The organism is Peribacillus sp. P4_B1 (genome assembly GCF_056402395.1).
In genome coordinates this window covers 57672-115342 of sequence record NZ_JBFUHM010000009.1, presented here as the reverse complement: position 1 = coordinate 115342, position 57671 = coordinate 57672, and the positions used below count along the sequence as shown (strand labels likewise).

The following is a 57671-nucleotide window of genomic DNA, read 5'->3' as shown; positions in this document are numbered from 1 at the left end:
CCTTTTTTGCTATTCGCACTATTCTAATATACTCACCTTCTTTAAAGTACAAAAAAACCACTCCCTTTAAAAGGGAGCGGCTCCGATATTACATTGAAGGATATAATTCAAATTTGCTCGTTAATGATTCAACGCGCTGTTTTGCTTCTTCAAGTTTAGCTTCGTCTTCATTATTTTTTAAAACAAGTCCGATGATTGAAGCTATTTCATCCATGTCTTCCAACCCGAAGCCACGCGATGTCACTGCAGCAGTCCCAATACGAATACCACTTGTAACGAATGGTTTTTCCGGATCATAAGGAATCGCATTTTTGTTAACTGTAATACCGATTTCATCCAAAACATGTTCTGCGATTTTTCCTGTTAATCCTGTTGAGCGCACATCAAGAAGAATCAAGTGATTGTCCGTTCCATCAGAAACAAGGGTGAATCCTTCTTTCTTCAAGCCTTCGCCCAAGCGTTTAGCATTATCGATGATTTGTTGTGCATACACTTTAAAATCATCTTGAAGCGCTTCGCCGAATGCAACAGCCTTAGCGGATATCACATGCATCAATGGCCCACCTTGAATACCAGGGAAAATGGATTTATCAATTTTCTTACCGAATTCTTCTTTACAGATGATCATTCCTCCGCGTGGTCCGCGAAGTGTTTTGTGAGTAGTTGTCGTTACAAAGTCTGCATAAGGAATTGGACTTTGATGCAATCCTGCTGCAACTAAACCTGCGATATGCGCCATATCGACCATTAAATAAGCTCCAACTTCATCTGCAATTTCACGGAATCGCTTGAAATCAATTTCACGTGGATATGCACTTGCACCAGCTACGATCAATTTCGGTTTATGCTGACGGGCTTTCTCCAATACATCATTGTAATCAATACGGTGATCTTGTTCGTCTACACCATATTCAACAAAATTGTAGTTAACACCACTGAAGTTAACTGGACTTCCATGTGTTAAGTGGCCGCCATGAGAAAGGTTCATCCCAAGCACTGTGTCGCCAGTTTGAAGTACTGTAAAGTAAACGGCCATATTAGCTTGAGCTCCAGAGTGAGGCTGTACGTTTACATACTCCCCGCCGAAAATTTCTTTTGCACGCTCACGTGCTAGATCTTCAACGATGTCAACATACTCACATCCGCCATAGTAACGTTTTCCAGGGTACCCTTCTGCATACTTATTAGTTAAGACCGACCCTTGCGCTTCCATAACAGCTTCACTTACGAAGTTCTCAGAAGCAATAAGCTCAATCTTACTTCTTTGACGCCCTAATTCCAGTTGAATAGCGTTAAACACTTGCTCATCTTGCTTAGCTAAACGATTCATTCCGTAATTCCTCCCCAAATTGTGCGTGATTCGCTTTTTAGTATTTATGTGCAACATGCCTTCTAAAAGACATGAAAAAGCCTTACATAGTTATTAGAAAATTCTACTCCATTTTAACATGTCTAATTTAGAAGTGATAGTCTAATTTTATCGAACATTAGATGTTTTTTTATTAAAAAATGTTCGTATTTAACAGTTAAATTAAGTTAAATAGCTCTTTTACCCTATATTTAATCAGCGAAAAAACCATTTTATTGGCACTAAAAATTTAAGGATTTTTTGTGAACATTATCTTAAGCTTTACACTTTCACTATCATTCTATACGAAAAACAGCATTCCCCACCCGAGAAATGCTGTCTAACTTTACCTATAAAGTACAACTCTTGTTTTCAATGAGGTCCTGATAAACGGCCCGTTCCCCGCCTATTAGTTTCGGGCGGGTTTTTGCCATGGTCACATGTGCATGTCCTATTTCTTTAATGGAAGATCGAACTGGAACCGCCACATGCTTTAAATGCATGCCAATGAAGGTATCCCCAATGTCTATCCCCGCTTCCGCTTTAATATGCTCAACGACGACAGCATCCTTCCATTGTTGATAGGCGAACGTTGCCATCGATCCACCAGCTGTTCTGACCGGCACAACCGAAACTTCTTCATAATCGTTTCGCACTGCGGTTTCCCTTTTCAAAACCAGGGCCCTATTTAGATGCTCACAACATTGATATGCAACCTGAATGCCCGTTTTTTCTTGAAAATCCCTCACTACGGAATAAACCATCCCCGCAACGTCGAGCGTCCCTTCCGTACCGATTCGTTTTCCGATCACTTCACTTGTACTGCAGCCGATTACCAGTAGCTGGTTTTCTTTTAAAGCTGCCTCTTCTTGAAACTCATGTAATAGTTTCCGAAACTGGTTTTCCCATATCTCAAGCTCATTCGAAAATATAGCATCATTTGTCATGAAAACGCATCCTTTCAATAAGAAAACTTGCTATTGGAAGAAAAGAGTGGACTCTCTAAATTCTTTTCCAGAACCTTAACGATTAGCTGTGTTTACCTTCATACTCCGCTATCTTACCAATCCTGTTTTGATGACGTCCGCCTTCGAATTCCGAAGTCAGCCATGTTTGTGCAATTTCCCTGGCAAGACCCGGCCCAATGACACGTTCCCCCATAGCTAACATATTGGTATCATTATGCTGACGGGTCAACTTTGCACTATAGACATCATGAACCAATGCACAACGTATCCCTTTGACCTTATTAGCCGCAATGCTCATTCCAATTCCAGTACCACAGATTAAAATCCCCCGATCGAACTCACCCTTTGCAACTTTTTCTGCAACCGGCAATGCATAATCCGGATAATCCACTGACGTACTGCATTCACAGCCAAAGTCCTCAAATGGAATCTGTAATTCATTCATTAAATTCTTTATTTCTTCACGGATATGTATGCCACCATGATCCGAAGCAATCGCAACTTTCATCAAAATCCTCCCCTAGCTTTTTTATTTGATTTTATTGTGTCACAAAATTATGAAAAGATAAAGGACGGCCAACCTTTTTCTCCCGTAAAGAAGCAGGAAACCAACTAAGGTTTCCTGCTGAAAAATGTCAAGTGTTAAAGCGTGTAATGGTCCCATTCAACTTTTCCGCTTGCACTTTAAGGTCCATCGCCGATTTTTTGACGTTTTCCATGACTATTGCTTGTTCGCTCGTCATAGCTGTTACTTCTTCCGCTCCAGCAGATGTTTCTTCTGCAATGGCAGCCACCTCTTGGGACTGCCTAGATGTTTCTTCTACACTTTCCATTTGACGGTCAACAAGCTCAGTAATATCTTTTACTGCAACGACCACATTATGTACCGTTTTTGTCATTCCTTCTATCGCTATATCCGTATTTGTCCCTTTTTGGGCTTCTTCATTTGCCGATATGACCTGATCGCCGATTTGTTTCACAACTGCCTGGACCTCATCTTGAATATTTTGAACCAGATTCGAAATGCCCTGAACAGCTTTTGCACTCTGATCAGCTAACAACCGGACTTCTTCGGCTACAACTGCGAACCCTTTTCCATGTTCTCCTGCCCGTGCAGCTTCAATGGAAGCATTCAATGCCAGCAGGTTCGTCTGTGCCGCAATCTCGCCGACAAGTTCGATGATTTGCTCCACCTTTTTTGCATTTTCCTCTAAACGATTGACTGTTTTCAGCGACTTTTGATTTTCTTTAGCCAATTGTTTAATGCCATGAACCAAGGAATTGACTGCCGCTTTGCTCTGAACAAGTTCTGCAGCCATATCACTGGATAGTCCAACGGATTCCTGTGCTTTGCTTTGAACCTTTTTGGCAATCATGACGACATCATCAATGGATTCAGCAGTATTCATGATGGAAGCGGCAGATGAATCCGCCCCTTTTGAGATTTCCTCTATGGTTTTTGCTATATTATCTGCCTGTTCGGATGCTTTTGAAGATTCTTGAGAGATATGGAGGACCTTTTTGTTGGTCTCACGGAAATTCTCTTCAATATTCCAAACCATGTCCTTAAGGTTAGAAAGCATATGATTGAAAGCAGTGCCTAATGAACGGATTTCATCATCCGTCTTCGATAACACCACTTCTTCGTTTATACTTCCATCAGCAGCACTTAATACGGCTTTTTCTAGTCTTTTTAGTGGTTTAGTAATAAGACCAGAAGCAAAAAACGAAAGAATCCCCGACCACAATATGCCTAATGAAAGCGTCCCTACACTAAAACTTAGCGAACTCGTTTTTTCAAAAAACATTGGATGGATCACGAAAATAAAAAATGCCGAGGTTGAATAGGTGGTCAGAGCAAGGACTGTAGTGAAGATAACCAATTTTTTTCGCAAGCCAAACTTATAATGTGTTCTTTCCTCCATACCGCTCCCCCCTGTAGACTGTTTACTCTTTCAGCCTTATGACTAATTCTTCTATTAATTCCTGCAGCTCCCTGAAGGTTTCCCGATAGATGCCTTCAGAACCGCCAAACGGATCTATTATGTCTCTATCATATTTATCGTCAATAACGAATTCTTTTAAAGTAAAAGTCTTATCGATCATCTTAGGATATGTACGGATAATGACCGCTTTATGCCCTTCCGTCATGGTGAAAATATGAGTCGCCCACTCCATTTCCTTCTCGGATAAAGGCGTTGAATGATGATTATGCACTATGTCATTCTCAACCAATACATTTTTAGCATGCATGGAAGCATCCTGGCCCATTGAAGCATAAACACCAGCGGACTTCACTTCAACACCTGCAATATGCTTATTTTTTAATATCGCTTCTGCCATGGGGCTTCTGCATGTGTTACCTGTACATACAAATAATACTCGGATCATATTAACGCCTCCTTTTTATTCATTATAAGCTATCGCCCGTTCTATATAGGCAAAAAAATAAACACTCTCTTTATGTCATGAGAAAAATAAAAACCGTCCCGATAATCGGAACAGTTGAGGAAGGAAAGGTATGAGGTCAAGTGGATTTAAAAAGAGAACAATAATTTTAATCCAAACGCACACAGGATGCTTCCGCCAAGAATCTCACTATAAACTCCGAGCACCCCCTGTATTTTTCTACCCAGTAATAGCCCTCCCCACGTTAACAGAGTGGCAGCCAACCCAAAACAAAGAATGGTTATAATCGTTTTCGCACCGTAAATCCCCAGGGTTAATCCTACTGAGAAGCTATCCAGGCTTACCCCTAAAGCAAAAATGAATAAGCCTTTCCCGACAGGAGCCAGCATCTTAATTCCCCTGGCATCAGCTTCACCCTTTTTACCCGGGATGAACATCTGTATACCAAGAATGATCAACAAGAGACCTCCGGCGTATGTAGCAAAGGTCCCGAATTTTTCTGAAATGAAACGACCAGCCCCCATACCAAGCAAGGGCATCCAAATATGAAAAATACCTACTATCAGCCCTATAAAAAATACTTGCCTCAACCTTAGCTTAAACATTCCCATTCCTAGGCCGACGGAAAAGGCATCCATTCCCAACGCGAATGCCATGAGCAATAAGGTGATGATTTCCCCAGCAAATGTATTCATTCCAATCCTCCCTCGGACGTGCCTATTACATGTTATGCATGTCCGAAAAGAAATAGAAGAATAAATCAGTCCTTGTTACACTTGTTCCTCGATGATTTGATGACCTGCCGCCTTCTCAAGCCGGTTCATGACAGCAGCCCCGATACCGTAGTCAGGAAACATTTCACTGAAAATGATATCGACCTCCAGCTCATCAAATTGTCGTAAAGTATCATATAAGCCTGTCGCAATTGTATGTAAATCCGATAAAGAACCTGGGGCAACCACATAATCCGCATTATAATCCTGTTGATGTTCTAAAGCCGTTATGATGCCTACCCTTAACCCGTCATTTCTTTTTTCATTCACAAGCCTCTGAAGGAAAGATTGATTACCCTTGACTAAAAATAGAGGGGCTTTTGGAGCATAGTGGGTATATTTCATGCCCGGAGCTTTTGGCGCCGTTTCCTGATTCTTCAAAGCGACATCTTGCCTAACTTCTCCTATTACCGCTTCCAACTGTTCCAAGGTCACCCCACCAGGCCTTAAAATAACAGGGACTTCCACAGTGCAATCCAGTACTGTGGATTCTACGCCCACACCCGTAGTACCGCCATCGACAATGCCTGCAATCCGGCCCATCAAGTCATCTTCAACATGTTTGGCTGAGGTGGGGCTTGGTTTTCCTGAAGTATTTGCACTTGGAGCCGCAATGGGCAAATCACTCGCACGAATAAGACCGAGGGCAACCTGATGATCTGGCATCCTGACAGCCACCGTGTCCAATCCAGCTGTCACAAGGGTTGATAGCTGGCCCGGTTTTCGTTTCATGATCAAAGTCAAAGGACCCGGCCAAAATTCCGCCATTAGCTTCCGTGCCTTTACCGGGATCTCTTCTACAATACCTGACAACTGGTCATCTGAGGCTATATGAACGATTAAAGGATTATCACTCGGACGCCCTTTTGCTTCAAACACTTTTTTGACCGCCTCGTCACTTTTGGCATTCGCGCCCAGTCCATAAACGGTCTCTGTAGGAAAGGCAACCACTTGATTAGCCATTAATAATTCAGCTGATTGTGTAATCTGGGGATAACTTTGTAAATTATCCACATTTTTATCCACTGACCAAACTTTCGTTTTCATTTTTAACACCATCGCCTTTTAACATTTCTTATTTTATATGATTGCTTTTATATGAACGATATTTTCAACTTATCTTACTAATTTTACTTAAAAGATACTTTGAAAGTATAAAAGAAGTATACACATAATTCAAGTGTTATCCACAAATTGGGGATAACTATATCGAATCCGTGGATAAGTTTGTGGATATTAAAGATTAATGACAGACTTTTTTGATTTTTTGTTAATAACCCTGTGGATATGTTTTTTAAATTATCTGATCTTAAAAAAGCTCATTGAAGATTTCTGCAAATAAGGACTTCACTTCTACCTCAGGCTCCTTTTCACCTTCATATAATTGTTGCCCCTGTTCATTGGATGCTGCAAGCTGCTTCTCTTTGTTTTCCTTAACATTCCCATCAATGACTTCCTCCGTTACTTCCTCGTTCCCCTTTACTTCTGTCACTTCTTCTTTTACCTCTGGCTCGATAACCTTTACCGTTTCTTCCTGTACTTCCTCTTTTACACTTTCATCTTTTACCTTTTCTTCAACTTCTTCCTCTTGAACAGGTTCTTTCTCTTCATTCGTTGCAGCATAAGCCTTCCCTCCCGAAGTTACGGATTCTTTCTCTTCATCCTCGACAATCGGACTTTGACTTACAGCCGTCCCATTTGAAAAATCCAAGAAACATAATGGAGGAAATAACACACACCACCAATTAGCCCCTTCCCCTTCACCCAGTGTAATGATCACAGCTTCATAATCCCCTGCCGGATATAAATACTGCCCGTAAAGTTTTGTTGGAAATTCTGCTTGTCCAAAATCTACTTTTACTGACTGTTCCAAACCATGTTCCTTTATAACCGCCTCAGCCGTGGCCTGGATATCCGGCAGATGTGAGGTGATCACATCCCTCGCGTCATCCAAAGAAGTAAGCTCCTCGACCCACTTTGTGATATCTTTATTTACCTCGTCCCTAATCAGCCGCTTAACCGATTGATCCTCTTCTGTATCACTATTAGCAAGTATCCGCAGACGAATCGCCTCATCCGGGATCACCATCGTTTCCTCTGCACCGACCATTTCCGCTTTAGGCATATATATACTTACGATCGTTCCTATAGTTAAGATTAATAGATAAATAATGGCTAAATGTTTAGTTTTCATCGCCTTCGCCCCCTCACATGAATTAGTCTCACCATTTTCCAGCTATCTTAAACTAGTAAAAATCAAAAAAGTTGATAGTTGGAAATATAGATTCCAATTGGATAGTGAGGGGGGAGATTATAAAAAAAAACCGCCTCTAAGTAGAGACGGATCCAGACTGTAGACCAACTCGATATTTTATTGATTTTTTTGCCTACTTTTTTTTGAGGGTTTGCACTATTAGAACGTTGATTGGAACGCAGGGCACTCGCTTTCCGTCCCAAAGAAGAGACGAATTATTTTAATACGGCAAAGACCATTCTATCTTTTTCGTTAATGTCATTTACAATGGATACTTCTGCGGCGGGAAAGGTTCGCTTCAATAAATCGGCAACCGCCTGACCCTGTCCAGTACCCACTTCAAAACCGATCAGTCCAGGCACATTCATGATTAGAGGTAACTGTTCCATAAAACGGCGGTAAAAATCCAGCCCGTCGACACCAGCAAATAATGCACGATGTGGTTCATGGCCTGTTACGACTACAGACATGGATTTTTGATCATCATTTGGTATATATGGCGGATTCGATAAAAGGATGTCCACCTTCTGGTTCGTGTTAATGAAAGGCTGAAGCAAATCACCCTGCATGAACTGCACTTCGGCACCAAGTGATTCAGCATTTTCCCTCGCTACTTCAAGTGAAGGATCTGCTATGTCCGTGGCCATCACCAACAAGCTTGTTTTTTCAAGTTTCATCGTAATGGCGATTGCACCGCTGCCCGTCCCAATATCCGCTAATCGGAGCTTCTGTCCCTCCATAAAAATGGCCGGGAGCTTACGTAATGTATAATAAATCAATTCTTCCGTTTCAGGTCTCGGTATCAGCACTTCCTCATTTACAAAGAAGGTCCGTCCATAAAATTCTTCACTGCCTATTATATATTGGATGGGTGTTCCATCAGCATGAAGCTCAATAGCTGCCTTAAATTGTCCAAAATCATCTTCACTAAGCTCATCATGAAGGTTGGCTAGTAGCTGGGAGCGAGTTTGTTTTAATAAATGCTGTAACAGGATTTCCCCTGCATTGGCGTCACGATCATTTTCCTTTAAAAAAGAAGAAGCCCACTTAAGGGCTTCAAACACTTTCAGGCCAGAATTATTCATCTGCATTTTCCAGCCTTGAAGATTGGTCTTCCATGATTAAAGCATCCACGACATCATCCAGTTTACCTTCCATGATTTGATCCAGCTTTTGAATCGTTAAACCAATGCGGTGGTCAGTAACGCGGTTTTGCGGGAAGTTATACGTGCGAATCCTTTCGGAACGATCGCCCGTACCAACAGCAAGCTTCCTATTTTGATCATATTCCGCCTGCACTTCGCGATGGATTTTATCATACACCCTGGCACGCAAAACCTTCATCGCTTTTTCTTTGTTCTTGATTTGTGATTTTTCATCTTGACAGGATACAACCGTATTAGTCGGAATATGAGTCAATCGCACCGCTGACATGGTCGTATTGACACTTTGCCCTCCAGGACCGCTTGATGCAAAGGTATCGACACGAACATCCTTATCATGGATCTCGACTTCCACTTCCTCAGCTTCGGGCAAAACGGCAACCGTTGCTGTAGATGTATGAATTCGTCCACCTGATTCAGTTTCAGGCACTCGCTGAACCCGATGGGCTCCATTTTCGAATTTCAATTTTGAATAAGCGCCATTGCCATTAATCATGAATATGATTTCCTTGTAGCCTCCAAGCCCGGTAGGACTTGCTTCAATGACTTCAGTCCGCCAGCCCTGCACTTCTGCAAAACGGCTATACATTCGGTATAAGCTACCTGCAAATAAAGCCGCTTCATCTCCGCCTGCCGCTCCGCGGATCTCCATGATTACGTTCTTATCATCGTTAGGGTCTTTCGGAATGAGCAATATTTTCAGTTTATCCTCAAGGCCTTGTATGGTCTCTTCGAGTTCATTGATCTCTTCTTTTACCATTTCACGCATATCCGCATCAAGTTTGTCCTCCAGCATAGCCTTAGCTTCCTGAAGTTGCTCACGAACCGCTTTATATTCTTTATAAGTCGATGCGGTCTCTTGAATACTGGATTGCTCCTTAGAATATTCCCTTAGCTTCTTATTGTCATTAATGATCTCCGGGTCACTTAATAGTTCATTCAATCTTTCATATCTATCTTCTACTGCTTGCAATCGATCAAACAAATTATTCACCTCATAATTTTCCAAAACATCTGAAACGAATTGGAAGTAATCCATCTTTTCTAACTATAAATAAGTAGTTCAGTGCCCCAGCTCAGTTCACTTCTAGGTTAATTATAGTATAGGTGAATAATCAACGTCAAAGAGGATTCAAAATTGTGGTTATTTCTTTAACTTAACATCTATTTTATATTGGGGCACAACCCTGGTTATCATGTCTTGAATTCGCCGCTTTTCCTCATTTCTTTTCTCTTCCGTCTTGATTTCGCCTTTATCATGGACCGTAACATGTATGGTATTGCCATTTAACCACACGGTGCCCGCTTCATATTTAGTTTTCGACTTAACGACCTCTCGGATTTTATCAATTTCCTGCCCCATGGAAGGGGAATTATTCGATGTTTGATGCGGAGTGTTTAGGACTTGATCCGATGGCCGTTCCGTTTCATTGTCCCAATCATTATTAGACATACGTTTTAAACCTTTGCCAACAAAATCTTTTCCATCCCGGGATTGATCGCCATATTCCGAATCATTATTTATTGCATTGTCATTTTGACCGCATGCTGTTAGTGCAGCAAGAAAAAAGGCCATCATAAAAACCAGTATTGATTTCATATTTTTCCCCTCCATTTTGACTAGTTAAACAAGGACATTTCCTAAGTTAGCCTTCCCAAAATGGGGCAATATTTATCTTTTATTTCCCTTCCATGTATTGGTCTTACCACCTGAATGCCTTTAGAAAGTTTTTTCAACATGGCTTATCCGCTTTCAGAATAAACTCAATTCCCCGTATAAATTACTTACCCATTTCTTCATAAAAAAGCACCCTAAGATCTCAATCGATCCTAGGGCACCATCATTCAAATATGTTCTTTAATCCCGACAGCCTGCTTACCTGGAACTTCGTGATGATGGCGGCAGCGGGGCTCGTATGATTCCGATGCACCCACAAGGATGATCGGCTCATCATAGGAGGCCGGCGCCCCATCTATCAATCGCTGTGTCCTGCTCGCAGGTGAACCGCACACTTCACACACAGCCTGCAGCTTAGTCACTGATTCTGCTAGCGACAATAGCACAGGCATAGGACCGAATGGTTCACCTCTGAAGTCTTGATCGAGTCCAGCCATAATCACTCGATAACCGCTGTCCGCAAGATGCTGGGCAACCCCGATAATTTCATGATCAAAAAATTGCACTTCATCTATAGCAATGATATCCAGGGGCTTGTCCAAATGCTTAAAAATATCAGTTGAATGGGCAATCGGTTTTGCCATCACAGAAGAGCCATTGTGCGATACGACAGCCTCTTCCGCATAGCGATTATCTATAGCCGGTTTAAATACAGCTATTTGCTCTTTAGCAAATTGAGCACGGCTGACTCGTTTAATCAATTCCTCAGATTTACCTGAAAACATGCTTCCGCAAATAAGCTCAATCCAGCCTGTTTGTTTCATTACATACATGGAAACAGCTACTCCCTTCCACCTGTCGATCCCTTAGCCATAATTGAAGTGGACCCGGCTTTATAAAAATTCTTACCTGTTTACAGAAAATAAAAAACAGGCAAGAAAAATACTTGCCTGTTTTTTAAAAAGTCCGGCTTATTTAATACCGTATTTTTTGTTGAAACGATCAACACGTCCGCCAGCTTCAGCGAATTTTTGACGACCAGTATAGAATGGGTGGCACTCTGAACAAGTCTCAACTTTGATCTCTTCTTTAACTGAACCAGTTTCAAAAGTGTTTCCGCAAGAGCAAGATACTTTTGAAAGTTTATAATTTGGATGAATTCCAGTTTTCATTCTTTTCAGCTCCTTCTGCCCTGAATCATTCGAAACAGAGTTATATACTTCAAGGTGAGGGAAAAGCACCCTCACATTTATTGTAAAAACACATGAACCCATTATAGCAACTTAAGACTAGTTGTGCAACAGTTTGTTTCTTTCACTGTTTAAGAACGTTTAACGCTCGCTGGTCCCTTTTTCATTTCTGACATCTCTTCATCCAACTTACTGAAAAACTCTTCATTACCTTTTGTCTGTTTTAGACGGCGAAGGAATTTCTCTGAGAAATCAGGTGAATCTGACATCGTTTTCCTAATAGCCCATAATTTATCCAGGCGATCTTTCGGAATTAACAATTCTTCTTTACGAGTGCCTGAGCGACGGATATCGATTGCCGGGAAGATACGTCTTTCGGCTAGGGCACGATCTAAATGCAGTTCCATATTACCCGTACCTTTAAATTCCTCATAAATGACATCGTCCATTCTCGAACCCGTGTCTACCAATGCCGTAGCAAGGATCGTCAAGCTGCCGCCTTCCTCGATATTCCTCGCCGCACCGAAAAAGCGTTTTGGACGATGGAATGCAGCAGGGTCAATCCCTCCGGATAGTGTACGCCCGCTCGGCGGAATGACAAGGTTATAAGCACGGGCAAGCCGGGTAATGCTATCCATTAAAATGATGACATCCCGTTTATGCTCCACAAGGCGCATAGCTCTTTCCAACACTAGCTCTGCCACCTTTATATGGTTTTCAGGCACTTCATCGAACGTTGAACTCACCACGTCTCCAGCAACGGAGCGTTCAATGTCCGTCACTTCTTCCGGGCGTTCATCGATCAATAGTACAATCAATTCCGATTCAGGATGGTTCGTGGTTATCGCATTGGCAATTTCTTTGATAAGCATCGTTTTACCAGCTTTTGGCGGTGCGACAATCAGACCACGCTGTCCAAAACCTACCGGTGCCAAGACATCCATAATTCTAGTTGATAAGTTCTTCGGTGTCGTTTCCAGTTTAATTTGTCTGTTTGGATACAGCGGTGTTAAGCCTGGAAAATGTACACGCTCCTTAGCCGATTCCGGATTATCGCCATTGACGGCTTCAACATGCAGCAATCCATAATAGCGCTCGTTTTCTTTTGGAGGTCTTACCTTACCGGACACTTTATCTCCATTTCGCAAATCGAATCTGCGGATCTGTGAAGCAGAAATATAAATATCCTCCGAGCTTGGAGAATAATTAATTGGACGCAAGAAACCGAAGCCCTCGGAAGGGATGATCTCTAAAACGCCCTCCATGAATAGGAGACCATCCTGCTCAGCTTGTGCTTTCAGGATAGCGAAAATAAGTTCCTTTTTTGAAAGTTTGCTGTAATAGGAAACTTTATATTCACGCGCGTGCTCATAGAGATCCTTTAGTTTCATGTTTTCTAAATTAGAAATAGTTAAATTCATTATGACACCACACTTTTATTAATTAAACGTTTTCACCCATACTGAAAAAGAAATGGTTTGTTAGATGGAAGAAAAACCGCAATCCATGTACCCGACCAGAGTTTTCTTAGAAAGGATGATACATTTTTACATGTAAAGAAGAAAATTATTTGAAGGCTTCTTGAAGTTTGGAGTGAAAGGGCAGATTTTATATATAAATCAATTAATAGTAAACCAAGCTTTATTTTACTTTTTTTATTTTAATTATTCAACTTAAATTTTTTAAAAGAGAAAGCGAGCGATGAACCCGCTCGCTTTTTAGCTGTGATCTTTTCTAAAAAACGTTCTTAGTCAATCAGACCATTCGGTTTAATTTTAAGACTGTGACGTCCATCAATGAAACGAACGGTTCCAGATTTAGCACGCATGACTACGGATTGTGTTTCGCCGTAATTCCCTTTAAATTGTACACCTCGTAAAAGCTCTCCATCAGTCACACCTGTTGCAGCAAAAATTGCGTCATCTCCGCGAACAAGGTCTTCCATTCTGAGGACTCTTCCTAAATCAAGGCCCATTTTTACACAGCGTTCCACTTCTTCATCACTTTGAGGAATAAGTTTACCTTGAATTTCTCCTCCGAGGCATTTCAAGGCAACAGCTGCAATAACTCCCTCTGGAGCTCCGCCAGATCCGAATAAGATGTCAACACCGGTAAGATCGAAGGCCGTATTGATGGCACCTGCCACATCTCCATCGTTGATCAACTTGATACGTGCCCCTGCCTCACGAAGTTCGTGAATGATCTTCGAATGACGATCACGGTTCAAAACTGTTGCGACTACGTCTTGGATATCTTTATTTTTTGCCTTGGCTACCGCTTTCAGGTTGTCCAACACAGAAGCATTGATATCAATCTGACCAACAGCCTCGGGACCAACGGCTATTTTATCCATATACATATCAGGGGCATGAAGCAAGTTCCCCTTATCTGCTATCGCCAATACAGCCAATGCATTCCAGCCGCCAGATGCAACGATGTTCGTTCCTTCCAAAGGATCAACTGCAACATCCACTAGTGGCCCAAGACCAGTACCAAGCTTTTCACCAATATAAAGCATTGGCGCTTCATCCATTTCCCCTTCACCGATTACAACCGTCCCTTGCATGGGTATTGTATTGAAAACATCCCTCATTGCAGTTGTTGCTGCATCATCTGCTTCGTCTTTCATTCCTCTTCCCATCCAACGAGCAGAATTTAGTGCCGCCGCCTCTGTTACGCGGACAAGCTCCATCGATAAACTTCTTTCCATTTCCGGTTCCCCCTCATGTACACTAGCATGATTTATTTATATATTAGTATAACACATTATATCATATATAGTAACACAATGGGGTAACAAGAAAAGGGATCAGCTTTTAAGCTGCTCCACCTCTTCTTGCGTCATTTCTTCACGCCAAATCGTTGCTCCCAAACCTGAAAGTTTTTCAACCAGATGGCTATATCCGCGATCTATATGTTCAAGCCCGGTCACTTCGGTAATCCCTTCAGCCATTAAACCGGCAATTACCAGAGCTGCACCGGCACGTAAATCGCTTGCCTTCACTTTTGCTCCATGGAGCTGGACAGGACCATCAATGATGCCTGCTCTTCCCTCGACTTTGATCTTCGCATTCATGCGTCGCAGTTCATCAATATGCTTAAATCGTGCCCCGTATATCGTATCGGTCACCATGCTAGAACCGCTTGCTTTTGTTAAGAGCGAAGTGAAGGGCTGCTGAAGATCTGTTGGAAATCCGGGATAAACCAGCGTCTTGATATCAACGGACTTATATTTATCTCCTGGTGAGACAAAAATCTGATCATCACCGGCTTCAATATTAATTCCCATTTCCCTCATTTTGGCAGTCAATGACTCCAAATGCTGGGGGATGACATTATCGATCAAGATTCCTTCACCGACCGCAGCGGCTAAAATCATGAAAGTCCCGGCTTCAATCCGATCTGGTATGATCGTATGTTTGCACCCATGTAAACTTTCCACGCCATCAATACGAATGATATCGGTTCCGGCACCCTTGATTTTCGCTCCCATGTTGGTCAACAATGTGGCAACATCGATGATTTCCGGTTCTTTCGCAGCATTTTCAATCACTGTGCGGCCTTTGGCCAAAACAGCGGCAAGCATAATATTGATCGTTGCCCCTACACTGACGACGTCCAAATAAATGCGTGCCCCCCGTAGCTCGTCCGCCCTAAGGTAAATGGCTCCTTGTTCATTCGTCACTTGTGCGCCTAGCGCTTCAAACCCCTTTATATGCTGATCTATTGGGCGAGGACCTAAATGACAGCCTCCAGGCAAGCCAATCACTGCCTTTTTGAATTTACCAAGCATCGCCCCCATTAAATAATAGGAGGCACGTAACTTCTTAACTCTTCCATTGGGAAGAGGCATTGAAATCATTCTGCTGGGATTCACTGTCATTTCCCCATCATCAAAGGAAACCTCACCGCCAATTTCCTCCATTAACTCTTTCAGCATCTGTACATCCGAGATATCAGGCAGGCCTTCAATCGTTACAGGAGAGTCCGCCAAAATTGTTGCAGGGATAAGGGCAACCGCACTATTTTTTGCTCCGCTGACACGAATGCTTCCCTTTAAAGGATAGCCACCGGCAATTTTAAGTTTTTCCATAATAAACTCCCTTCCACGCTAAGCACTTAGATGCTACTTCCAAAAAGTAATATTTTACCACAAGAAAATTGCATAATCCGACAACATTCACTATCTGTTCCTTAGTTTACACAAAATTATAAAATTCATGTAAAAAAAGCTAAAAATTTCTAATTTATGTTAATTTTATTTAAAACGGTGCAATCTATAGCGACTTAGCGGCAAGGCATTATGCTTCAGTACGAGAATTCCAATCCTTCAAGAAAGCTTCAATCCCTTTGTCCGTTAATGGGTGGTGGAATAGTTGCATTAAAACTTTATAAGGGATCGTTGCAATATGTGCCCCTTTAAGAGCCGCTTCAGTAATATGCATCGGGTGGCGGATAGAAGCTGCAATGATCTCAGCATTGATATCATGGATCGCAAATATGTCAGCAATATCCGAAATTAAATCCAAACCATTTTGGCCAATGTCATCCAAGCGTCCTAAAAATGGCGATACATATGTTGCCCCAGCCCTAGCTGCCAATAATGCTTGGTTGGCACTGAAAATAAGGGTGACATTTGTTTTGACACCTTGTTTTGTAAGAGCTGCAACAGCCTTCAAACCGTCTGGAGTCATTGGTACCTTAATCGTGATATTAGGTGCAATTGCAACTAATTCCTTGGCTTCAGCCATCATTCCTTCAAAATCAAGCGCAATGACTTCTGCAGAAACGGATTCCTTAACAAGGCTTGTGATTTCTTTTAACCGTTCATGGAAAGAAACTCCCTTTTCTCTTGCAACAAGGGACGGGTTAGTCGTAACACCTGCTAAAACGCCAAGTTCGTGTGCTTGCTTTATTTCTTCCATGTTTGCTGTATCAATAAAGAATTTCATAAAATATCCTCCGTATGTAATCAATTTTTTTATCTGAATTCTAATTGTTCAAAAAATAGAGCTCGGATTCCAGTCTGCATCTAAAAGAAACCATTAGGGGGGTGCCCCCCCAAATGGAATTATCATCTATTTCATCTTACATTTAAGGGATGAAACCCATATTGCTTTTGTTATTTATGCTTTACCGTTTGAACCGAATTCACGCATTTTGCCGATGACAGTTTCTTTAATCGCTTCACGGCCAGGTACCATGTATTTACGTGGATCGTATACTTCAGCATCGTTATTCAGAATTTCACGAACGGCTTTTGTGAACACAATTTGATTTTCCGTATTCACATTGATTTTTGATGTTCCAAGAGAAATCGCTTTTTGGATATCTTTCGTAGGAATGCCTGTACCACCATGAAGAACAAGAGGTTTGTTTGTTAAATCCCGTACTTCTTCCATTTCTTTATAGCCTAGGTTAGGTTCACCTTTGTATGGACCGTGAACGGATCCCAACGCTGGAGCAAAACAATCGACATTCGTTTCTTTAACTAACTGTTCACATTCTTGAGGATCTGCATATACGACTCCATCAGCGATCACATCATCTTCTTGTCCGCCAACTGTGCCCACTTCCGCTTCAACAGAAACATTACGTGCGTGAGCGAATTCGACAACCTTCTTGGTTGTTTCGATATTCTCTTCAATCGGGTGATGCGAAGCATCGATCATTACTGAAGTGAATCCAGCTTCGATAGCCTCTTTACATTTATCAAAACTTGAACCATGGTCAAGGTGAATGGCCACAGGAACAGTGATTTTCATGTCTTCCAACAATCCTTGAACCATCATGACAGTCGTTTTAAAACCACCCATATGACGGGCAGCCCCTTCGGAAACACCAAGGATGACTGGAGATTTTTCTTGTTCTGCAGCAGCTAAAATGGCTTGAGTCCATTCCAAGTTATTGATATTGAATTGACCTACTGCATATTTTTCTTCAAGAGCTTTATTCAGCATATTTTTCATAGAAACTAAAGGCATTTGATTTCCTCCTACTAGTGAATGTAATTATTTTAAAGTTAATTCTTTCTAGATATTCCCTAAAACCAAAGTAGCATACGCTTATAAATCAGAATATCTCGCTTCTTTTAGCATATCAATACATCAAAAAAACAGCAACAAATACACTATATCGTGCTTCAAATTTTATTCCAAAAAAAACAACGGCCCATCTTAAAAAAGATAGCCGCGGCAATTCTTTAGTCAAAAATATTAAATTTTCAAGACCATTAACTTGACTGTATCGGTAAATATTCACGAACGGCTTTTCTAATATCATCAATATCAAACGGCTTTGCAAAGTGGGTCATTGCACCTAAATCCTTTGCTTCTTGAATCATATCGAGTTCACCATATGCGGTCATGATAATGACCCGGATGTCCGGATCGACCACTTTCATCCTCTTCAATATCTCAATGCCATCCATTCCGGGAATCTTCATATCCAGTAATACAAGATCTGGTGAATGATTATTTAGCACTTCCAGGGCCTGAATGCCATTTGCGGCTTGAAATGTTTCATACCCTTCTTTATGTAAAACCTCGTTCAATAAAATACGAATCCCAAATTGATCATCAACTATTAATATTTTCCCTGACATTTAATCACCTCTCCCTTACCCGATTTATTTAATTAAATGTATTAGCCTAGTCGGCCATTACATAGGCTGCGTCAAATTACTTGTAGTCCAACGCATTTATTTCCCATTCATGATTTCTATGTTCATATTCGATAATTGTAACAAAATTCCTGCTCTATGGCTAAAAGGATTTTCATTTTTTTTGTTTTTTCGACCGATTTAGTTAATTCAGCCCTTTGGATCAGAAGCCCAGAAGCCTGTCAATGCAAAGGAAAGTCCTTTATAATAAAGATATAATTCTTTAAAGGAGTCCCTAGTCATGTTAAAAATTTTCTCGACACAGATAAGCGGTTTATTTAAAAAAATGATTGAAAATGAAGCCTTTGAAATGGAGGATGCCGGCCGCCTGCTGGCTCAGGCGGCGATTGGGGATGGCTCAGTGTTCATTCACGGATTTGGTGAAATGCAGGGCGTCACGTCGGAGGCTTTGGATGGGGCAGAACCTTTTCCTAAGGCAAAAAGATTTGAATTGGGAGAAACTATGTCCAGGGAAGATCGATTTCTTATATTCACTCGCCATTCAGATGATTTTGAAGCATTGATGCTGGCAAAACAACTAAAGGAAAATGATATACCATTTGTTGCAGTTTCTACATCCGTTCCTTCTAAAGAGGAGTCCCTTCCAGAGTTGGCAGACGTACATATAGACTTACGTATGCAACGAGGGTTGATCCCCGATGAAACTGGAAATCGATATGGGTACCCTACCCTCATTGCCGCTCTTTTCGCTTATTATGGGATTAAATTCACTCTTGAAGAAATCATAAAAGAATATGAAGATGAAGAATGATAAATTATCTTAAACAAAAAAAACAGCCACATGGGCTGTTTTTTTATTTATTAAAGTTTTTTGCTGCTCTTTAAAGACATACCGACAAAGTCACGGAATAGCGGCTGTGGACGGTTAGGGCGTGACGTGAATTCCGGATGGAATTGGGAAGCCACAAACCAAGGATGATCTTTCAATTCAACGATTTCAACCAGACGGCCATCTGGGCTTGTACCGGAGAAGACAAATCCTGCCTCTTCCATAGCCTGACGGTAGTGGTTATTGAACTCATAACGGTGGCGGTGACGTTCATAAACAACCTCATCATTATATGCTTCGTATGCTTTAGTTCCTTCGATAAGCTTACATGGATACAGACCAAGACGCAGTGTTCCGCCCAAATCTTCTACATCCTTTTGCTCAGGAAGAAGATCGATGATTGGATCTGGAGTATCTTCCTTAATTTCAGCTGAATGCGCTTCTGGCAATCCTAGGACGTTGCGTGCATATTCAATGGATGCCAACTGCATGCCTAAACAGATTCCGAAGAACGGTGTTTTTGTCGTACGGGCAAACTCGGTCGCTGCAATTTTCCCTTCGATTCCGCGATCTCCAAAGCCACCAGGGACAAGGATTCCATCTGCATCTTTAAGAAGTTCAGCAACATTTTCTTTTGTTACATCTTCAGAATTCACCCAGTCGATTTCAACATCTGCATCAAATGCGTAACCTGCATGCTTAAGTGCTTCCACAACAGAAAGATAAGCATCTTGCAATTCAACATATTTTCCGACTAGAGCGATTTTCGTTTTCTTTGATAAAGAAGTTACCTTTTTGACAAGTTCCTTCCAATCCTCCATATCCGCTTCGCCACAGTCCAATTTCAAGTGATCACAAACGATTTGGTCCATATTTTGTGCTTGAAGCGCAAGAGGGATGGAGTAAAGTGTATCCGCATCAAGACATTCGATGACAGAATTTTTATCGATATCGCAGAATAAAGCGATTTTATCCTTCATATCTTGTGAAATTGGGCTTTCTGTACGTGCAACGATGATATTCGGCTGAATGCCAAGACTGCGTAATTCTTTTACACTATGCTGTGTCGGTTTTGTTTTCATTTCACCAGCAGCTTTGATGTAAGGGACCAGTGTACAGTGGATATACATAACATTATTGATCCCGATATCACTTTTAATTTGGCGAATCGCTTCAAGGAACGGAAGAGACTCGATATCCCCTACAGTACCACCAATTTCAGTAATGACTATATCGGCATTCGTTTCATTACCTGAACGGAAAACCCGTTCTTTAATTTCATTCGTGATATGGGGAATGACTTGAACTGTTCCACCTAAATAATCACCACGGCGTTCTTTTCTCAGGACGGTTGAATAAATTTTACCTGTAGTCACATTGCTGTGTTTACCAAGGTTGATATCAATAAAACGCTCATAATGCCCAAGATCCAAATCCGTTTCAGCACCATCATCTGTTACAAACACTTCACCATGTTGATATGGACTCATCGTACCAGGATCCAAGTTGATATAAGGGTCAAACTTCTGGATCGTAACATTCAATCCCCTATTTTTTAAAAGTCTACCTAAAGAAGCTGCAGTTATCCCTTTTCCTAAGGAAGAAACTACTCCACCTGTCACAAAAATATATTTTGTCATCTTATATCCTCCTATAGATTGTTTTCTTCGAATGCCGTTCTTCACATCTTTTAATCTGAACCTGCATCAAATCTTCCGCCACACAGGCGGTTAAAGCTATAACCATAAAATCTGTACAAACCATTAATCACTTAAAGGTTTTTAGTGAGAGTCATGCAGGATACATGAACAAGAATAAATTTCCTTAAATGACAGTTAACATAAATATGTTCTCTATAGTTTTTACAATTCTAAGAGAAATCATTTTTAAAAATAAAAAAATGATGTCATTTATTCATTCCATCATTAAAAACAAAAACGCTCCGCTTACAATAAAAGTAAGGGAGCGATATAATTTAATCATTGTGTCCTTTTTTAAGGAGCCCAAAAATGATTCTACAAATTTCGCCTCAAAAAGTCAAGGGCGATTATTTATTTGTCATTCTCTTCTTTCAACTCTTCTTCGTCTTCATCTTCGTCCTCATCATCTTCCAGGACAAATGCTTCATCTTCAATTATTTCTTCTTCCAGATCGTCATCATCATCCACGTCATCATCCAAAAGCACTTCGTCAATAACTGGAGAACCTAGAATATCATCATCGTCGTCATCTTCATCCTCATCAAGATCATCGACATCTTCTTCAAAGTCAAGATCTTCGTCTTCAAGTTCATCGAAATCGTCGATAACGACAGCAGCCTTTTTCGTTTTCTTTTTCTTTTTAGGTTTTACAACATGCACGACTTCTTCTTCGATTTGGTCAACTGGATACCATGTTTTCAATCCCCAGCGGTTGTCCCCAAGTGAAGTGAAGCGGCCATCCACATTTAAATCCGTATAGAATTGTGCAATTTTCTTTGCCACTTCCGCTTTAGATAAATGGTGCAGCGAAGCTAATTCGCTTATTAAGTCTTTAAATGGAATCGGTTCATTTCTTTCCACCAACAAATCATATGCCATCTCTATTAAGGACATTTCCAATAATTGCTCTTTTGAGTGTTCTTTTAAACTCAAATTCCGCACTTCCCTTCTCTATTCAAACACTGAATTCCGTGTTTTTTCACATAAAAAAATAATCTAAAACAGTATTTCGATAAAATAACGACAATTCCTGCTAGACATATACTCCATTATAAACAATCTAAATGGGTTTATGCTAGTTCTATCTGATACTTTCACAGATTTACCTAAATGTCTATCTTTCACCGGAACCCTTAAGCAGAAAAAATCATGCACTTTCTTTTTTCGATTTCTGACGAAAGGCTGCCGTAAAAAATACAACAGTCAGGATAAAAAAAGAGACGGCACCCAATTGATGCTCATACAATTCAATTAAAATAACGATGGCAAGAATGTAACCTATGATTTTCCCAATCATTTTCAGGTTCATTTTCTCAACTCCAATAGGGCTGATTCTTCATTTATGCCCCTTTTCCAAATAATTATAAGGTAAAATCTTCATTTTGTTAAAAAAGACGGAAATTATTTAAAAAAGGGGCCCAAAAATCGGTGCCCCCCTTCTTGCTCTACATATTTCTTCGATACTGACCGCCTACATCATATAGCGCCCTGGTTATCTGGCCAAGACTGGCCACTCTCACACAGTTCATCAGTTCAGCAAAGATATTTTCCCCATTCATGGCTGCCAATTTCAGTTTAGTTAGCGCCTCATCCGTGAACTCCTTATTTCTTTCCTGGAATGCCCGGAGATTTATGATTTGCCCTTCCTTTTCTTCCTTTGTTGCACGGGCAATTTCCATGCTGTTCACAGCCTCCTCGGAAGGAGGATTGGGGTTCAAATACGTATTGACCCCAATGATCGGCAATTCACCCGTATGCTTTTTCATTTCGTAATGCATGGATTCATCCTGGATTTTCCCGCGCTGATACTGTGTCTCCATAGCACCCAACACCCCGCCTCGATCATTGATCCGATCGAACTCTTGCAGTACAGCTTCTTCAACCAGATCCGTCAATTCCTCTACGATAAAGGCACCTTGCATCGGGTTTTCATTTTTTGAGAGCCCATGCTCCTTTGTAATGATCATTTGTATGGCCATTGCCCGGCGTACGGATTCTTCAGTAGGCGTCGTGATGGCTTCATCGTACGCATTAGTATGCAGCGAGTTACAGTTGTCCTGTAGTGCCATTAAAGCCTGTAGTGTCGTTCTAATATCATTAAAATCAATTTCTTGCGCATGAAGGGAGCGCCCTGAAGTCTGTATGTGGTATTTCAGCTTCTGGCTACGGTCATTCGCACCATATTTATCCCGCATGACTGTCGCCCAAATCCTTCTTGCCACCCTCCCGATAACCGTATATTCCGGGTCGAGCCCATTTGAGAAGAAGAATGACAAATTCGGGGCAAAGTCATCAATATTCATTCCGCGACTTAAATAATATTCGATGTAAGTAAAGCCATTCGCTAATGTAAAAGCCAGTTGTGAAATGGGATTGGCACCCGCTTCAGCAATGTGATAGCCAGAAATGGATACAGAGTAGTAGTTCCTGACTTTCCGATCAATGAAGTATGCTTGGATATCTCCCATTAACCTTAAGGCAAATTCCGTAGAGAAGATGCAAGTATTCTGGCCTTGGTCCTCCTTCAGAATATCCGCTTGAACGGTTCCGCGTACCGTTTGAAGAGTATAAGCTTGCACTTCTTCAGCTTCGGCATCCGTAAGGGGACGGCCTAGCTCTTCTTCTTTCCGTTGAATCTGCTGATCGACTGCCGTATTCATATACATGGCCAAAATGATCGGTGCCGGTCCATTGATGGTCATGGATACAGAGGTTGAGGGGTGGCAAAGGTCAAAGCCTGCATAAAGCTTTTTCATGTCATCCAACGTACAGATACTGACTCCGCTTTCCCCTACCTTTCCATAGATATCAGGCCGATGATCAGGATCCTCGCCATATAAAGTTACAGAATCGAAAGCCGTACTTAGCCGTTTAGCATTATCATCCTTTGACAAATAATGAAAACGCCTGTTGGTCCGGTCGGGCGATCCTTCACCGGCAAACTGCCGCTTCGGGTCTTCCCCTTCACGCTTGAATGGAAAGACTCCCGCTGTGTAAGGAAAGAAGCCGGGAACGTTCTCACGGAATACCCATCCTAAGATTTCTCCATAATCAACATATTTAGGCAATGATACTCTCGGAATCATTAAACCTGATAAACTTTTAGTTTTCAGCTTTGTGACGATTTCCTTATCCCTGACTCTCGTTACAAACTGCTCCCCTGCATACTTTTCTTTTAAATCCATCCATCCAGAAAGGATTTTTTTAGATTCAGGTGATAAATTTGAAGCGGTTTCCTTTTTCAAATTCTCTAAAGAAGCCACAATGCCTTCGTTACCATCATTTTCCTTAACTGCTTCAATAGCTCCTTCAAGCTGGAAAAGCCTGCGGGCAATACGTACTTGTTCAGCCGCGCGTTTATGATACGATCTGACCGTATCACTGATTTCACGTAAATAATATCGGCGATCGGTTGGAATGATGACATTTTGCTTATAGACATCCGCTTCTTTCGAAAAGGCAGTAATCCAACCCGTCCCTGATTTTTCATTAAGCTTTTCAATCAGTGCTGCGAATAATGCATTTGTTCCTGGGTCATTGAATTGGGAAGCTATTGTACCGTATACCGGCATTTCCGATGGATCTTGATCAAAAAGCGTACGGCTTCTTTGATATTGTTTTTGAACTTGGTTTTTTGCATCCTCGGAGCCTTTACGCTCATATTTATTAATGACTATCAAGTCTGCGTAATCAATCATATCGATTTTTTCGAGTTGTGAAGGCGCACCGAATTCACTCGTCATTACATACATGGATACATCGCATATTTCGGCAATCTCTGCATCCCCCTGACCAATTCCGCTCGTTTCAACGATGATTAGGTCGAATCCAGCTGCCTTCACGACTGAAATGGCATCTTTTATCGCCAAAGACAACTCACTTTTTGAATGACGCGTGGCTAAGCTCCTCATATAAACTCGCTCTGAAAAAATCGCATTCATTCTAATCCTGTCACCTAACAGGGCACCGCCTGTTTTTTGCTTGGTCGGGTCGACAGATAGAATGGCGACTTTCTCGTCTGGAATTTCGTTAATGAACCTCCGTATCAATTCATCAGTCAACGAACTTTTTCCAGCGCCGCCCGTCCCTGTAATCCCAAGAACAGGAACCTTCTTTTCGGAAGTCTTGATCTGCTCAAAAAGACTCTCCACCGCTGCCGCAGATTCCTTTGAAGCGTCGAGTCTATTTTCAGCAAAGGTAATAAATTGGGCAATGGCATTTGTTCCCCCTGCAATCAATTCATCAAAGCGTTCCTGTAAAGATGGTTTGACAGTCGAGAAATCACACTCCTCCATCAATACATTTATCATGCCTTGAAGCCCATATTCCCGCCCTTCATCAGGAGAAAAGATGCGGGCAATCCCATAATCATGGAGTTCTTTAATTTCCTTCGGGATGATGACACCGCCACCTCCGGCAAAAATCCGAATGTGCTCGGCTCCCTTTTCTTTCAGCAGGTCATACATATATTTAAAATATTCCACATGACCGCCTTGGTAAGATGACATGGCTATTCCCTGAACATCTTCCTGGATGGCAGCATTCACGATCTCCTCCACCGAACGATTATGTCCTAAGTGAATTACTTCCGCCCCGCTGGACTGAAGGATTCTCCTCATTATATTGATAGATGCATCATGTCCATCAAATAAACTTGAAGCTGTAACGAATCTGATATGGTTCTTCGGTTTATACACCTCAACTGTACTCATTTAGCTCCTCCTTATTGAAACGTTTTTATATCAGAGACTTTTCTGAAGCGATACATTTTGAATCAATAATTGCGTCTGCAGTTCAACATACTCTTGAAGCGTGTAATTTTTATGCAAAGCCCATCTTCTGAAACTCCACATCTGTCCCTGAACAAAAATGTTATGTGAAACAAGGCTTATTTGTTTTTCCGTCAACAATAGCTCCCCATTCTCAACACACTTCGTTATGACCTTTTCGAACATGCCCACCATCCGAATTTCTTTGTTCAGAACATAAGGTAAAGCATCTTTCGTCAGAGCTTTCACTTCCTGATACATGACCAGCACTTCGTCCTGCATTTCATCCATCACTTTATAAAAGTAAGCGATCGTCAGCTTCAAACTTTCAAGTGTCCCATCACTCTGTTCTATTTCTTTTTGAAGCTTTTCCTGGACTTCATCGTAGATAAAGTCACAGACGAGATATAATATATCTTCCTTGGTCCGGATATACTCGTATAACGTGCCAATACTGAAGCCAGCGGCTTTGGCAATTTCCCTTGTAGTCGTTCGATGAAATCCCTTTTCCTTAAAAAGGGTCACCGCCCCTTTAATCATTTGTGTACGCCTTTTTTCAACCAGCCGCTCATCCTTTACCGATGCAAGAACTTCTCTTTTTTCCATTTTCAAACCCCTTTTTTGAATCCCATCAATTAATTACCAAAGACATACTTCCGAAGAAATTGAAAAGGGTATTCCGGTAAGGGCGATGCCTCATCGGAAAACCTCGATTTCAATACTATTTAGTAATCATCCTTGAGATGACCAGCTTTTGAATTTCCTGTGTACCTTCGTAGATCTGGGTTATTTTCGCATCACGCATATACCGCTCCACTGGGTAATCTTTTGTATAACCATAACCACCGAAAACCTGCACGGCTTCCGTCGTCACTTTCATTGCTGTATCTCCAGCAAAGAGTTTGGACATGGCCGACTCTTTTCCATAAGGAAGGCCCACTGATTCCAACCAGGCAGCCTGATAGGTTAATAGCCTTGAAGCTTCAACACCCGTTGCCATATCCGCCAATTTAAAACCGATTCCTTGCTGTGCAGAAATTGGCTTGCCGAATTGTACGCGCTCTTTTGCATAGTCAACTGCGGCATCCAGTGCACCTTGGGCTATGCCTACAGCTTGTGCTGCAATTCCATTACGGCCCCCATCAAGCGTCATCATCGCAATTTTAAAGCCTTCTCCTTCTTTTCCAAGAAGGTTTTCTTTAGGAACTCGGCACTCATCAAAGATGATTTCCGTGGTCGGTGATGAACGGATTCCCAGCTTCTTTTCTTTTTTACCAACACTAAAACCCGGGAAGTCCTTTTCAATGATAAAGGCACTCGTTCCTTTTTGTTTCGATTCAGGATCTGTCAATGCAAAGACGACATATGTATCAGCAATCCCGCCGTTCGTAATGAAGATTTTCGAACCGCTGATAATATATTCATCACCTACAAGCTTTGCAGACGTTCTCATACCGCCTGCGTCTGAGCCTGAGCTAGGTTCAGTAAGGCCGTATGCACCGATTTTTTCCCCCAGTGCCATCGGGCGAAGGTATTTTTGTTTTTGCTCTTCAGAACCGAATTTATATATTGGCCACCCTGCAAGCGAAGTATGGGCTGATAGAGTCACTCCAGTAGAAGCGCAAACGCGGGAAAGTTCCTCAATCGCTATGCAATACGCTAAGTAATCGCTTCCAATTCCGCCGTATTCCTCTGGCCACGGAATCCCTGTCAGTCCAAGTTCAGCCATTTTATCGAAAATCTCTCGGTCAAATCGTTCTTCTTCATCCCTCTCGGCAGCTGTCGGAGCCACTTCATTCTGGGCAAAATTGCGTACCATCTTCCTAATCATTTCATGTTCTTCCGTTAGTTTAAATTGCATGACCATGTCCCCCGTCTTTTTCGTATTTATAGACTCTTACTGATGACCATTCTCTGTATTTCACTCGTTCCCTCATAAATTTCGGTTACCTTTGCATCCCTGAAATAGCGCTCGACCGGATATTCTGTTGTATACCCGTAGCCTCCGAACACTTGGACTGCTTCTATCGCCACATCGACAGCCGTCCTCGAAGCAAATAGCTTAGCCATGGCCGCTTCTTTACTGCACTTCAATCCACTTGAGCGTAAATACGCCGCCCGATAGACCAGTAGCCTTGATGCTTCTATGCCTGTTGCCATTTCGGACAGTTTGAAACCGATCCCTTGTTGTGCTGCAATGGGTTTGCCAAATTGAACCCTGTCTTTTGCATATTGGACAGCATGTTCCATGGCGCCTTCTGCAATTCCAAGAGCTTGAGAAGCAATGCCAATCCTTCCAGCATCCAAGTTGGCCATGGCAATTTTAAAGCCTTCACCTTCTTTGCCTAAGAGATTGGCAGCAGGCACTTTCATATCCTCGAACGTCACCTGTACGGTGCTCGAACCATGAAGGCCCATTTTACGTTCATCTTTACCGATGATTAAGCCTGGCGTCCCTTTTTCCACGATAAAAGCAGAGATTCCCTTGCTTCCCTTCTGAGGGTCGGTTGAGGCAAAAACAATAAACACATCCGCTTCCCCGCCGTTGGTGATAAAAACCTTGGACCCATTTATTCGATATTTTCCGTCTTCCTTTACTGCTACTGCCTTGGATTTCAAGCTCGCGGCATCTGAACCCGAGCTTTGCTCAGTTAAGCAAAAGGCGCCCAGATATTCACCGGCGGCTAACTTAGGCACATATTTTTGCTTCTGCGCTTCCGTTCCAAAATAAACGATTGGATTTGTGCCAACAGAAGTATGAACGGACAGTATGACACCAAGAGTTGGACTTACTTTGGAAATCTCATTGATGGCGATGATATACGACATGAAATCCATACCTGCGCCACCGTATTTTTCTGGAATGGGGATTCCCATCAAACCAAGCCCACCCATTTTTTGCAGGATCGTTTTTGGAAACACTCCCCTTTCCATTGTCTCGATATGAGGTGTAATCTCATTTTCTGCAAAATTGCTTACCATCTTCCGCATCATTTCCTGTTCTTCGGTAAACTTGAAATCCATTCCTTCACTCCTCCCTAGCTGCAAATGCTTTCTATGATTGGTTATATTCATAAAATCCACGTCCTGCTTTCTTGCCTAGCCACCCTGCTTTCACATATTTCCTTAACAGCGGACACGGTCGGTATTTATCGTCTCCCAGCCCCTGGTGAAGGGTTTCCATTATGTATAAGCATGTATCGAGCCCAATGAAGTCAGCTAGCGTAAGCGGGCCCATGGGATGGTTCATTCCCAACTTCATTACATCGTCAATCGCCTCTTTAGTAGCGACGCCCTCATAAAGTGTATAGATGGCCTCATTGATCATCGGCATCAAAATCCGATTCGCTACAAAACCTGGAAAATCATTGACTTCCACCGGTACCTTGTTCAAGGTTTCAGCCATCTTTTCAACCTCTTTATAAACTTCATCCGATGTAGCAAGGCCACGGATGATCTCAACCAGCTTCATGACTGGAACGGGGTTCATAAAATGCATGCCAATTACCTTTTCCGGCCTATTCGTGGCAGCGGCTATCTCAGTAATCGGAAGTGAAGAAGTATTGGATGCAAGAATGACCTGCTGCGGCGTGATTTCATCCAGCTCGGCGAATATTTTTGTTTTTATTTCCATATTTTCCACTGCCGCTTCAATCACTAAATCAACGGCAGCTGCATTTTTTAAATCCGTCGATGATGTCAAACGGGAAAGGATTGCATCTTTATCCCCGGGCCCCATTTTCCCTTTTTCCACTTGACGGGAAAGATTCTTGGTAATTGTCCCTAGTCCCTTTTCTACATATTCTTCTTTTAAATCGTGTAAAAGTACTTCATATCCGCTCATTGCACAAACCTGGGCAATGCCAGATCCCATCTGTCCCGCACCAATGACCATCACTTTTTGAATGCTCATGAAAACCCCTCCTCATTTATCTATGAAACTATCATCCTTGTTTTGGCACTTCGATTAAAATGGCATCTCCCTGCCCGCCTCCACTACAGATCGCTGCGATGCCCAATCCTCCTCCGCGGCGTTTCAATTCATGCATCAGCGTAATGATGATGCGAGCACCACTTGCCCCGATTGGGTGACCTAATGCTACAGCACCGCCGTTAACATTCACTTTTCCAGGCTCGATGTTGGCAATTTTCCCACTGGCGAGTGCAACCGCTGCAAATGCTTCGTTCACTTCAAATAAATCAATATCCTCTATCGATTTACCTGTCTTCTTCAGGATTTCATTTATGACCAAACCTGGCGTTTTAGGGAAGTCCTTTGCTTCCACTGCCACTTCTGCATGAGCCACAATATAGGCAAAAGGCGTTTTCCCTTCTTTTTCCGCACGTTCCTGACTCATCAATACGAGTGCTCCTGCCCCATCATTGACGCCAGGTGCATTACCTGCCGTAATGGTTCCCTCATTATTAAAAGCTGGACCTAATTTAGCTAACTTCCCGGCAGATGTATCTTTTCTTGGGCCTTCATCTTGTTCGATGGTAATTGGTTCGCCTTTTCGCACCGGCACCTGTACGGCAATGATTTCTTCTGCAAGAATACCGCCATCGATTGCTTTTATCGCTTTTTGATGACTCTCGTAAGCCCAGCTATCCTGTTCCTCACGGGTGATTTCAAGATCTTCGGCAGTACTGTTTCCGTAAGTTCCCATATGAACGCCTGTAAAGCTGCAACTAAGTCCATCCGAAATCATGGTATCCTTAAGTTGGGCATCTCCCATCCTTAGGCCCCACCTTGCTTTCGGAAGAATATAAGGCGCATTGCTCATCGATTCCATTCCACCGGCAACAATGATTTCTTCTTCACCTAAGCGAATGATCTGATCAGCCAATGTAACACTGCGAAGTCCTGATGCGCATACTTTATTAATGGTTTCCGTCTTCACTTCCCAAGGCATTCCAGCATGACGTGCTGCCTGTCGTGACGGTATTTGACCTTGGCCCGCTTGAAGTACATTCCCCATGATGACCTCGCCTACTTGCCCGCCTTCAACCCCTGCCCGATCAAGTGCCTCTTTGATTGCTATTCCACCAAGCTGAGATGCTGTCAAACTGCTAAGGCCGCCGCCAAATTTACCAAAAGGTGTTCTCACACCACTAATAATCACTGTTTTTGCCATCATTATTTCCCCCTTCAATAACATTGATTGAACGCTCGCTCAATATGAAGTTAAAAAAAATCGTTTTGTAAGCGCTTAATATCATCTTACATAATTTTTACAAAAATTAAAATATTTAGTTTGTAAATATTTAAAAATTGCCTGCTTCCATTTGGCATTCCATATAGAAGAAGCAGGCATTCCGTTTTAAATTAAGATGCAATCGATTTATTTTCACCAATGACCGCTTTTTCGAGCAGTTCAGCTACATCATACGTTTTAACATTTTCCTCTACTTCTTTTGCCTTCGTCCCATCAGATAGCATGGTCAGGCAATAAGGACATCCGGAACTGATCACTGTTGGACTGACGGCGAGTGCTTGTTCAGTACGTGCCACATTGATGCGGTTTCCTGTTTCCTCTTCCATCCACATCAAACCGCCTCCAGCTCCACAGCACATCCCTTTTTCACGGTTACGCTCCATCTCAATAAGTTTCACACCTTCAATGGATTGTAAAATTTCACGCGGCGGGCTATATACTTCATTGTACCTTCCCAAATAACAGGAATCGTGGAATGTAATCGTTTCATTCACTGGATACTGAGGCACCAATCTGCCTTCACTTACAAGTTTGGCTAACAATTCAGTATGGTGATACACTTCAGCTTCCAAGCCAAAATCCGGATACTCATTCTTAAAAATATTGTATGCATGCGGGTCGATCGTTACGATTTTCTTGATTTCATTCTTCTGGAATTCTTCTATATTCTTCATGGCAAGCTCTTGAAAAACAAACTCATTTCCCAATCGACGAGGAGTATCCCCTGAGTTTTTCTCCTTATTTCCGAGGATTGCAAATTTGACGCCCGCCTCATTCAATAATTTTGCAAAGGAAAGGGCAATCTTCTGGCTTCGGTTATCGTATGATCCCATTGAACCTACCCAGAATAAATATTCGAATTCCTCGTCTGCCTTTTGTAATTCCTTCACGGTAGGAACGCTGACATCTTCCCGAAGGCTTCTCCAATCTTCTCTCTCTTTACGGTTAAGCCCCCACGGATTTCCTTGACGTTCGATATTTGTCATGGCACGTTGTGCATCTGGATCCAGCCTGCCCTCTGTCAATACCAGATAACGGCGCATATCGATGATTTTGTCGACATGTTCATTCATTACCGGGCATTGATCTTCACAGTTCCGGCAAGTCGTACATGCCCAGAGTTCTTCTTCCGTAATGACTTCGCCAATAAGGCTCGGACTGTATGCTTCGGTCGCTGCAGCTGATTCCTGCGCCCCCTTTGCGGCACTCGCTAGAGCTATCTTATTTCCCTCCGTATTCCCAAAAACAAAAGATGGCACCCATGGCTGCTTCGTTGTAACGGCAGCGCCTGTATTTGTTAAATGGTCACGCATCTTGATGATGATATCCATCGGTGACAGCATTTTACCGGTACCAGTAGCAGGGCACATATTCGTACAACGCCCGCACTCCACACAGGCATAGAGGTCCACCATTTGATATTGCGTCAAGTCTTCGATATATTTGGCGCCGTAATATTGATTGCCTTCTTTGTCGAAAACTTCTTCTTCCAAATCAACCGGCTTCAATTTTCCCGGATTGTCCAGGCGATTGAGGAATACATTTATCGGACCGGCAATCAAGTGGGCATGCTTAGATTGCGGGATATAAACAAGGAACGATAATATGATCAGTAAATGCAGCCACCAAGCTACATAAAAAACAACTGTTGCCGCCGCTGTTCCCATCCAGCCAAAAAGGAAAGCAATGCTTGATGCGACTGGCTCTGACCAAGTTGCATCGTGTCCATGCCAGATCATTCCCATTCCATTCCCCAGTAACACGGTAATCATGATTCCAGTAATGAAGATGACAACCAATCCTGCTTTGAAATCCCTTTTCAAGCGAACGAGCTTCTCGACATAACGACGGTAAGCCGCCCATAGGATTGCTACAAGAACGGTAAGCGTCACAATTTCCTGGAAGAAAGTAAAGGCCGGATAAACAGGGCCAAACGGTAAATGCCATCCCGGTCTTAAGCCTTTAATGAAGAAGTCCAGTGCCCCAAATTGCACTAAGATGAAACCATAAAATAACATGGCATGTATGATTCCGCTTTTCTTATCTTTAAAGAGCTTTTTCTGTCCAAATACATAAACCCCTATTTTCACAAGACGATCTTTCACACGGTTATCGAATTCCACTTTTTTGCCAAGTTTTATATAAGCTATACGAGTCCTTACCAAATAGATAAATAGACCCGCGGCGTAAGCGGTTACAATCAGGAATGCAGTTAAGTTGATCCACAGCAAGCCATTCATTTCCATGCAGTCTTTCCCCCTTTTTGTAAATTGTAAAATGCCAAAAGGCAGCCATTTAAATAAAATTGAAAATTTGGCATTTTTCTGAAATTTAATTAACTCCATTATATAATGAATGAGCATTCAGTCAACTTTTTTCTTCTAAAATCATATTTGATTTTTCTACACCTTATTGTATAGTTCGACAATTCCGTTAATTTCCCCTTCTGTATTCTAAAAAAAATTGAGGTTCCTTTCCCCGCTTTTTAATGGTTACTAACAGGGAATTTGAGCCAAACTAAATGAAATCATTTAGGGGGGATTTTTTTTGAAGATTATCACTACGATTGCCTCTATATTTTTATTGATCTTCACTTGGTGCTGGGTTGATCTTAAGTTAGGGCATAAGCGTTATATGAAGCAGGCAACCAACATTAAATATCCGCCTCGGAACAGTGACATGACTATATTCACATCAGGAAAAATCCTGTTTGATGATTTTATGAAAGAAGTCAAGCGAGCTCAGCATTCCATCCATATCCTTTTTTATATTGTGAAAAATGATAAATTCAGCAAGGATTTTTTGAAGTTACTGCAATCAAAAGCGGAAGAGGGCGTGGAAGTGCGACTTTTAGTAGATTGGGTTGGAAGTAAAAAGATTTCCCGCAAAACCATTCAGGAGCTAACTAAAAGCGGGGTTCATTTTTCTTTTAGCTTTAAACCGAAACTTCCTTTCCTTTTCTATACAATACAAAAAAGAAATCACCGAAAAATTACTGTGATAGACGGCAAAATCGGCTATCTTGGGGGCTTTAATATCGGTAAGGAGTATATTAACCAAGGGGAAAAGCTCAACCCTTGGAGGGATTATCACTTGAAAATGACCGGGGAGGGGGTAAGGGACCTGCAGGAAGTCTTCCTCTCGGATTGGTTCTATGATACAAACGAGGATCACAGGGGAACACCTGCCTATTTCCCGACATTGACTCCCGGGTCGCAGGTACATCAGGTTTTTGTCACGAATGGAAGTGATCTTGAACAGTCTTTAGCACGCATGATTCAGCAAGCCAATAATAAAATCATCATCGGGACTCCATACTTCATTCCCAGTGAAACTCTATTTCAAGAATTAAGGGAGGCCCTTGCACGCAATGTTTCCGTAACGGTCATCGTACCTGAAAAATCAGACCATGCCCTTGTCAAAGAAGCATCCTTTCCCTACTTCCGGGTACTATTAAAAGATGGGGCTGAAATCATGCAATTCCAAAGAGGGTTCTACCATTCTAAAGTGATACTTATTGATGATACAATCTGTGATATCGGTACGGCTAATTTTGATAAACGCAGCCTTTTTTTAAATAGTGAAATCAATTGTCTGGTATTTGACCGGGCATTTATAGCAGATGCAGAAAAGGAATTGGCGGTGGACCTAGCTGAATCCAAGCCATTAAGCAGTGACGCGCTTTCCTCCATGAATGTTGTCCGATCAGCAAAAGAATCGCTGGCCTCCGTCCTTTCTCCTTTTCTTTGAAATCCCGCTGTTCAAGGAGAAAATATAATGAAAATAAGATTTGGATTTGTATCCAACGCAACCTGTTTATGGGAAGCTTCTCCAGCTAAGACACTTACTTTTAAACGATATAGCACACTTGGCACGGAAAAAGGGATGGAAAAACTGCTGAGTGTGACTAGGCAGAACATTGAAAATACCTTAAGGGTCCTTCAATATAACACGGCCCACCAAATAGAAATATACCGGATGTCCAGTTCAATTGTTCCTTTAGCCACGCATCCCGAAATAGAATGGGATTTCGTCACTCCTTTTAGAAGAGAGTGGAAACAGCTTGGAGATTGGGTTTCTGAACATAAGATGAGGATTAGCTTCCATCCCAATCAGTTTACGCTGTTTACCAGCCCTAAACCCGAGATTACACAAAATGCCGTAAAAGATATGGAGTTCCATTATAAAATGCTTGATGCAATGGGCATTGCAGACTCTTCTTTTATCAATATCCATGTCGGCGGAGCCTATGGTGACAAAGATTCTGCCATAGTAAGGGTTCATGACAATCTTAAATCGCTTCCTATCCACGTCAAGGAAAGAATGACCTTGGAGAATGATGATAAAACCTATACAGCATCAGAAACCCTGAGGGTATGTAAGAAGGAAGGCATTCCACTTGTCTTTGATTACCACCACCATCTCGCAAACCTTTCAACTGAGCCTCTTAACGAGCTGCTCACCGAGGTGTTCACCACTTGGAGTCAGGCAGGGGCGGTACCAAAGATTCATATTTCATCCCCGAAATCGGCAGGTGAATTTCGCTCGCATGCTGATTATATCGATTTGGAATTCATCATGCCCCTTTTTAAAGTGCTTAAGGGACTTGGACAAGACGTGGATTTCATGATTGAAGCCAAGATGAAGGACCGGGCGATGTTGCAGCTGATTGAAGATATAGCTAAGGTACGTGGTGTAAAAAGGGTATGCGGCGGTGCCATCGAGTGTTAATCAAATTAAAAAAAGCGTCTGTTTCGTTAGAAACAGACGCTTTTTCCTTTACATTTTTTCCGGCGCCGAAACCCCGATTATAGCTAATGCATTCTTTAAAGTAATTTGGACGGATTTGACCAGTCCTAGACGTGCCTTACTTCTTTCCATCTTTTCAACATCCAAAACCTTATCGGCATTGTAGAAACTGTGGAATGTAGAAGCCAAGTCGAATATATAATTCGTCATGCGGTGAGGCATACGTTTTTCGGCAGCTTCCGCTATTGCCTGCGGGAACTCACCTAATTTCTTCAGAAGCTCCACTTCTTTTTCAGTAGAAAGGGCCGAGAAATCAGTGACCCCTTCATAGCTGATCCCTTGTTCCACACCTTGGCGTAAAATGCTGGAAATACGGGCGTGAGCATATTGCGCATAATAAACCGGATTATCATTGGATTGTGATACCGCAAGATCCAAATCGAAGTCCATATGAGTATCCGCACTTCTCATTGCAAAGAAATAACGTGTTGCATCCAGACCCACTTCATCAATAAGATCACGCATCGTGACGGCTTTACCTGTACGCTTACTCATCTTCATTTTCTCGCCGTCTTTATACAGGTGAACAAGCTGGATGATTTCTACTTCAAGCTGCTCGCGTTTGTATCCTAATGCTTCAATCGCTGCCTTCATACGCGGTATATAGCCATGGTGGTCCGCACCCCAGATATTGATCAACGTTTCAAAGCCGCGCTCCAGTTTATTACGGTGATAGGCAATATCCGGTGTCAGATATGTGTAGGACCCATCCTGTTTAATAAGCACGCGGTCTTTATCATCGCCTAATTCTGTAGAGCGGAACCATGTAGCCCCATCTTCCTCGTAGACATGGCCTCTTTCCCTCAACACTTTGAGTGCTTCATCAATCTTACCGTCTTGATATAGGGAAGTTTCGGAATACCATACATCAAATCCGACACGGAAATTCCCCAAGTCTGTTTTCAGTTTTTCCATTTCATATTTCAAGCCGTATTCTCGGAAAAATTCAAAACGCTCTTTTTCATCGGCATTTACAAATTTATCGCTATATTCACTGGCTAGCGTTTTACCGATGCCAATGATATCTTCGCCATGATAACCACCCTCAGGCATATCCTTTTCGAGGCCAAGTGCTTGGAAATAGCGTGCTTCGATGGAAAAGGCCAAATTATTGATTTGGTTTCCTGCATCATTGATGTAATATTCACGTGAAACATCATAGCCTGCTTTAGACAGGATATTACATAACGTATCACCCACTGCTGCACCGCGGGCATGGCCGAGATGGAGATCACCGGTCGGATTCGCTGAAACGAACTCCACTTGGATTTTTTCGCCTTTTCCAAAGTCACTTTCCCCATATGCTCCATCCACTTTCAAAATGACTGGAATCAATTCTGTCAAATAAGAATTATTCATGTAGAAGTTTATGAATCCTGGACCAGCAATTTCAATTTTTTCGATGGATGCTTTTGAATTGTCAAAGTTTTCGATGATTGCTTCCGCTATCATTTTTGGTGCTTTCTTTGCAATCTTCGTTAATTGCATGGCCATATTCGTGGAATAATCTCCGTGTGTTTTATCTCTTGGAAGTTCCAATACAACGTTTGGAATCTGCTCTTCCGTTGCTAAACCAGCTTTAATGACTGCCGCTTTAATTTCTTCTTTCAGTTTTTCCTGTACCTCTTTTACTATATTCATGTGCTATGCTTCCTCCTTATAGGAAATCGTCATCTCATATTGACCGGGTTCGCTTCCCTGCATATGTAACGTATATTTAAGGACAAGTTTCCCTTGTTTGGACTGCTCATCCCATTGATGATGAATTTTTTTCGCGGTCGTCCGTAACCCTAACCTGCCGTATATACTTTCATAATGTCCATTTGTCGCTTCCTGCAAGCGGAAAAGCTGCCTCATTTTAATGGCACCATTTCTAAGCAGGATCGTTTCATCCGTTTTGTGCTTGATGGTCGTTTGTGTTTGACCGGCTTCATTTTCCTCTTTATATTGCAAATATAAGTCTGAACCTTTATACATTTTTGTACCAAAAGTGACCAGCTCATACGTTTCCGTCTCTGAGCCGTGCTTGATTTTTGTCTGTAAAGTCACTTTAATAGTATGCTTATCTATATCATGAAGAGTCAAAGCTACACTTCCTTCATCATGTCGTTCTTAACTTTATAAGTATAAATATTCTTCAAGGAAGTTTCAACTTGGAGCGGGAAAATAAAGTGTAAATCCAATAAAGTGAGGATAAACTTGCGAAATCATATTGTAGCAATTCATTTGATTTTAACGCAAGAATGACTCATTGGGGCGGAATTATTAAAAAAGAGTCCATCAGGTGTAAAATTCTTTTCCGGATTGGATGAAAAAAAGACCATCCCCGCTAAAAAACAGGAACAGTCAAGTCTTCCATCCATTAACCTTTTTGTACCCAACCTAAAAGCATTTCGCGAATCAGCTTGCTCGCCGTGTTCGCCGTTTGCTCGGATGGATCATAAATCGGTGCCACTTCAACTAAATCGCAGCCGACTACATTAATTTCAGAACGGGCTATCTCATGAATCGAAGCTAAAAGCTCTTTTGAAGTGATGCCCCCACAATCTACGGTGCCTGTTCCTGGCGCATGTGCAGGATCTAGAACATCGATGTCGATCGTCACATATACAGGACGACCTGCCAACTGCGGCAGTACTTCTTTCAGAGGTTCAAGAACTTCAAATTTAGAGATGTGCATGCCGTTTTCTTTTGCCCATTGGAATTCTTCCTTCAAACCGGAACGAATGCCGAAAGAGTATACATTTTTCGGACCGATAAGTTCCGCAGATTTACGGATGATGGATGCATGGGAAAGCGGCTCGCCCTCATAGTCCTCACGTAAGTCTGTATGGGCATCCATATGGATGATGGCCATATCGGGATACTTTTTGTACATGGCTTTAATGACAGGCCATGTGACAAGGTGTTCCCCTCCCATCCCCATTGGGAACTTACCTGCATCCAACACGCTGTCGACAAATTTTTCAATCATATCGATGCTGCGCTGCGGATTACCGAATGGTAATGGAATATCCCCTGCATCAAAGAATTTAACTTCCTCTAATTCACGATCTAAATACGGGCTGTACTCTTCCAAACCAATCGAAACTTCACGAATCCGGGTAGGGCCAAAGCGAGAGCCCGGACGGAAACTTACCGTCCAGTCCATCGGCATACCGTATAGCACAGCTTCAGATTCCTCAAAAACGGGATGGCTTTTAATGAATACATTGCCTGAATAGGCTTCATCGAATTTCATTGTCATGCCCCCCTTATTTCACTAAGTCTTGAACGAATTTAGGCAGGACGAAAGCTGCTTTATGAAGTTCTTTTGTATAATATTTCGTTTCGATTTCATGGAAACGGTCTTCTGTCACTTCTAATGGATTATATTTTTTTGATCCGATGGTGAACGCCCAAAGGCCGCTTGGATACGTCGGGATATTCGCTAAATAAAGGCTAGTGATTGGGAATATTTCTTTCACATCACGTTGTACATCACGAATTAAGTCTGCCTTAAACCAAGGATTATCTGATTGTGCCACAAAAATCCCATCTTCTTTCAAAGCTTTGGAAATCCCGGCATAAAAACCTTTAGTGAATAAATTGACAGCAGGTCCAACAGGTTCAGTCGAGTCGACCATTATCACGTCATATTCATTTTCACTTTTGGCGATGTGCATGAAGCCATCCCCCACTTGTACGTCTACACGCGGATCTTCAAGCATGCCTGCTATTTCAGGCAAGAATATCTTTGAGTATTCGATAACTTTCCCATCGATATCAACCAATGTAGCTTTTTTTACGCTTGGGTGTTTAAGGATTTCACGGATAACTCCTCCGTCCCCTCCTCCTACAACCAAAACGTTTTCTGGATTAGGATGAGTAAATAAAGGAACATGGGCTACCATCTCATGGTAAACGAATTCATCGCGCTGTGAAGTCATTACCATGTCATCCAACAATAGCATATTGCCCCACTCTTCCGTTTCAATCATATCCAGCTTTTGAAACTCAGTTTGCTCCGTATGTAAAGTACGATTCACTTTCATCGTAATACCAAAATTCTCTGTTTGTTTTTCAGTAAACCAAATGCTCATTTATTAACGCTCCTTTTCCATTTCATATTGTCAGTCACCTAATAGGTTCCCCAAAATCGTTATAGTCATTAGCTAGAAAAATTATAGACGAATCTAGCAGAATTGCAAGATAAATTTCATAAATGCAGTTCTTATGTTTAAAAATTTCTTTTTTTTCCATAATAGTAATAGATAATAGATTCTTTTCTGATAAGAGAGGTGAAAGCAATGGAATTGATTCCAAGCGAACGATTCAAAAGGACAACTAAATATGTTCGGGCCTTCATTATCCTTGCCACAATCGGGCTCACGATACTCTTTGTATTGCTTCTCTCTTTACTGATTTATGCAAAAATATTAGGTCCGCCTCCTTTGGTCGTGCCGCAGTCCACTCTTTACTATAGTGATAATGGAAATGTGATCGGCGAAACCGATAATGGCCAGAAACGTTATTGGGCCGGGCTGGGTTCGATTTCACCACAGCTCATCAAAGCGACTGTCGCTGTTGAGGACCGTCAATTTTACACACATAATGGATTTGATATAAAACGGATCGGCGGTGCCATCCTTGCGGATATTAAGGCAATGTCCAAAGTCCAGGGCGCAAGCACCATTACCCAGCAGTATGCCAGGAACCTGTTTCTTGGTCATGACAAAACGTGGTCGCGTAAATTTAATGAAGCCTTTTATACGGTACGTTTAGAAATGAATTACTCAAAAAAGGATATTCTAGAAGGTTATTTAAATACGATTTACTATGGCCATGGTGCATATGGGGCCCAAGCTGCAAGTCAATATTACTTTGGCAAGGATGCCAAGGATTTGACCCTTCCTGAAGCGAGCATGCTGGCAGGAATACCAAAAGGGCCGTCAAATTATTCTCCATTGGATAATTTTGAAAAAGCGAAATCAAGGCAGAGAGTTGTCCTTCAAGCCATGAAAAACAAAAACTACATTTCAGAACAAAATATCGCAGAAGCGTTGCGAACATCCCTTGCATTAAAGGGTGAGCACGGAACGGTTACAAATAAAACCGCCCCCTATTTCCAGGATGCAGTCAAGCAGGCTTTAAAATCTCAGCTTCATTTAGATGACCGGATGATCGAGCTGGGCGGGCTTAAGGTCTATACAACACTGGATGAAACCCAGCAGGATGCTGCCGAAAAAGTTCTCTCCAATATCATACCCAAGTCTTCAGGGATCCAAGCCTCGATAGTGGCAATGGATCCGGACACCGGGGAGGTCCGTGCACTGGTCGGCGGTAAAGATTACGCGGAGTCGCCATTCAACCGAGCTACACAGGCCGTTCGCCAGCCCGGTTCCACCATTAAGCCATTGCTATACTATTCAGCGTTGGAGAACGGTTTCACACCGTCTACCACCTTAAAAAGCGAGACCACTACATTTTCTTTCGATGATGGTCACTCATCTTACACACCGCATAATTACAACCATCAATATGCGGAAGGCGAAATCACGATGGCCCAGGCCATAGCTCTTTCCGATAATATCTTCGCCGTAAAAACGCACTTGTTCCTTGGGGAACAGACATTGGTCGATACGGCGCATCGTTTCGGCATCACAGCGAAAATGGATGCAGTTCCGTCCTTGGCACTCGGTACGTCAGGTGTAAGGGCGATTGAAATGGTGAACGCATACAGCATTCTGGCTAACGGTGGCAAGAAAGTTGAACCCGTGTTTATCAAAAAGGTTGAAAATCAAAAAGGTGAAGTGATTTTTGATGAAAATAAGAAACCAGAACAGATTTTGGATGAGGATAAGGCATTTGTCATGACTCAAATGCTTACAGGGGTTTTCGATGAAACCTTAAATGGCTATACGAAAGTGACTGGCAGCACCATCAACTCCCAGCTGACCCGCCCATATGCCGGTAAATCAGGTTCCACCCCGACGGATAGTTGGATGATCGGTTACACACCGGAGCTTGTAGCTGGAGTATGGACTGGGTATGATCAAGGGAAAAAGATCGAGATCCCCGCTGAAAAAAGCTATGCTAAGAAAATCTGGGCTTCCTATATGGAAAAGGGCCTACAGGGGAAACCGGCAAAATCATTTAAGGAAACGAAAAACGTAATCGGGGTAAACGTGAATCCCGCAAGCGGAAAATTGGCAACAAAGGATTGTCCTGTCTCAAGACTGACTTATTATGTTAAAGGAACTGAACCTGTCGAATACTGTGCCGAGCACTTTAAGGGTAAGGGTCCGAAACATGCCCCAAAAGAAGAAGAGCAAAAAAAGTCCCCGTGGTATAAAAAAGTCTTAAAACCATGGGGATAACGAAAAACCCCGAAGCCGGTAGCGGCTTCGGGGTTTTTCTGTCCTAGTTCCACAGTGTCTAAACTGCTGTCTTTAAGTTTACTGATTTTATCCGTTTCCTACAAGTGCATTTTTCACTAAACTTAACATTTCATCCATTAAATCAAATTCAAACCGTCAATGACTCCTTGAGCTTTGCTGAAGAGCGCTCCCACATTCCTGCATCATGGTTTTTCAGGAAGTCTGCAAGTATACGTTTTGATTTATCGTCCATGTCCTCGACGATGATATGCCGTTTAAGCGATTTATCCATCCGGTTAACATGCTCCGGAAGGGATTTGTAACCGCGTCTAATTGACCGGTCGACCATCATTTCACACGCTGTCACACCTGCATAGTGCGGACCATTTTGGGTGGCTTCAATGGTCACCCAAACAAGCCAGTACGGTTTGGCATTCGGGACCTCCTCTTTAGTCTTTAAAAACTTAATCCCTTTTTCCACTGCACTCCTTGCATGCATCGCGCCGATATCGACCTCGGCTTCACCTGCATCCACATCGATGATGACCGGGGAGATATTATCGAGCGTCAAAACCCCTGCTCCATATCCGCCATGACCTTCTGTAGGGTCGTTTTTTATAATATTGAAGCCTACCTTTTTCTTTGGTTGTTCTTCCATGTTTGTATCCCCCTTTATCGTTTGTCATTCCATATAATTTAAAAAAGCAAAAGTGTAAAGAACTGATTCAAGGCTCCGCCTACAAATGGCACAACATTGTTCAAAATCGGGCTAATCGTATACCGGCTTAGCGGTGTGATGATCAGAATCAAAAAAATCAGGGAGCCATATTGTTCATACTGGGTCATTTTTGCCCGCAAATCAGCTGAAACAAGATCCTGTACGATCCTATAACCATCGAGCGGCGGCAGCGGTATCAGATTAAATACAAACAAAAGGATATTTAAGTTGATGAGCATCTCGAAGAATGGCTGAATGAAAAACGGTAAATCAGGTCCAACGCCTGCCGCCAGTAACCCGTAAAAAATTAAATACCCTAAAATTGCAACAAGCAAATTACTGAACGGGCCGGCAAAAGAGACGAGCACTCCTGCCAATTTTGGATTCTTGAAATGAAAACGATTAACCGGTACAGGCCTAGCCCAACCAAATCCAGCTATTAATATCAACAATGTTCCGATCGGATCCAAATGAGAAATCGGATTCAATGTGACTCTTCCTTCATTTTTAGCTGTCGGATCACCGAACTTATAGGCTACATAAGCATGTGAAAATTCATGAACCGTAAATGCGATCAACAGTGACACAATGACATATGGAAGGTCTTCCAACCTATAAGCTAAAAATCTTTCTATTTGGTCCAATAGCTTCTCCCCCAATATTTATTACCGTTAGTATACATCAAAAGAGCAAGAAGTGAAAAAACTCTGACTTCCACATCTTGCAATTACTTTTCCATTGTGAAACACTACAAGATAAGAGAGGAAGGGGGGAATGAGAGATGCCATATGTAACAGTCAAAATGCTTGAAGGCCGTACAGACGAACAAAAAAAGGCTTTAGTCGCAAAGGTGACGGCAGCCGTTACGGAAACAACTGGAGCACCAGCTGAAGCCGTGACGATTTTCATTGAAGAAATGTCAAAAAATCATTTAGCAGTAGCCGGTGTCCGTAAAAGCGATCAATAAGATTTACATAATGGTAAAAGCTAAGCCATCAATTCGGCTTAGCTTTTGTTTTTAACTGCTCAATATATTCATATGCCCCATCAATTTCTTCAAGCGTATATTTTTGTTTGCTTTTCAGCGTGAAAATTTTCTCGGTTACTTCCTCTTTTTCTAGCGTGTCAAAGTATAACACCGTTGAAACCAGCTCCAAAAACCGGGCATTCTGTTCGTTCATATCGAGTAAGCATCCCTCAAGTGCCGGCATCTCCACTTCCTGTATGGATAGGAAATCCTGGCCGGCATCCGTTATCGAATAACAATATTGATAATAGCCTGCTTTTTTTTCCCTTACTTCATTCAAATAACCCATTTCGCAGAGCTCTTCAATCCGTAAGGTCAACTCCTCCGAATACGGTCCATAAAAGTGAAACTGAAACTTTTCATGAAATGGGAAGGACAGCTTCTTCGCAATATAAACGATTTTTTGTAATTTTTTTCGACCCGAGATTTCACCGGCAGTAGAAATTGCATTGATAATGTTTGCATGATCCTTAAACAAGGCTCGTCACTCCTCACCAAAAATGTACCACTTTAATCCGATAGCTCCAAAAGCTTACGAATTTGTTTTTTTATATTTTTCTTCGTAGATTCATCACGCAATAAATCTGCTGGATAGTACAACTTATGATCCGTTCTTCTTTTCCCTGAAATTGCATCGACAATTTCGGATTCACGTGATAATTCACGAATTTCGCCGTTATTTTTCAGCAAGTGAATCGGCAGCCTCTCCTCTTCCTCACCTGGCCGGTAAAAATCATACGGCAGATCTGATGAAGAATCGACGACAAGATAATAATCCGGATCGATGCCTGCCTTCTTGAAAAGCGTCCTTAATTCCATCAACCTGTTCATCTGACTGTTCGATGGATGGAATTCCACATATTTAAATAGTTTACGGTTAACGAAGCGAGTGCATAAATCTTTTAAAATCGCATCGTTTTCCTCTTCCCATGCTTCGAAATAATAGAGCATCACCGCTTCATCCATTTTCAAATAGTCCGTTAAAGTCACTTCTCCCTTGAACAATGAATAAAAATGGTTCGGTTCTTGGGCAAACTCATAACCGGATTCATATAAATGTTTCGCTCTATGTAGGATCTTGGTAAGTATGACCTCCGCACTTCTCGTAACTGGATGGAAATAAACCTGCCAATACATTTGGTAGCGACTCATGATATAATCCTCAACCGCATGCATCCCGCTTTGTTTGATGACGGCATGTTCTTCCCTTGGCCTCATTACACGCAAAAGCCTTTCCATATCGAAATGTCCATAACTCACGCCAGTGAAGTAGGCATCACGCTGTAAATAATCCATTCTATCAGCATCGATCTGACTTGAAATCAGGCTGACTACTAATTTGCCTTTATAGGTTTTCGCAATGACTTCTGCCACTTTTTTAGGAAAATCACGCCCAACTCTAAGGAGGATCTTATTCACTTCCGTATCGCCGAGGATTATCTGCTGCGTGAATTGCTCATGATCCAGGTCAAACACCTTTTCAAAAGAATGAGAGAAAGGACCATGACCTAAATCATGCAGAAGGGCTGCGCACAAGGATAGTAACCGTTCCTCAGGTTTCCATTCCGGTCTTCCCTCAAAAACATCATCCACGATTCTCCGGACAATCTCATATACTCCAAGCGAATGGCTAAGCCGGCTATGTTCCGCACCATGAAAGGTTAAATAAGTCGTTCCCAGCTGTTTGATCCTTCGAAGCCGCTGGAATTCCTTCGTCCCTATTAAATCCCATATAACCCGGTCACGAACATGTATATATCGGTGCACAGGGTCCTTGAATACTTTTTCTTCTTGTAATTTTTCGGCGGAATATTCCATGAACTACCCTCTTTTTCATAATCTCGATGCACACATTATAGCGTGTTTTGACAAAAAAACCTAACTTCCACCTTGCTAGTAAGAGGGGTCATTTTGTAAGAAAACGGAAGTTTCAGTCTGGTTTTGTTTCGAAAATAAGGAAATAAAAAATCACCGCAGTGTGTTGAATCTGGGTGATGATTACTTGTTCCATTTATCAAAAGCAAATAATCCACTCTACCTATATATCATGGATCCTACTTTAGTTTTTTATTGATTTTATCTAGTAACTCGTCTTCTGTCGGTGCAGCAACTGGACGGTTATTGACAAAGGCAAAAGACTTCTTTCTGCCAGGACCGCAATAGGATTGACAGCCCACTTCGATTTTCGCGTCGGGATCAAGCTTTTCAAGACGGGGGATTAATGTTTTAATGTTTACCGCCAAGCAGTCATCGCACACTCTGAATTCATTGGACATCCTCCGGTCACCATCCTTTCCATGACAAACTATGTTTCATTCCATTTATATAACTAAAGGGTATTTTACCGTTTCTACTTATGAATATCAAGAGGGCTGGATGATGTGAAAAAGAAGGGGCCGCCGCTAGCAAATGATGTAATTCATCAAAAAACTAGTATCCTTTTAACCTTTTTGTATAAAAAATCCAGATTTTGTCCAAAATGCTAGTAGAGCACTCCATTAATCCTGCTACACGATATTTTATATAGTTGTTTATTTTAAAAGTTACCAGAAAGGGAGTATGTAGAAATGAAGGTTCGTCAAGATGCCTGGACAGAAGAAGATGATTTGCTTTTGGCAGAAACGGTATTGCGCCATGTGCGGGAAGGCAGCACTCAGCTGAATGCTTTTGAAGAGGTAGGGGATAAGTTGAATCGCACCTCTGCCGCATGCGGATTCCGCTGGAATGCTGTTGTCCGCCATAATTATGACAAAGCGCTATCCCTTGCCAAGAAACAGCGTAAGCAGCGGCAAAGGATTCTTGGAAAAGATCAAGGAGGGAAAAAACGGCTTCTTTATACTCCGCCGTCCCCTACGATTTCTGACATAATGGTACCTCATGAACAAGAAGTGGAACTAGAGTTGGAATCCGAAGTCGATACTACCAATTATGAAGCAGCAGAAGAATTCGTTGTGGCTGAAGCACTCCCCCCTAAACCACAGCACACTCCTGTGACTTTGGAAAAGGCCATGAACCTTGATACCGTCATCGCCTATTTGGAATCTATGAACGGCCGTATGCTTCAAGCCGAAGTATTAAAAACCGAAAATGAAAGATTGAAGCTTGAAATCAAAGGGCTGAAAAAGCGAAACGAAGATTTGGAGAATAAAATCAGCCACCTTGAACAAAACAGCGGCTTGATGCAGGAAGATTATGAAACTTTAATGAATATCATGAATCGGGCAAGGAAGCTGGTCTTGTTAGAGGAAGAGGAACGTCCGGCAACTAAGTTCAAGATGGACCGGAATGGCAATTTGGAAAAAATGGCTGAGTAATAAGATAATGTGGGGTTCAGTTACATAGATCAACCACATGCTAATGGCCGAATCACCAAAGTTCATCCGAAAGAAGGAGCCTAAACAAGGCTCTTTTTTTCATGGTTCCAAGAAAAAGGAATAAAATCGTCTAAAAACGCTCGTTGATTATATCTCTGCTACCTATCATACATTCCCCTTCACAGTTTCAGTGAATGCTAAAGTCGTATTAAATGCAAAAAGCCGTTCCTGACTTACTGGAACGGCTTTTTGCAAATCAAACATTTAATGAATCGAATACCTTATCGTTTCGTTCTACCACTCTTTTCAAATATGCCTCATACAACGGCCATTCTTCAACAGAAAGAGTGTCAGAGAATATCCTTCCGCTATGTGCCTTCAATACATGAAGGAATCTGAGCATCACGTCCTGAACGCTCAATTGCACCCCCAACAATTCTGAAAGGGACGCCATTACCGAAGGGTCGATATCAGGATAGGCGAATTTCGTTTCTGCATTTCCTTTAGCTGCATCATAAAAACCCTTCACGAGACTTGCACGTTCAGCCCCGCTTCCATTGACACACAAATAGATTTGAACAGCTACGCCATTGCGAATCCTGCGTTGGGATATACCGGCAAACTTTTGCCCATTTATACTTAAATCATAACTTCCAGGACAATATGAGCCGACGATTTCCCTTGCCTCCATATTGACTTGGAAATCGGAAAACATCAATTGGACAAGCTCCCACATTGCATCATATCCACGATTGATTTCAATTTTCTGATCGTTTTCAGGAAAGATGAGCGAAAAGTTAAGGACCCCTTCATCCAACACGACTGCGAGCCCTCCAGAATTCCGTACGATGGCCTGATAATCCTGCTCTTCTAAATGTTCCAAACCCTTTTTAAGAAAAGGCAGCTTCGTATCCTGTATACCCATTACGATGGTTTGATGGTGTACCCACGCTCTGGCCACTGCCGCTGATTTACCTGAACCTACGGAAGTGCAAAATGTATCATCCATTGCAAAGGACTCCAGAGCAGGAAACTGAGGTCCAACGGAAGATTGATCAATAACCCGCCACTCTTGCTGCATTAATAATGAATCTGTTTCACTCATATGAATCTCCCTCTACATTTAATCCTCATGCTGCCTATTGATACTGCGCCACAAACCCTTGTACCGCTGTAATGACAGCCAGTTTATATACATCCTCTTCACTGCATCCCCTCGAAAGGTCATTTACAGGACGGTTCAGCCCCTGAAGGATCGGACCGACCGCTTCGAAGCCACCCAAGCGCTGTACCATCTTATAGCTAATATTCCCTGCTTCGAGACTTGGGAAAATAAAAACATTCGCATCCCCCTGAATAAGAGAATCCGGTGCTTTCTTTCTTGCTACCGAAGGAACGAATGCCGCGTCAAACTGAAATTCCCCATCCAGAATGATTTGAGCATCCATTTCTTTTGCTAATTCGACAGCATCTGCGACTTTTAGGGTCTCGGGGGATATTGCCGACCCTTTCGTAGAAAAGCTCAGCATCGCCACACGCGGTTCGATATCGAACATTAGTGCAGTCTTCGCACTTTCTATAGCAATTTCAGCCAGGTCCTGAGAATTAGGGTTTATATTAATCGCACAATCCGCGAACACATATTTTTCTTCGTTCCGGACCATGATGAATACGCCCGATGTTTTATTGACGCCTGGCTTTGTTTTGATGATCTTTAGGGCAGGACGTACCGTATCGGCAGTCGAATGCGTTGCACCACTCACCATTCCATGTGCCAGTTTCATTTGGACGAGCATGGTTCCAAAATAGTTCTCATCCTTTAAGATTTCCCGTGCTTGTACATCAGTAGCTTTACCGTCACGGACCTTCACGAACGCTTCAACCATTTCATCCATCATGATATAATTCTTCGGATCATATATTTCGATTGCATCAAGGGAGATTTTTAAATCTTTCGCCTTCTCTTGAATCAACCCGATATCCCCGATCAATACTGGTGTCACTAGTTTCGCTTTGGCAAGCCTGCCTGCCGCTCCCAAAATCCGTTCATCCAATCCTTCTGGAAAAACGATCTTTAAATTATGCCCCATAACTTTCGATTCCAATATTTCAAATAAATCACTCACTGGCTCATCCTCCTTTTCAGATACGTTTCCCCTGTTTTCCCTATATTTAACCATTCGGTAAACTTCTAGTCGTCTACTTTTAAGAATACTCTAGCAGCCAGGTAAATTCCAGCCACTTTGGTCCCTCCCAATCCGCAAATTTGAAAATTGTTTGAACACCGAAAAACAGTGATGGTGTTTGCGGGTTGATATAAATTTCCTTATACTGAAACTATGGTATATTTAAAGTTATTAAAAGACTTAGGAGTGAATCGAAATGAGTGAAGCAGCACAAACACTGGACGGCTGGTATTGTTTACATGATTTCCGTTTGATCGACTGGACTTCTTGGAAAACGTTATCAAGTGACGAACGCCAATTAGCTATTTCAGAATTCCAAGGTTTACTGGATAAATGGAATATGACACAAAGTGACAATGAAGGCAGCCATGCCCTATATTCCATCGTTGGTCAGAAAGCGGACTTCATGCTTATGTTTGCCCGCCCGACCATGGAAGAATTGAATGCAATTGAAAACGAATTCAACAAAACGAAGCTAGCCGAATATACAATTCCCGCTTATTCATACGTTTCCGTCGTGGAATTAAGCAATTACTTAGCAGGTGGAGATGGTGAGGACCCTTATCAGAACCCTCATGTTCGTTCTAGACTTTATCCGATACTTCCAAAAGCGAAACATGTATGCTTCTATCCGATGGACAAGCGTCGTGATGGAGATGACAACTGGTATATGCTTTCCATGGAAGAACGCAAAGGCTTAATGCGTTCACACGGCTTGATTGGCCGCAGTTATGCCGGCAAAGTAAAACAGATCATTTCCGGTTCTGTCGGTTTTGACGATTATGAATGGGGCGTTACACTATTCGCAGATGATGTCCTTCAATTTAAAAAATTGATCTATGAAATGCGTTTTGATGAAGTGAGTGCACGTTACGCTGCATTTGGTTCTTTCTTTGTAGGCAATATCCTGCCGGAAGAAAACGTTACTTCTTTCTTATACGTATAAGGCGATGGGCTTCCGGTTTCCGGAAGCTTTTTTTCTTTTTGCGTCCCCTCCCTTTTATTTTTCCCCGGCTTTGGAATAAATCCACTGCACATCCCATACATTTTCAATAGTGATGAATTTATTTTTTTTACAGTCCATTCAGCATCAGGATAATTGACCAAGGCAATTCCTGACTCCAGCGAGGTGAAGGAACGTTACTTCTATTCATTAGCCGACAAGAGGATATGACCTGAATCATGAACGCAACCGTTAAGTATCACTTAAAATTCATTGTGGTTTTTAAAGCCACCCGGGGATTGTCCAGAAGAGCCGTAAACAAATACAATACTACCGGTCGCTATAAATCGCACTGTTTCTCCCAGTCTACATTCTCGGATTGTCCAAATTCCACAAAATCCAATAAACCTTTTAGGAGGGAATGCAATGTCACAAAATAACCCTTATGGTAATTACCCGTACGGTGGAAACCCCTATTACCCCTATGAAAACAATGAGTTTGACCAGCGGCAGCAGCAGGCTCCTTACCAGCAACAAGCATACCAACAGCCATCATACCAGCCACAACTGCCCACTAAGGCAGGTACTCCACAACAAGTGCCCATGCCGATGAATCCAGCCACTTCCGGACCACAGGTACCTGGCATGCTTCCAGTCGAAGCATCGTACATCGAGAACATATTGCGTTTGAATAAAGGGAAATTAGTCACTGTTTATACCACGTTTGAAAACAACAAGGAATGGAATGCAAAGATCTTCAAAGGAATCATCGAGGCTGCAGGGCGCGATCATTTGATCATTAGCGACCCTCAAACAGGAAAACGATTCTTAATCCCGATGGTATACTTAGATTATATAACCTTCGATGAAGAAATCGAATATGAGTATCCATTTGGAGGCGCTGGGCTTGCCACCTATTCGCCAAGGTGAAGAAAATTTCTATAAAGAAGAGCCTCAGAATCTATTTGATTCTGAGGCTCTTCTTTATTGGGATGACCTTTTTTCCAAAATGGAGTCTTAAAAGGCTGACCTAAGAAGGTCAGCTGCCTTCATTACAAGTATTTATATGCAGCAATGGCCATTAGGACCCAAGCAACCAAGAATGAGACACCGCCAAGTGGAGTGATGGCCCCCAGGACTTTGATTTGCGTAACGCTTAGAACGAATAGGCTTCCGGAAAACAGGATGATTCCTATTAGCATAAGCCAGCCGGACCAGTTGATTAGCGGACTTGAAATCTTCCCAGCCAATAAACCGAGCACTAATAAACCCACAGCATGGAACATTTGATATTGAACTGCCGTTTTCCATATTTCTAAATATTTATCAGGAATCTTCCCTTCCAGTCCATGTGCACCGAATGCACCTAGTGCTACAGCAATAAACGCATTCAATGCACCTAAAATGATGAACAGTTTCACTATTATTTCGCCTTCCCTTCCCTAATTTAAAAATCGAACAAGGACTCCCCATTTGCCTCATCCATTTTAACCGGTTCTACATTCGATGTAGCCGACATAACGGGTTGGGTCAATGTGATTGGGTTAGGGTTTGGAATGCTGATGTTCCCAGCTTTTTCATCTACCATTACCTCGCAAAGGGATTTAATGGCGATTACATACCCCTGTACCTTATCCTCTGAATTTACCTGTTTCGCTTTCAAAACAAGCTCTTCGATTTTATTTAACATTTGTCTTGATGAAATATCCAACTTTACCACCTCGTCTATATACAGGTCAAAACTTTCATAACTAGCATAGCAAAAATCAGAGAAGAAAACACCTTGCATATTCCCTACTTTTTAATTGGCTTGGATTGAAATTTCAAGCATGGCTGTCCTGAAGAACGAAAGACATCAAGGGAGGGCAGGTTTGGTGTTTTGAATTGAAAAGCACGGCAGCCCTTCGGAAAATTGGGATCCCAAGTTATATAGAAATGACTGCACGCCATACAATTAACCCGTTCCGTTTTCTCGCCCCAATCATCGCTTCGAGATTTTCCAATCAATTGGGGATTCCCCCATTTCCATCAGCAATTGATTTGTTTTGGAAAAAGGTTTGCTGCCAAAGAAACCACGGGAGGCCGACAATGGACTCGGATGGACGGACTTAATGATTTTATGACGGGTTTCATCAATCAAGGGGATTTTAGTTTGGGCAGGTTTCCCCCACAAGATGAATACAACGGGTTTCGGACGGTCATTCAATAGGCGAATAACTTGATTCGTAAAGGTTTCCCACCCTTTTCCGCGGTGTGAGTGAGCCTCTCCCTCGCGGACAGTCAAGATGGTATTCAATAGTAGCACTCCCTTGTCCGCCCATTCAACAAGGTAACCATTATCAGGAACTTCATGTCCTAGATCAGTGTGTAACTCTTTAAAGATATTTCTTAAAGAAGGTGGGATGCGAACCTCCGGCTTAACTGAAAAACTAAGGCCATGTGCTTGATCCGGGCCATGATAAGGGTCCTGTCCAAGGATGACAACCTTTACGTCTTTATAAGAAGTATAGTGAAACGCATTGAAAATATCATCCTTATCCGGGTGAATGACTTGCTGACTGTACTCCTGCTTTATAAATCCCCTTAGCTCCTTGTAATATGTTTTTTTGAATTCCTCTTCCAATAGAGGCCACCAATCATTTGTTAATAATTGATTTTCCATTTGCCACAGCCCCTTTCCACTTTTTGAAACTATATTATATCAAACTTAATCGCTTTACCTTTTTCCATAGATTACGATTTATGTTTCTATATACCCCTAAAGTGGGAAATTAGATAGTTAGCAATCAATTTATTCATGTTGGAGGATTCCCTATGAAAAAATGGTACAAAAGAAAACGATTTTATCTGCTTGTCAGCATTGTGATCGTCATTACAGCCGTAATCAACTATAACAGCTACAAGCCTCTCCCTGATGGCATTTCTTATGAAGGGAAGGTTCATCATGTCGAGGATATTGATTTCATTTATGACCTTTCCTATCACGATGAGCAAGGGAATCTGCAACATGAGCAGCGAATTTTCCAAACCATATATCAAGCCATAGAAGACGCAGATTCTTTTGTCGTAATCGATATGTTTTTGTTTAATGCTTTTTATGATGAAAAGATAAACTTTCCAAAGTTAACCGAGAATCTGAAGGATAAACTGGTTGAACAGAAGAAAAAGAAACCTGACCTCCAGGTTATATTCATTACTGATGAGGTGAATACTTCCTATAATGCCTACCAGTTAGAGGCATTGGAAACGATGAAGAAAAATGGCATTGAGGTCATCGTTACCAACTTAGACCGGCTTCGGGATCCGAATCCTCTCTATTCAGGTGTATATCGGACCTTTTTCCAATGGTTCGGTGAAAGCGGGAAAGGATGGATTGTGAATCCAATGGCTAAAAGCGCACCAAAGGTCACCTTACGTTCTTATCTAAGACTGATGAACATTAAAGCCAATCACAGAAAAGTGGTCGCTACCGAAAAAACGGCCATCATTTCATCAGCCAATCCTCATGACGCGAGTGGATTCCATTCCAATATTGCATTTCAGATGGATGGGAATATCATCGGCGACTTTGTTAAAGCAGAAGAAGCCACTTCGAAATTTTCGGGTGGCCCAAAGTCATTTCCTGAATTAAAAGGGATATCTGCAGATAAAGGGCCAATATCGGTACAATTGCTAACGGAAGGAAAAATCAATAAACATGTCCTTAAGGCAATAAAGGATGTACAAAAAGGCGACAAGATCCATCTTGCCATGTTCTACATTGCCGATCGCGATGTTGTCGGGGCATTAACCGATGCAGCTAAACGGGGTGTGAAGATTCAAATGATATTGGATCCGAATCAAAACGCTTTCGGAAGTGAGAAAATCGGTCTTCCTAATCTTCCAGTTGCCGCTGAATTCGAAAAACTGGGGGATGAAAACATTTCGATCCGCTGGTACAAAACAGAGAAAGAACAGTTCCATACAAAGTTGATGATGATCCAAAAGGCTAATGAAACGATTATTCTTGGAGGATCGGCTAATTATACCTCACGCAATCTGGATGACTATAATCTTGAAGCAAATGTTGAAATCCACGCTCCAAATGATGCGGACGTTTCTTATGATGTCGATAACTATTTTCAAAGACTTTGGACAAATCAAAATGGAACATACACGGTAGATTACAGTGAATACCAAAAGAAACTACCTGTCTTCAAATACTTGACCTACCGTTTACAAAAGGTTTTCCGCTTCACCACTTATTAAATATATTTCGATATAAAATGTTTATACATGCCCAAATAAGGTTATATACTACTATAACCAATCAACAACTATGATAAAGCAAGATTCCATTTACCCATATCCAGGAGAATCTTACATTGAAATTCAAGGAGGAGTTTATATGTATCAAGTACATGTAGTAGAAAACGGTTTACAAGCAAAGGAAAAAATCGATGAATTAACTACATCAGGATATACGAAGGACGATGTATATTTGTTTGCCCATGATAAAACCCGTTCGAAGCACCTTACCGAGAATACAAATACAGAAGATGTAGGCATGAAGGAACAAGGCTTCCTTGATACCGTTGGAAATCTCTTTAAATCACGTGGAGACGAACTTCGTAATCGAATGAGCAACCTTGGTCTTAGCGATATGGAAGCAGAACGTTACGAGGAAGTGCTTGACGAAGGCAAAGTCGTCATCGTTGCTTCCAAACAAGATAATAAAGACGGTGTTACACACTAATACCCGATAACCACTACCCTATATGATTCATAAAAAGCGAGGCACCCTACCGGCAGCCTCGCTTTTTATATTCATTATCCCAGGATACTTTGGTATGTGGCCTTTGCATGGACCATATCCTTAGTTCCGTGAATCAACGCCCGGCCATCCTCGAAAATGACAATACGTTTCCCATCTTTTTCACAAGAGAGAAGAAATGGATTGAATTGCACCAAATAACCACTGCCGTTCAGATCTTTGGCTAATTTCTCGAGTTGCAGTTTCAAAGGTTTTGGCGGTCTGACCTGTACAGTATCCCTACCGCAAAGAACCGCAGTTTTCGTTGCGTTTTCCATAGTTAAAAAGGGATATGTCCTCTGATCTCCGCAAGAGAGACAATCTTTCTTTCTCGCTTTTGTTAATTTTACGGTTTGGTATTGATTCCTCCACAGATCAAAAGTAACAAGTGCAGGTCGAACCGATTCCCAATCTTCAACGAGGATTTTCAAAGCTTCAGCAGTTTGGTGTGCCACTACCATCGTTACAGCTGGTGATATGATTCCTCCTGTGTCACAGGTCATTCCTTGAATGGGGATAGCTTTAAGTAAACAGTGCAAACATGGCGTCTGTCCTGGAAGGATGGTCAAAGTCATGCCCACACTCCCCACACATGCCCCATAAATCCATGGTATCTGTAACTTTTGTGACAGATCATTAATAATCATCCGTGTCTCAAAATTATCGGTTGCATCCAATATCAAATCAACATCACCAAGCAGCTGTTCAAGGTTCTGGGCGGTCGCGTCCATAATGATGGCATTGACTTCGACTTCATGATTGATATCAAATAGATGGCGCTTTGCCGCTTCTGCTTTTGGCAGTTTCTCCTCGACATCCCGTTCCGTATACATTTGTTGACGCTGTAAATTACTGGTTTCGACATAATCCCTGTCGACAATGGTAAGCTTCCCTACTCCCGCACGAGTAAGGGCCTCTGCGTTAGCAGACCCCAATGCCCCCGCCCCTAGAAGTAAGACATGCTTCTTCAAAATTCTCGATTGGCCCCCTTCACCAATGGGGGAAAATAAAGTCTGTCTTGAATATCGCTCTTGCACTATGAACCCTCCCATCCGATTTGCTCAGCCTCCACTGACAGGTGGAATGAAAGCCACTGTATCTCCATCAGATAGAATCGTGTCATCGTCAGCAAATTCTTCATTGACCGCTGTCATCACGGTTTCAAGACCTTCCAATTGAAATTCCACCCTCATTTTGCCTTTAAGCTGGGCCACACTCATTCCATTTCCTTCTATAGAAAGAGTCTCTTTGCCTAACTCATCTTTCAATTGGGCAAATAAAAGTACATTAATCATTGATATCCACCTCTTCCGGTTTCCCTTTTGGATATGGAACTGTTTCCAACTGATTTCCGACCCATGTCTCCCCATCTTCCCAATGTTCCTTTTTCCATATAGGGACAATTTCTTTTATTCTTTCAATGGCATACCTGTTTGCCTCATATGCATCATTTCGATGTGGCGTACTAACGGCAATAACGACTGCGATATCCGTGATTTCAAGTTTTCCAACACGATGGGTGATTGCCGTTTCCGAATCTGGCCACCGCTCCTTAATTTCAGAACCGATTTGCTCTAATTTCTTAATGGCCATCGGTTCATATGCTTCGTAAATTAAGAAAAGAGTCTTTTTTCCTTTCGTCATTTCCCTCACTGTACCAATAAAGGTCGTGACGGCACCTGCATTCCGCTCTACTACTTTATCAATCACTTCCTGGATGACAATCGGCTCTTTTGAAATTTTATAATTCATGTCTACCATCCTTTATATATAATTCAGTTTGATCAATATACCCTGCCTCTTTATAATCTTCCCTCGTATTCATATTGAAAAAAAGGTGTTGAAGATGTTCAGGATTCTCGTGATATAACTTAAAGTCGGTTTCCTTCATGATTTTCACCGAAATTTTTTCCAAAAATAGACCCATTTTCAACTTGCGTTTTAATAAGCACTCCGTCAGTACAGGAAGACACCTTTTATGATAAACAGCAAAAAGCGGCTGGATCCTGCCATTTATTTCCGGAATGACAGCATCGAATTCAGGTTCATAATAGGAAATGATATCATTTATGGCAGCCGCATTCACAAAGGGCATATCACAGGCCGTAAGGAATTGAAGCTCCGTTTTCGCAGCGGTCATTCCTGCATGCAATCCGCCAAGAGGTCCTTGATCCTTATGTATATCCGGTATTAACGGAAATTGCAGAAAACGATAATCTTCAAAAGTATTGGTAATGACCAGAATGTTTTCTGACACCTTTTTCAATTCGGCTGCCACTCTTGAAATGTTCGTAACGCCGCCTATGGTCAACAGAGCTTTATTCACTCCCATACGACTTGATTTCCCACCAGCTAAAAGTAACATAGTCCATTCCAAACGAATCACCTCCCTATTTTGGGTTTAATCCCGCACCCAACGGTAAAGCTATAATACATGCATCCCCTAATGAAGCGTCCCTATATTTAAATATTTTAAATCAATTTTGAAAATAATGACACTTTCACATCTTTGCTTATATATCAAAAGTTTGGACAAAGCATATTTCCAAGGAGCAGACTAGGCCTTTCCATTTCCTTATTAAAGGACTCATATAGGGTGACAACTAAGTTTTACATAAAAGAAATTTTGGTATATTCTAAAAATAGGATACCTGGTATGCTGAT

57 protein-coding genes are annotated in these 57671 nt (G+C 42.0%); 10 read left to right on the top strand and 47 right to left on the bottom strand.

What is annotated here, in order from left to right:
* Nucleotides 1-88 precede the first annotated feature (88 nt).
* From AC1DVK_RS07545 to AC1DVK_RS07455, 19 genes are all read right to left on the bottom strand, one after another.
* On the bottom strand, nt 89-1330 hold the full coding sequence (locus tag AC1DVK_RS07545) for a serine hydroxymethyltransferase (RefSeq protein ID WP_125159883.1): 1242 nt from the start codon (nt 1328-1330) through the stop codon (nt 89-91).
* Between the two features lie 368 nt (nt 1331-1698).
* On the bottom strand, nt 1699-2295 hold the full coding sequence (locus AC1DVK_RS07540) for a TIGR01440 family protein (protein ID WP_477626166.1): 597 nt from the start codon (nt 2293-2295) through the stop codon (nt 1699-1701).
* An 82-nt stretch (nt 2296-2377) separates the two neighbouring features.
* The gene (gene rpiB, locus AC1DVK_RS07535) at nt 2378-2824 is read right to left on the bottom strand and encodes a ribose 5-phosphate isomerase B (RefSeq protein ID WP_061465717.1); all 447 of its coding nucleotides are present in this window, start codon (nt 2822-2824) and stop codon (nt 2378-2380) included.
* 127 nt (nt 2825-2951) lie between these two features.
* A complete protein-coding gene (locus tag AC1DVK_RS07530; protein WP_477626165.1) occupies nt 2952-4241 on the bottom strand; it encodes a methyl-accepting chemotaxis protein in 1290 nt (429 codons plus the stop codon).
* Between the two features lie 22 nt (nt 4242-4263).
* Nucleotides 4264-4707 (bottom strand): low molecular weight protein arginine phosphatase, encoded by a 444-nt coding sequence (locus AC1DVK_RS07525; RefSeq protein WP_410860619.1) that lies wholly within the window; start codon nt 4705-4707, stop codon nt 4264-4266.
* A gap of 146 nt (nt 4708-4853) precedes the next feature.
* On the bottom strand, nt 4854-5420 hold the full coding sequence (locus tag AC1DVK_RS07520; RefSeq protein ID WP_125159887.1) for a manganese efflux pump MntP: 567 nt from the start codon (nt 5418-5420) through the stop codon (nt 4854-4856).
* 75 nt (nt 5421-5495) lie between these two features.
* On the bottom strand, nt 5496-6545 hold the full coding sequence (locus AC1DVK_RS07515) for an L-threonylcarbamoyladenylate synthase (RefSeq protein WP_477626164.1): 1050 nt from the start codon (nt 6543-6545) through the stop codon (nt 5496-5498).
* 262 nt (nt 6546-6807) lie between these two features.
* Nucleotides 6808-7692: a stage II sporulation protein R gene (gene spoIIR / locus AC1DVK_RS07510; RefSeq protein WP_477626163.1), complete on the bottom strand. Its 885-nt coding sequence runs from the start codon at nt 7690-7692 to the stop codon at nt 6808-6810.
* Between the two features lie 275 nt (nt 7693-7967).
* Entirely contained in the window at nt 7968-8837 is an 870-nt protein-coding gene (gene prmC / locus AC1DVK_RS07505) for a peptide chain release factor N(5)-glutamine methyltransferase (protein ID WP_477626162.1), read from the bottom strand.
* Nucleotides 8830-9900 carry a peptide chain release factor 1 gene (prfA, locus tag AC1DVK_RS07500; protein WP_061465726.1) on the bottom strand — a complete coding sequence of 357 codons (1071 nt, stop codon included), beginning with the start codon at nt 9898-9900 and terminating at the stop codon, nt 8830-8832. Before prfA ends, prmC begins: the two co-directional genes overlap by 8 nt.
* A 159-nt stretch (nt 9901-10059) precedes the next feature.
* Complete coding sequence (locus AC1DVK_RS07495; RefSeq protein WP_089362030.1) at nt 10060-10515, bottom strand: hypothetical protein; 456 nt, start codon at nt 10513-10515, stop codon at nt 10060-10062.
* Between the two features lie 245 nt (nt 10516-10760).
* On the bottom strand, nt 10761-11366 hold the full coding sequence (locus AC1DVK_RS07490) for a thymidine kinase (protein ID WP_061465730.1): 606 nt from the start codon (nt 11364-11366) through the stop codon (nt 10761-10763).
* A 138-nt stretch (nt 11367-11504) separates the two neighbouring features.
* Nucleotides 11505-11705: a 50S ribosomal protein L31 gene (gene rpmE / locus AC1DVK_RS07485; protein WP_053348458.1), complete on the bottom strand. Its 201-nt coding sequence runs from the start codon at nt 11703-11705 to the stop codon at nt 11505-11507.
* A gap of 149 nt (nt 11706-11854) precedes the next feature.
* Nucleotides 11855-13144 carry a transcription termination factor Rho gene (rho, locus tag AC1DVK_RS07480; protein ID WP_034315849.1) on the bottom strand — a complete coding sequence of 430 codons (1290 nt, stop codon included), beginning with the start codon at nt 13142-13144 and terminating at the stop codon, nt 11855-11857.
* Between the two features lie 326 nt (nt 13145-13470).
* Complete coding sequence (glpX, locus tag AC1DVK_RS07475; protein WP_061465732.1) at nt 13471-14433, bottom strand: class II fructose-bisphosphatase; 963 nt, start codon at nt 14431-14433, stop codon at nt 13471-13473.
* Nucleotides 14434-14532: 99 nt separating this feature from the next.
* A complete protein-coding gene (locus tag AC1DVK_RS07470) occupies nt 14533-15816 on the bottom strand; it encodes a UDP-N-acetylglucosamine 1-carboxyvinyltransferase (RefSeq protein ID WP_061465734.1) in 1284 nt (427 codons plus the stop codon).
* A 208-nt stretch (nt 15817-16024) separates the two neighbouring features.
* Nucleotides 16025-16675 (bottom strand): fructose-6-phosphate aldolase, encoded by a 651-nt coding sequence (fsa, locus tag AC1DVK_RS07465; protein WP_089362031.1) that lies wholly within the window; start codon nt 16673-16675, stop codon nt 16025-16027.
* Between the two features lie 174 nt (nt 16676-16849).
* Nucleotides 16850-17707, bottom strand: a complete 858-nt coding sequence (locus AC1DVK_RS07460; RefSeq protein WP_061465738.1) for a class II fructose-bisphosphate aldolase — start codon at nt 17705-17707, stop codon at nt 16850-16852.
* Between the two features lie 248 nt (nt 17708-17955).
* A complete protein-coding gene (locus tag AC1DVK_RS07455) occupies nt 17956-18327 on the bottom strand; it encodes a response regulator (protein ID WP_061465740.1) in 372 nt (123 codons plus the stop codon).
* 298 nt (nt 18328-18625) lie between these two features.
* On the opposite strand from AC1DVK_RS07455, the gene AC1DVK_RS07450 reads away from it, so the two are divergent.
* Nucleotides 18626-19156 (top strand): DUF2529 domain-containing protein, encoded by a 531-nt coding sequence (locus tag AC1DVK_RS07450; protein WP_089362032.1) that lies wholly within the window; start codon nt 18626-18628, stop codon nt 19154-19156.
* A gap of 50 nt (nt 19157-19206) precedes the next feature.
* Here AC1DVK_RS07450 and AC1DVK_RS07445 read toward each other — a convergent pair whose 3' ends face one another.
* The 10 genes from AC1DVK_RS07445 to AC1DVK_RS07400 all read right to left on the bottom strand — a co-directional run bounded on the left by AC1DVK_RS07445 (nt 19207) and on the right by AC1DVK_RS07400 (nt 33099).
* Nucleotides 19207-20814 carry a CTP synthase gene (locus AC1DVK_RS07445; RefSeq protein WP_061465744.1) on the bottom strand — a complete coding sequence of 536 codons (1608 nt, stop codon included), beginning with the start codon at nt 20812-20814 and terminating at the stop codon, nt 19207-19209.
* A 411-nt stretch (nt 20815-21225) separates the two neighbouring features.
* Nucleotides 21226-21807: a DNA-directed RNA polymerase subunit delta gene (gene rpoE, locus AC1DVK_RS07440; RefSeq protein WP_061465745.1), complete on the bottom strand. Its 582-nt coding sequence runs from the start codon at nt 21805-21807 to the stop codon at nt 21226-21228.
* Nucleotides 21808-22021: 214 nt separating this feature from the next.
* Nucleotides 22022-22183 (bottom strand): hypothetical protein, encoded by a 162-nt coding sequence (locus tag AC1DVK_RS07435; protein WP_176431817.1) that lies wholly within the window; start codon nt 22181-22183, stop codon nt 22022-22024.
* Between the two features lie 136 nt (nt 22184-22319).
* A complete protein-coding gene (icmF, locus tag AC1DVK_RS07430; protein ID WP_477626161.1) occupies nt 22320-25586 on the bottom strand; it encodes a fused isobutyryl-CoA mutase/GTPase IcmF in 3267 nt (1088 codons plus the stop codon).
* Nucleotides 25587-25616: 30 nt separating this feature from the next.
* Nucleotides 25617-26249, bottom strand: a complete 633-nt coding sequence (locus AC1DVK_RS07425) for a TetR/AcrR family transcriptional regulator (RefSeq protein ID WP_061465749.1) — start codon at nt 26247-26249, stop codon at nt 25617-25619.
* A 115-nt stretch (nt 26250-26364) separates the two neighbouring features.
* Nucleotides 26365-27504 (bottom strand): acyl-CoA dehydrogenase, encoded by a 1140-nt coding sequence (locus AC1DVK_RS07420; RefSeq protein ID WP_089362035.1) that lies wholly within the window; start codon nt 27502-27504, stop codon nt 26365-26367.
* Between the two features lie 26 nt (nt 27505-27530).
* Nucleotides 27531-28667 carry an acyl-CoA dehydrogenase gene (locus AC1DVK_RS07415; protein WP_477626159.1) on the bottom strand — a complete coding sequence of 379 codons (1137 nt, stop codon included), beginning with the start codon at nt 28665-28667 and terminating at the stop codon, nt 27531-27533.
* Nucleotides 28668-28698: 31 nt separating this feature from the next.
* A complete protein-coding gene (locus tag AC1DVK_RS07410) occupies nt 28699-29556 on the bottom strand; it encodes a 3-hydroxybutyryl-CoA dehydrogenase (RefSeq protein ID WP_125159900.1) in 858 nt (285 codons plus the stop codon).
* Nucleotides 29557-29587: 31 nt separating this feature from the next.
* A complete protein-coding gene (locus AC1DVK_RS07405) occupies nt 29588-30778 on the bottom strand; it encodes an acetyl-CoA C-acetyltransferase (protein ID WP_477626158.1) in 1191 nt (396 codons plus the stop codon).
* Between the two features lie 191 nt (nt 30779-30969).
* Entirely contained in the window at nt 30970-33099 is a 2130-nt protein-coding gene (locus AC1DVK_RS07400) for a (Fe-S)-binding protein (RefSeq protein WP_410860690.1), read from the bottom strand.
* A 307-nt stretch (nt 33100-33406) separates the two neighbouring features.
* On the opposite strand from AC1DVK_RS07400, the gene cls reads away from it, so the two are divergent.
* Together cls and uvsE are read left to right on the top strand one after the other, a co-directional pair.
* Nucleotides 33407-34609 carry a cardiolipin synthase gene (cls, locus tag AC1DVK_RS07395; RefSeq protein ID WP_284469180.1) on the top strand — a complete coding sequence of 401 codons (1203 nt, stop codon included), beginning with the start codon at nt 33407-33409 and terminating at the stop codon, nt 34607-34609.
* 27 nt (nt 34610-34636) lie between these two features.
* Nucleotides 34637-35590, top strand: a complete 954-nt coding sequence (gene uvsE / locus AC1DVK_RS07390; RefSeq protein ID WP_477626157.1) for a UV DNA damage repair endonuclease UvsE — start codon at nt 34637-34639, stop codon at nt 35588-35590.
* A 48-nt stretch (nt 35591-35638) separates the two neighbouring features.
* Here the strand turns inward: uvsE and argS are convergent, their stop codons facing one another.
* The 4 genes from argS to speE all read right to left on the bottom strand — a co-directional run bounded on the left by argS (nt 35639) and on the right by speE (nt 39750).
* On the bottom strand, nt 35639-37309 hold the full coding sequence (gene argS / locus AC1DVK_RS07385) for an arginine--tRNA ligase (RefSeq protein WP_477626156.1): 1671 nt from the start codon (nt 37307-37309) through the stop codon (nt 35639-35641).
* 3 nt (nt 37310-37312) lie between these two features.
* The gene (locus AC1DVK_RS07380; RefSeq protein ID WP_061465763.1) at nt 37313-37753 is read right to left on the bottom strand and encodes a YwiB family protein; all 441 of its coding nucleotides are present in this window, start codon (nt 37751-37753) and stop codon (nt 37313-37315) included.
* A gap of 277 nt (nt 37754-38030) precedes the next feature.
* A complete protein-coding gene (speB, locus tag AC1DVK_RS07375; protein WP_061465765.1) occupies nt 38031-38909 on the bottom strand; it encodes an agmatinase in 879 nt (292 codons plus the stop codon).
* A 13-nt stretch (nt 38910-38922) separates the two neighbouring features.
* On the bottom strand, nt 38923-39750 hold the full coding sequence (speE, locus tag AC1DVK_RS07370; protein WP_061465766.1) for a spermidine synthase: 828 nt from the start codon (nt 39748-39750) through the stop codon (nt 38923-38925).
* A 207-nt stretch (nt 39751-39957) separates the two neighbouring features.
* Between speE and AC1DVK_RS07365 the strand changes: the two genes are divergently transcribed.
* Complete coding sequence (locus AC1DVK_RS07365; protein WP_410860633.1) at nt 39958-42027, top strand: transglycosylase domain-containing protein; 2070 nt, start codon at nt 39958-39960, stop codon at nt 42025-42027.
* Nucleotides 42028-42175: 148 nt separating this feature from the next.
* Here AC1DVK_RS07365 and AC1DVK_RS07360 read toward each other — a convergent pair whose 3' ends face one another.
* Both AC1DVK_RS07360 and AC1DVK_RS07355 read right to left on the bottom strand, forming a co-directional pair.
* Entirely contained in the window at nt 42176-42685 is a 510-nt protein-coding gene (locus AC1DVK_RS07360; RefSeq protein ID WP_089362042.1) for a YwhD family protein, read from the bottom strand.
* 38 nt (nt 42686-42723) lie between these two features.
* Entirely contained in the window at nt 42724-43380 is a 657-nt protein-coding gene (locus AC1DVK_RS07355; protein ID WP_410860691.1) for a site-2 protease family protein, read from the bottom strand.
* A 146-nt stretch (nt 43381-43526) separates the two neighbouring features.
* On the opposite strand from AC1DVK_RS07355, the gene AC1DVK_RS07350 reads away from it, so the two are divergent.
* Nucleotides 43527-43712 carry a 2-hydroxymuconate tautomerase gene (locus AC1DVK_RS07350; RefSeq protein WP_477626155.1) on the top strand — a complete coding sequence of 62 codons (186 nt, stop codon included), beginning with the start codon at nt 43527-43529 and terminating at the stop codon, nt 43710-43712.
* A gap of 28 nt (nt 43713-43740) precedes the next feature.
* Here AC1DVK_RS07350 and AC1DVK_RS07345 read toward each other — a convergent pair whose 3' ends face one another.
* The 3 genes from AC1DVK_RS07345 to AC1DVK_RS07335 form a co-directional block, all read right to left on the bottom strand.
* Nucleotides 43741-44250 carry a YwgA family protein gene (locus AC1DVK_RS07345; RefSeq protein WP_061465774.1) on the bottom strand — a complete coding sequence of 170 codons (510 nt, stop codon included), beginning with the start codon at nt 44248-44250 and terminating at the stop codon, nt 43741-43743.
* A 32-nt stretch (nt 44251-44282) separates the two neighbouring features.
* Nucleotides 44283-45590, bottom strand: a complete 1308-nt coding sequence (locus AC1DVK_RS07340) for an HD domain-containing protein (protein WP_061465776.1) — start codon at nt 45588-45590, stop codon at nt 44283-44285.
* Nucleotides 45591-45826: 236 nt separating this feature from the next.
* On the bottom strand, nt 45827-46048 hold the full coding sequence (locus AC1DVK_RS07335) for a YuzB family protein (protein ID WP_048683566.1): 222 nt from the start codon (nt 46046-46048) through the stop codon (nt 45827-45829).
* Between the two features lie 291 nt (nt 46049-46339).
* On the opposite strand from AC1DVK_RS07335, the gene AC1DVK_RS07330 reads away from it, so the two are divergent.
* Nucleotides 46340-47086, top strand: coding sequence for an RsfA family transcriptional regulator (locus AC1DVK_RS07330; RefSeq protein WP_061465778.1), 747 nt, complete (start codon nt 46340-46342; stop codon nt 47084-47086).
* A 256-nt stretch (nt 47087-47342) separates the two neighbouring features.
* On the opposite strand, the gene lipL is transcribed toward AC1DVK_RS07330, so the two are convergent.
* Both lipL and pta read right to left on the bottom strand, forming a co-directional pair.
* A complete protein-coding gene (gene lipL / locus AC1DVK_RS07325) occupies nt 47343-48191 on the bottom strand; it encodes an octanoyl-[GcvH]:protein N-octanoyltransferase (RefSeq protein WP_410860636.1) in 849 nt (282 codons plus the stop codon).
* Nucleotides 48192-48225: 34 nt separating this feature from the next.
* Nucleotides 48226-49212, bottom strand: coding sequence for a phosphate acetyltransferase (gene pta / locus AC1DVK_RS07320; protein WP_089362112.1), 987 nt, complete (start codon nt 49210-49212; stop codon nt 48226-48228).
* A 256-nt stretch (nt 49213-49468) separates the two neighbouring features.
* Here pta and hemQ point away from each other — a divergent pair, with 256 nt between their 5' ends.
* Both hemQ and gerQ read left to right on the top strand, forming a co-directional pair.
* The gene (gene hemQ, locus AC1DVK_RS07315; protein ID WP_061465782.1) at nt 49469-50218 is read left to right on the top strand and encodes a hydrogen peroxide-dependent heme synthase; all 750 of its coding nucleotides are present in this window, start codon (nt 49469-49471) and stop codon (nt 50216-50218) included.
* 423 nt (nt 50219-50641) lie between these two features.
* Nucleotides 50642-51145, top strand: coding sequence for a spore coat protein GerQ (gene gerQ / locus AC1DVK_RS07310; RefSeq protein WP_477626154.1), 504 nt, complete (start codon nt 50642-50644; stop codon nt 51143-51145).
* A 122-nt stretch (nt 51146-51267) separates the two neighbouring features.
* Here gerQ and AC1DVK_RS07305 read toward each other — a convergent pair whose 3' ends face one another.
* From AC1DVK_RS07305 to AC1DVK_RS07295, 3 genes are all read right to left on the bottom strand, one after another.
* The gene (locus AC1DVK_RS07305) at nt 51268-51636 is read right to left on the bottom strand and encodes a DUF423 domain-containing protein (RefSeq protein WP_061466320.1); all 369 of its coding nucleotides are present in this window, start codon (nt 51634-51636) and stop codon (nt 51268-51270) included.
* Nucleotides 51637-51662: 26 nt separating this feature from the next.
* Nucleotides 51663-52004 carry a YwdI family protein gene (locus AC1DVK_RS07300; RefSeq protein WP_477626153.1) on the bottom strand — a complete coding sequence of 114 codons (342 nt, stop codon included), beginning with the start codon at nt 52002-52004 and terminating at the stop codon, nt 51663-51665.
* 192 nt (nt 52005-52196) lie between these two features.
* Entirely contained in the window at nt 52197-52877 is a 681-nt protein-coding gene (locus AC1DVK_RS07295) for a uracil-DNA glycosylase (protein ID WP_089362047.1), read from the bottom strand.
* Nucleotides 52878-53029: 152 nt separating this feature from the next.
* On the opposite strand from AC1DVK_RS07295, the gene AC1DVK_RS07290 reads away from it, so the two are divergent.
* Both AC1DVK_RS07290 and AC1DVK_RS07285 read left to right on the top strand, forming a co-directional pair.
* Nucleotides 53030-54463, top strand: a complete 1434-nt coding sequence (locus AC1DVK_RS07290) for a phospholipase D family protein (protein ID WP_477626152.1) — start codon at nt 53030-53032, stop codon at nt 54461-54463.
* 139 nt (nt 54464-54602) lie between these two features.
* A complete protein-coding gene (locus tag AC1DVK_RS07285; RefSeq protein WP_061465792.1) occupies nt 54603-54950 on the top strand; it encodes a YflT domain-containing protein in 348 nt (115 codons plus the stop codon).
* Nucleotides 54951-55024: 74 nt separating this feature from the next.
* Here the strand turns inward: AC1DVK_RS07285 and AC1DVK_RS07280 are convergent, their stop codons facing one another.
* Genes AC1DVK_RS07280 through mobA form a run of 4 tightly spaced genes read right to left on the bottom strand, consistent with a single transcriptional unit; the run spans nt 55025 to nt 57384 of the window.
* On the bottom strand, nt 55025-56044 hold the full coding sequence (locus AC1DVK_RS07280) for a MoeB/ThiF family adenylyltransferase (protein ID WP_061465795.1): 1020 nt from the start codon (nt 56042-56044) through the stop codon (nt 55025-55027).
* Nucleotides 56045-56068: 24 nt separating this feature from the next.
* A complete protein-coding gene (moaD, locus tag AC1DVK_RS07275; protein ID WP_061465797.1) occupies nt 56069-56302 on the bottom strand; it encodes a molybdopterin converting factor subunit 1 in 234 nt (77 codons plus the stop codon).
* Nucleotides 56295-56759: a molybdenum cofactor biosynthesis protein MoaE gene (locus AC1DVK_RS07270; protein ID WP_061465799.1), complete on the bottom strand. Its 465-nt coding sequence runs from the start codon at nt 56757-56759 to the stop codon at nt 56295-56297. Before AC1DVK_RS07270 ends, moaD begins: the two co-directional genes overlap by 8 nt.
* On the bottom strand, nt 56749-57384 hold the full coding sequence (gene mobA, locus AC1DVK_RS07265; protein ID WP_477626151.1) for a molybdenum cofactor guanylyltransferase: 636 nt from the start codon (nt 57382-57384) through the stop codon (nt 56749-56751). Before mobA ends, AC1DVK_RS07270 begins: the two co-directional genes overlap by 11 nt.
* Nucleotides 57385-57671 lie beyond the last annotated feature (287 nt).

Coding starts and splice junctions, on each gene's coding strand:
- AC1DVK_RS07445 (WP_061465744.1), bottom strand. CDS start 20,814: ATGACAAAATATATTTTTGTGACAGGTGGAGTAGTTTCTTCCTTAGGA.
- AC1DVK_RS07470 (WP_061465734.1), bottom strand. CDS start 15,816: ATGGAAAAACTTAAAATTGCCGGTGGCTATCCTTTAAAGGGAAGCATT.
- glpX (WP_061465732.1), bottom strand. CDS start 14,433: ATGGAAAGAAGTTTATCGATGGAGCTTGTCCGCGTAACAGAGGCGGCG.
- lipL (WP_410860636.1), bottom strand. CDS start 48,191: ATGAGTGAAACAGATTCATTATTAATGCAGCAAGAGTGGCGGGTTATT.
- AC1DVK_RS07290 (WP_477626152.1), top strand. CDS start 53,030: ATGAAAAAATGGTACAAAAGAAAACGATTTTATCTGCTTGTCAGCATT.
- AC1DVK_RS07365 (WP_410860633.1), top strand. CDS start 39,958: ATGGAATTGATTCCAAGCGAACGATTCAAAAGGACAACTAAATATGTT.
- hemQ (WP_061465782.1), top strand. CDS start 49,469: ATGAGTGAAGCAGCACAAACACTGGACGGCTGGTATTGTTTACATGAT.
- AC1DVK_RS07400 (WP_410860690.1), bottom strand. CDS start 33,099: ATGAATGGCTTGCTGTGGATCAACTTAACTGCATTCCTGATTGTAACC.
- AC1DVK_RS07515 (WP_477626164.1), bottom strand. CDS start 6,545: ATGAAAACGAAAGTTTGGTCAGTGGATAAAAATGTGGATAATTTACAA.
- AC1DVK_RS07330 (WP_061465778.1), top strand. CDS start 46,340: ATGAAGGTTCGTCAAGATGCCTGGACAGAAGAAGATGATTTGCTTTTG.
- rpmE (WP_053348458.1), bottom strand. CDS start 11,705: ATGAAAACTGGAATTCATCCAAATTATAAACTTTCAAAAGTATCTTGC.
- AC1DVK_RS07340 (WP_061465776.1), bottom strand. CDS start 45,590: ATGGAATATTCCGCCGAAAAATTACAAGAAGAAAAAGTATTCAAGGAC.
- AC1DVK_RS07425 (WP_061465749.1), bottom strand. CDS start 26,249: ATGGAAAAAAGAGAAGTTCTTGCATCGGTAAAGGATGAGCGGCTGGTT.
- AC1DVK_RS07540 (WP_477626166.1), bottom strand. CDS start 2,295: ATGACAAATGATGCTATATTTTCGAATGAGCTTGAGATATGGGAAAAC.
- AC1DVK_RS07495 (WP_089362030.1), bottom strand. CDS start 10,515: ATGAAATCAATACTGGTTTTTATGATGGCCTTTTTTCTTGCTGCACTA.
- speE (WP_061465766.1), bottom strand. CDS start 39,750: ATGAGCATTTGGTTTACTGAAAAACAAACAGAGAATTTTGGTATTACG.
- AC1DVK_RS07545 (WP_125159883.1), bottom strand. CDS start 1,330: ATGAATCGTTTAGCTAAGCAAGATGAGCAAGTGTTTAACGCTATTCAA.
- speB (WP_061465765.1), bottom strand. CDS start 38,909: ATGAAATTCGATGAAGCCTATTCAGGCAATGTATTCATTAAAAGCCAT.
- AC1DVK_RS07415 (WP_477626159.1), bottom strand. CDS start 28,667: ATGGATTTCAAGTTTACCGAAGAACAGGAAATGATGCGGAAGATGGTA.
- prmC (WP_477626162.1), bottom strand. CDS start 8,837: ATGAATAATTCTGGCCTGAAAGTGTTTGAAGCCCTTAAGTGGGCTTCT.
- AC1DVK_RS07490 (WP_061465730.1), bottom strand. CDS start 11,366: ATGTATGTAATGAAACAAACAGGCTGGATTGAGCTTATTTGCGGAAGC.
- rpiB (WP_061465717.1), bottom strand. CDS start 2,824: ATGAAAGTTGCGATTGCTTCGGATCATGGTGGCATACATATCCGTGAA.
- AC1DVK_RS07435 (WP_176431817.1), bottom strand. CDS start 22,183: ATGAACCTGAAAATGATTGGGAAAATCATAGGTTACATTCTTGCCATC.
- AC1DVK_RS07520 (WP_125159887.1), bottom strand. CDS start 5,420: ATGAATACATTTGCTGGGGAAATCATCACCTTATTGCTCATGGCATTC.
- AC1DVK_RS07350 (WP_477626155.1), top strand. CDS start 43,527: ATGCCATATGTAACAGTCAAAATGCTTGAAGGCCGTACAGACGAACAA.
- AC1DVK_RS07410 (WP_125159900.1), bottom strand. CDS start 29,556: ATGAGCATTCAAAAAGTGATGGTCATTGGTGCGGGACAGATGGGATCT.
- AC1DVK_RS07460 (WP_061465738.1), bottom strand. CDS start 17,707: ATGCCTTTAGTTTCTATGAAAAATATGCTGAATAAAGCTCTTGAAGAA.
- uvsE (WP_477626157.1), top strand. CDS start 34,637: ATGAAAATAAGATTTGGATTTGTATCCAACGCAACCTGTTTATGGGAA.
- AC1DVK_RS07295 (WP_089362047.1), bottom strand. CDS start 52,877: ATGGAAAATCAATTATTAACAAATGATTGGTGGCCTCTATTGGAAGAG.
- AC1DVK_RS07335 (WP_048683566.1), bottom strand. CDS start 46,048: ATGTCCAATGAATTCAGAGTGTGCGATGACTGCTTGGCGGTAAACATT.
- spoIIR (WP_477626163.1), bottom strand. CDS start 7,692: ATGAAAACTAAACATTTAGCCATTATTTATCTATTAATCTTAACTATA.
- fsa (WP_089362031.1), bottom strand. CDS start 16,675: ATGAAATTCTTTATTGATACAGCAAACATGGAAGAAATAAAGCAAGCA.
- AC1DVK_RS07285 (WP_061465792.1), top strand. CDS start 54,603: ATGTATCAAGTACATGTAGTAGAAAACGGTTTACAAGCAAAGGAAAAA.
- AC1DVK_RS07300 (WP_477626153.1), bottom strand. CDS start 52,004: ATGCAAGGTGTTTTCTTCTCTGATTTTTGCTATGCTAGTTATGAAAGT.
- gerQ (WP_477626154.1), top strand. CDS start 50,642: ATGTCACAAAATAACCCTTATGGTAATTACCCGTACGGTGGAAACCCC.
- icmF (WP_477626161.1), bottom strand. CDS start 25,586: ATGAGTACAGTTGAGGTGTATAAACCGAAGAACCATATCAGATTCGTT.
- AC1DVK_RS07530 (WP_477626165.1), bottom strand. CDS start 4,241: ATGGAGGAAAGAACACATTATAAGTTTGGCTTGCGAAAAAAATTGGTT.
- AC1DVK_RS07420 (WP_089362035.1), bottom strand. CDS start 27,504: ATGCAATTTAAACTAACGGAAGAACATGAAATGATTAGGAAGATGGTA.
- argS (WP_477626156.1), bottom strand. CDS start 37,309: ATGAATATAGTAAAAGAGGTACAGGAAAAACTGAAAGAAGAAATTAAA.
- AC1DVK_RS07405 (WP_477626158.1), bottom strand. CDS start 30,778: ATGGCAAAAACAGTGATTATTAGTGGTGTGAGAACACCTTTTGGTAAA.
- rho (WP_034315849.1), bottom strand. CDS start 13,144: ATGAATTTAACTATTTCTAATTTAGAAAACATGAAACTAAAGGATCTC.
- moaD (WP_061465797.1), bottom strand. CDS start 56,302: ATGATTAATGTACTTTTATTTGCCCAATTGAAAGATGAGTTAGGCAAA.
- AC1DVK_RS07270 (WP_061465799.1), bottom strand. CDS start 56,759: ATGAATTATAAAATTTCAAAAGAGCCGATTGTCATCCAGGAAGTGATT.
- AC1DVK_RS07525 (WP_410860619.1), bottom strand. CDS start 4,707: ATGATCCGAGTATTATTTGTATGTACAGGTAACACATGCAGAAGCCCC.
- AC1DVK_RS07450 (WP_089362032.1), top strand. CDS start 18,626: ATGTTAAAAATTTTCTCGACACAGATAAGCGGTTTATTTAAAAAAATG.
- AC1DVK_RS07455 (WP_061465740.1), bottom strand. CDS start 18,327: ATGTCAGGGAAAATATTAATAGTTGATGATCAATTTGGGATTCGTATT.
- AC1DVK_RS07360 (WP_089362042.1), bottom strand. CDS start 42,685: ATGGAAGAACAACCAAAGAAAAAGGTAGGCTTCAATATTATAAAAAAC.